We start from the raw sequence: 57,671 nt of genomic DNA, 5'->3' as shown, positions 1-57,671 counted from the left end.
CGCCGGAATAACTGAGGATGTTACGGCGTACCTCGATGGTCGTTTTCTCTTTTCCCTGTTCCCGGCCTATTCTTCGTATATCCTCCTGCGTTAGCGCCGCCAGTTCGGGGCGCAACTTGCGCCTCGTCTGCATGATCTTATAACCCAGGCTGCGCACCACGCCCGGAGCGGCGCGCACATGCTCATTACGCAACGGCACCACCAGTACATCGTCTTTGATACGGATTTCATCACCCGGCGCCACCGGCATCCATACCGTTCCTGACACATGTGGGTCAAATCTCTTGCAAAATGCTTCCAGTGCAGGGTACGAACCTCCGTCTCTCGGGTAACAGATAACCGGAAAACCATCCCGCGCATTCAATTGATTGAGCTGTAATAATCCGGTCAGATGGTCCCTGTCGGCATGTGAAATAAACACATGACTGATTTTTCTGCTTTTCTGCAACAAAGTGGCACTTACGCCGTCTCCCGCGTCCAGCAGGATGCCCAGCTCTTCTACAAAATACCAGGTGGAAAACAGGGCCGTGGAATAGCCGGTGATCGTTAACGCTTTCATAGTCCAAAGCTACGGATATTAACGGCCGCTTTTTGCAACGACGGTGTAAAAATAGAATGGGCGGGCATTGCAGGAATAGTTAATTTTGTGTCATGTGGATAAGAGCTACTGTCATACCGCATACCCTGATAATTTCCAATAACAAGCATCATTGACAATGCCTGTGCGCTCATGACGTGCTGCAGCATTTTTGTGCCCATAAAAAGCGTTATCATGAAAGAAAATATGACCGCAACGCCTCCTGCACCCAAACCGGCCCATGCCTGCGATGGCGGCCATCAACACAAGCCCGGAGAAAAACATGACCATGGCGACCATGATCACGGTCACGCCCATACGATGATGATATTCGGCAAAAACACCGAACTGTATTTCAGCCTGCTATGCGGCGCCACACTGGCCATCGCCTGGATACTGGGGCGTACGCTCGTCGCGGCAGGAACAATGCCGGAAGCCGGACTGCTGCCCATCCTGATTGCATCCTATATTTTCGGTGGTTTTTATACTGCTAAAGAAGCGATCGAAACCATCTCCAAAGGCGGTTTTGAAATAGACTTCCTGATGCTGGTGGCAGCTGCCGGCGCAGCTATTTTAGGGAAATGGGAAGAAGGCGCCCTGCTGTTGTTCCTCTTCAGCCTCGGTCACTCGCTCGAACATTATGCCATGGAGAAAGCCCGCAAATCCATCACGGCACTGGCCGACCTGGCGCCTAAAACGGCACTGCTCAAAACCAACGGCGGCACCAGAGAAGTGGAAACATCAGAGCTCAAAGCCGGCGATGTTATCGTGGTAAGGCCCAACACCAAAATATCGGCAGACGGTATCGTGGTGGCAGGCACCAGCAGTGTAGACCAGGCGCCTATCACCGGCGAAAGCGTACCAGTGGACAAAATGCCGGTCGATGATCCTGCCAACGCACTGCAACAGGTAAAAGATTTAAATGCCCGCTATAAAGTATTCTCCGGCTCCATCAACGGCAACGGCTCCCTCGAAATCATGGTGAGCCAGCCCGCCAGCGACTCCACTATTTCCCGGCTGGTGAAAATGGTTAATGAAGCACAGTCACAGAAGTCACCGACGCAACAGTTCACCGACCGCTTCCAGCGCATCTTCGTGCCGGCAGTGCTGATACTGGTGCTGCTGTTATGTTTCGCCTTTCTGGTGCTCGACGAACCTTTCAGCGCCAGCTTCTACCGCGCTATGTCCGTACTGGTGGCGGCCAGTCCCTGTGCCCTGGCTATCTCCACGCCCAGCGCGGTACTCAGCGGCGTAGCCAGAGCCGCCCGTATGGGAGTGCTCATCAAAGGCGGCCGTCCGCTGGAAGACCTGGGCAACCTCACCGCGGTAGCTTTCGATAAAACCGGCACCCTCACAGAAGGAAAACCACGGCTGACCAACGTCATTCCCATGAACGGCAACAGTGAAACTGATCTGCTGCAGGCTGCCGTGGCCGTGGAAGCCCTCAGCGACCATCCGCTGGCCAAAGCCATCGTTCGTGACGGTAAAGCCAAACTTGGCAATACGGCCTTCCCCGAAGCGCAGCAGCTGGAAGCCGTCCTCGGCAAAGGCATCAAAGCCGCCTGGCAGGGCGCACCGGTATACATCGGCAATCTCGCCCTCTTCGAATTACTCGATGAACATCGTCCGGCGGCAGAACTGACCGCACAGGTACAGGAACTGGAACGTGGCGGCCACACCACTATGGTGGTGCGAAAAGGGACTGTTTACGCCGGTATCATTTCGGTGATGGACACACCCCGCCCGGAAGCGGCAGAAGTGCTTAAAACGCTTAAAAGCTCAGGAATACGGCGCATGATCATGCTCACCGGCGACAACCAGCAGGTGGCAGATGCAGTGGCCCGGCAAATCGGTCTCACCGATGCCTGGGGCAACCTGCTACCGGAACAAAAAGTGGAAGCCATCCAAAAACTTGCCTACGATGAACATAAAGTCGCCATGATAGGCGACGGCGTCAACGACGCCCCTGCCATGGCCAACAGCACGGTGGGCATCGCTATGGGCGCAGCCGGATCGGACGTAGCCCTTGAAACGGCAGACATCGCGCTCATGGGCGACAAACTCACGCTCCTGCCCTTCGCCATCGGCCTGAGCAGAACAGCCAGCAAAATCATCAAACAAAACCTCTGGATGAGCCTCGGCATGGTAGCCATCCTCATCCCGCTCACCATCACCGGCATCGCCTCCATTGGCCCGGCGGTAATGGCCCACGAAGGCTCTACGCTGGTAGTGGTGTTCAACGGACTACGGCTCCTCGCTTACAATAAAAAAATCCCGGGAAAATAACCCGGGATTTTTTCCCATTATCGTATCAGGCGTAATGCTTACGCAGAAACGCAGCTATCGCCGTCAAATGATGATTGTCATGCTCGGCAATAAAATACAACATGTCAGCCAGCGATAATACCTGTCCCAACCGCGGATGCATCGCCTTCCTCTCCAGATCTGCCGGCGAAAAATGCTCCACCTGCTTAAGAAAATTATCCCGCACCTGCCGGAAATGATACACCAGCTCACTGATCGGATATTGATTGTGATGGGCCGCCACAGTGGCTTTGTTGTCAGGGTCTGCCGGCGTCAGCTCCCGCCCCGCCCGCAGGTCTTCCAGCCGCTTGTCATGCAGCAGCTCAATGTCTGAAAGATGACCAATATGCTCCTTCACGGACCACTTGTCATGTTCCCGGACCTCCATGATATCTTCCGGTACCAATACTGTCATCTCATCCAGCCGCGGCGCAGTAGCACGCAACCGCTCAACGAAAAAAGGAATGTAATCCACCGTATGCCCAAACTGAAAGCGGCGATCAGACCATTTCAATAATTCCATCATAATAAAAAACCTCCTGTAAGTGTAACGCCCCGTAAACGGAATTGTTGCCCGCCTTTCCACTCATATATTTCCCTTGGGACGAACAACAGGAAACACTATCTTCATGCGCATTATTCATCCCCAAACAATTTCAACAGCGTTATGAGAAAGCTACTCCCCGTATGGCTTATGCTGGCGTCCGTACACGTACTCGGACAAACGGCCACGCCTACCCTGAAATCCGTTTTACTGACACAACTCCGCAGTACACACAATAAGGCGGACTGGTTCGTGCCAGCCAACACTGCCGTGGAAGGCCTTACGGCTGAACAGGCCAACTGGAAAGATGGCAGCGGCAACCACTCTGTAGGCCAACTGGTGCAACACCTCGTGTTCTGGAACGAACGGCAGCTCAACAAGTTCCTCGGAAAAGAAGTGAAGGACTTCAAAGGCGACAACAACGAAACATTTGCCAATGTAGACAAAGCAAGCTGGGAAACAGCCGTAAAAAAACTGGACGAAATACTCACCGGACTGGAACAATTCGTCGAAAAAGCAGACGATAAAACACTCGCCGCCGCCGCCGGCACCATCGCCAATATCTCCACCCACAATGCCTATCATACCGGGCAGATCATCTTCGTCCGCAAGGAACAGGGATCATGGAACCCGGAACATGGCGTGAAATGATTACAGCCAGCTCTGAAAACGCCGGATGAACCAGTTTTTGATCAGCTGCGTTAACACACAATAGCTGGTCAGGATAGCGAACAGGAAAGGGAAATATTGGACCGGCATGGACTGCATTTTTAATGCCGCGGCCAGCGGACTGAATGGCAGTAAAATACCAATGGCCATTACCAGCGTTGTCAAAGCCAGCACCGGCGCGGTAGCCCAGCTTTGAACGAACGGCACCTTGCGCGTACGGATCATATGCACAATCAGCGTCTGTGACAACAATCCTTCTATGAACCAGCCGCTCTGGAAAAATGCCTGGTGCTCCGGCGTATTGGCTTTAAAAAAGAAAAACAACAAGGCAAATGTCAGGTAATCAAAAATGGAACTGATAGGCCCGATGAAAAACATAAACCGTGCAATACCGGAAGCATCCCACTTTTTAGGTGCTTCGAGATATTCCTTGTCCATCCGGTCCCAGGGAATGGCTATCTGCGAAATATCATACAACAGGTTCTGCACCAGCAACTGAATAGGCAACATCGGCAGAAACGGCAGAAACGCACTGGCCCCCAGCATACTGAACATGTTCCCAAAGTTGCTGCTGGCGGTCATCTTGATGTACTTGATGATATTCCCAAATGTCCTGCGGCCGTAGATCACGCCTTTCCGCAATACGGTCAGGTCTTTTTCCAGCAGGATAATGTCCGCGCTTTCTTTAGCGATGTCGGTCGCAGTGTCCACAGAGATGCCTACATCAGCTTCTCTCAAAGCTGCAGCGTCATTGATGCCGTCTCCCATAAAACCGACCGTATGCCCTTTCTGCTGTAATACTTTCACCACACGGGTTTTCTGTAGGGGACTTAGCTTGGCGAAGATGCTGATGTTATCGATTTCTTTTGTGAGCTCAGCATCGCTGATATTGTCCAGGTCCGGCCCCAGCAGGATATTGTTGACCGGTATTCCTACGTCCCGGCATATTTTTTTGGTAACGATCTCGTTGTCGCCGGTCAGCACTTTCAATGTAATGCCCAGCTGGTGCAATGCTTCTATAGAGGGTTGGGCGGAAGGTTTGGCGGGGTCCAGGAAACCAATGAAGCCGGTCAGCGTCATGTTGTTTTCATCCGCCACGCCATACGTCAGGGCGCGGTTGTCGAACTCCTTAATGGCGACCAGCAACACGCGCAGCCCTTCTTCATTGAGCTTGCGGGAAATACGGAGGATATGGTTGCGCATACCTTCGTCCAGCACCATGACGTTATCATTTTCGGGGTGCAGTTCTTTGTCTTCTCCGGGGTTAAAAGCATGTGAACAAAGGGCCAGCATCTCTTCCACGGCGCCCTTGCAGATGAGCAGGTGCTTGCCGTTGCGCTGCTGCAATATCACGGACATGCGGCGGCGCTGGAAATCGAACGGTATTTCGTCTATCTTGGTAAAACGGTTGCCCGCCTGGATATGCTCATGTACCTCCACATGCTCCAACACGGCCTGGTCCAGCAGGTTCCTCAGTCCTGTCTGATAGTAGCTGTTGAGATAAGCCCATTTGAGCACTTCTTCGTCATCCTGCCCCAATACGTTCAAATGCCTTTCCAGTACTATTTTGTCGATGGTGAGTGTGCCGGTTTTATCAGTGCACAGGATGTCCATGGCGCCGATATTCTGAATGGCGTTCAGCCTTTTTACGATCACTTTGCGTTTGCTCATGCTCAGCGCTCCTTTGGCCAGGTTGGCGGTAACGATCATGGGCAGCATTTCCGGCGTAAGCCCAACGGCAACGGCTATAGCAAAAAGCAAAGCGGAGATCCAGTCGTGTTTTACCAGTCCGTTGATCACAAAAATCAACGGCACCATTACCAACATAAAACGGATCAGTAGCCAACTGACACTGTTCACACCTTTATCGAAACTGGTTTCCGCCCTTTTGGTGGTCAGGGTTTTGCTAAAGGAGCCAAAGTAAGTCTGATCACCGGTGTTGATGGCGATGGCTGTAGCGGCGCCGCTCACCACATTGGTGCCCAGGTAACATATGTTCTCCAGTTCAAAGGGTACGCGGCGTTCGGCATCTGCAATGCTGAATTCCTGTTTCTCTACCGGCAGCGCTTCGCCAGTAAGCATCGCCTGGCTCACGAACAGGTCTTTTGATTGCAGCACCCGGCAGTCTGCCGGTATCATGTCGCCGGCAGAAAGCAGGAAAATATCCCCGGGAACGATCTCCTGGATGGGTATCTCCCGAGCGCCTTCTGGATGGCGCAGCACCATGGCAGTAGTTTTCACCATGCCTTTGAGTTTCTCCGCGGCGCGGTTGCTGCGGAACTCCTGCCAGAAACGGAGTACGGAGCTCAGCACCACCATCACGCCCACTACGCAGACGGTTTTGTAGTCCTGCTCACCGGGAGCAGCCAGCCACACGTCCATGATAAAGGATATAATAGCAATCACGGCCAGTACGCCGATGAAGGGATTGATGAAAGCCTGTAGGAATTGTTTGTACCAGGCGGGCGCTTTTTTGTGGGTGATTTCATTGAGCCCGAACACCCTGCGCTTGGTTTGCACCTGGTTTTCTGTAAGACCGCCTTCCTGGCTGTCCAACACGTTCATGGCACCGGCCCTGTCGCTTCGCGCCACATGGCGGAGCTTCTTCGCTGCCAGTACATTAAATCCGTCTGCAGTTACCTGCTGGGTAAAGGGTATGTGCCGCCTGATGCTGCCTGCTGCTGTTCTGATCATGACTGTAGAATAGTTTAATGGTCAGCCGGGGCGGTCTCTTATCAGGAAGAAAACAGGGCACCCTGGCTTACATTACCGGTATGTCCGGGTCCTGCGTCCATAGTGATAAATATTTGTTGACAGGACAAAAATACTACAGCCTGCGCGGGCAGGCTGTTAGAGGGGCTTTAGAAAAGTATTAGAAAATCATTAGAGGCGGTAATTATTTTCTCACCAGCTTGGTCACCTGGTCCATGCTGGAACTCACGATCGTAGCTGTTCCATTTGCTGAACTGTTTTTAGTATAATTCACGCGTGATTTTAACACCAGCGTATCCCCTTTCCAGCTCAGTTTGCAAGCCATCGGTTGTCCGGTAAGAGGAGCATCAATGCCCGGAAAGGATACGGTGGAAGCCTGGCTGTACAGGGAATCATTCGCTTTGAGTTCGTATGAAGCCAAACTGCCTGAAGCCGGTATGGTAACACGCCACGGCAGCTCTTCCGATTCCATAAGCTCACCATTCACGTAACTTGCCCCCTTCACTTTTGTATCTACCATGTAACTGATGTCCTTAGAGGTCATCATCCGTTCATCGAAAGTGACGGTACCTTTGTTCTCAATGCTGATATAATCGAAATCAGTAATCCCTTTTAAAGTATTGCCTTCCATGTCACTGGCCGAAGTGACTGACTGCCCCTTTAATTCCATGCCGGCAAATTTCCAGGTGCCGGTCAATTTGTTGGACGGGTTGTTTACAGCAGGATCGGGGTCCGGGCCAGCCATGGGGCCTTTGGAGCAGGATGCCAGGATAAGTGCAGCAGCTAACAGGAACAGATAGGTACGGGTCATGGGACTATCGTTTTTAAATAGTGGCGCAAATTTAATACATATTATGAATACTTCATATTATCGGCATGAATCTTATCTACCGGCAGATAGCTTATTTTTGTACAGATCTCCCAATAGCTACTGCCATGAAAACATATATCAACAAGTATCCTGAATGTGACTACAAAGGAAGAACAAGGGCCCTGAGTGATGCGATGGAGCTCCTCCAGGGCAAATGGAAAGTATTAATTATCGCGGTGTTGTGCTGCCGCGGACGAAAGCGTTTTTCTGACCTGCAACAGGAAATAGAAGGCATCAGCGCTAAAATGCTGACACGGGAACTGCAGGTACTGGAACTGAACCTGCTGGTGTCCCGCACCGTTTGTTCCACCAAACCTGTTACGGTGCGATACGAGATCACGCCATATGGAAAAACCCTTGAAAAAATTGTCTTTCAGCTGATGGACTGGGGCGCGGAGCACCGCCGCCATATTATGGCGTCTACTCAGCCTGTAAACTCCTGACGGGGTTCTGCATGGCCGTCTTCACGGCCTGGTAACTGATGGTTGCCAATGCTATCAGCACCGCTATACCGCCTGCCAGTATAAATACCCACCAGTGAATGGGCGTATGATAGGTGAACTGGTTGAGCCAATGCGACATGATGGCCCATGACAGCGGAAATGCAATCACCGCTGACAGCAGCACCAGCTTCAGGAACTCCATCGATAACAACCGCGCAATGCCTGTCACGCTGGCACCCAGCACCTTGCGGATACCGATCTCTTTGGTCCTGCGTTCTGCAGTATAGGCTGCAAGGCCGAAAAGTCCCAGGCAGGAAATAACAATCGCCAGTGAAGCAAATATCCGCGACAACCGGCCTATCAACTGTTCGCTGCTGAACATGGCATTAAACTGTTCATCTACAAAACGGAAAGCAAACGGATAACCAGGATTATCTTTCGCCATTACCCGCTCAATGCTCTTCACCGTCTGTTCCGGATCGGCATGGGCTGCCATACGGATATACATCTGCCGCGGATCATTGTCCCGCTTGAAAAACGCCACCGGGTCGGGCTTCCCATAAATGTCACCGTACACATAATCTTTCACGATCCCTACAATACGATAAGGACGGTAACTTTTTTCCGCATTGTCCGGTACCAGCAGATCCCTTCCAATACTGCCTTCAGCGCCCATCAACCGTGACAGCGATTCAGTGATCACCACGCTGAAGCTGTCCACAGTGGCCCCGGGCAGGAAGTCCCGCCCTTCTTTCAGCTCCATGCCGGAGGTAGCGAAAAATTCCGGTGTAATACACCTGTTGGAGATCAGGAAACCGCTTTCCGGCGATCCAGGCCACCGGAAGGCATTGGTATTGTTTCCACCTTCAATGGTAATATGATCAGATAAGGCCACGTTCTCTATAAAGCCCGTGTTCAGCAGGTCCTGGCGGATGGCAGCAAAGTCCTTTCCCATCCTGCCGGTAACACTCATTTCCAGCAGCTTGTCCTTATTATAGCCCAGCTTTCTGTGCTTCACATGTTCTATCTGCTGATAAATGATGATGGTGGAAATGATCAGTACGATGGACACGGTAAACTGCAGGGTGACCAGCCCCTTGCGGATCACGGCGGCGCTGCCGCCGGGCATTTTGATGCCCTTCAGTACTGCAACCGGATTAAAGGAAGATAAATACAGGGAGGGATAACTGCCTGCCATCAGCCCGGTCACCACGGCTATTGCCAACAATGCGGCCCAGTGTGAAGGATGTTGCAGGTCTAAAGCAATCTGTTTGCCTACCATGGCATTAAACGCTGGTAATAACAGGCCAATGATCACCACCGCCAGCAGCGTGGCCACCAAAGACATCATCATGGCCTCACCGATGAATTGCACGATGAGCCGGCCTTTTCCCGCACCCAGCACCTTGCGCACCCCTACTTCTTTGGAACGCTTCTCACTACGCGCAGTGGCCAGGTTCATAAAATTAATGCAGGCTATCAAAATGATGATCCAGCCGATAACGGTGAACAGGCGCACGTACCCGATACGTCCGCCGGATTGTTTACCATCCACGAAGTCGCCGCGCAACCGCCAGTCATTCATCGTAAATAAAAACGGGGTGGTGATGGCTTTGGGGAATTTCGCTTTCACATACCCTGCCAGCTGCCGGTTGAGCGCCGCCGCGTCAGATCCCGGCACCATCTCCACGAAAGTATGGATGGCGTTGGCATCCCATGATGTCAACCATTTGTTCTGATTAAAATAAGTCTGAAAAGGCGCCAGCCATTCAAACGTCAACGAGGAATTGGGCGGCAGGTCTTTCACTACGCCTGTCACCATGTATTCCTGCTGGTTGTCCATCTTCAGCATTTTGCCGGTCACGTTGGTCGTTCGCCCGAAAAATTTCCGTGCAGCCCTTTCCGTTATAACGAGAGAATAAGGCTGTGCGAAAGCCGTACGTACATCCCCTTCCACAAAAGGAAAGGTGAACATACTGAACAACGTACTGTCTGCATACATGCCGGCCGCATAATAAGCGGTGCTGCCATTGTTGAACATGGCAGAAACTGTTCCCTCCGTGGTACGGCAGATATCGGCCACTCCCGGAAGCTCCGCTTTTATGGCTGGTCCCATCAAAGCAGGGGTGGACCAGAAAGTACGCTTGTAGCCATCATACTGCCAGTGCTGTAAAACAGCGTACAACCGGTCTTTCTTTTCATGCATACTATCGTATCGCACCTCATCTTCCACCCACAGGAAGATAATGCCGGCGCAGGCAATGCCTGTCATCAATCCGAAAATATTCAGGAAGCTGTATACTTTGTTCTTCCATAAACTGCGGACGGCTGTCCGGAAATAGTTGGTAATCATGAAAATGGATTTTCCAATCGGATGCCAACAAAAAACACATTAATATACAACAACATACATATCACACATTGTTAAAAATGTCCGCTTTTGATACAGATTTTGTTCAGTTGCGGATAGCGGACAAAAACAGCACCGGCCAGCCGGTGCAACGAATGCCCAGGCTGGCCGGTGCGATGTGTACATGGATCATTGTGCGAGATTGGTTGGATCATCTCTCAGGTCCATCCGCATTTGGACCAGGTGTTTTTTGAATCCCGCTTTTTCATAGGCTTTTACAGCAGCTTCGTTGTCACTGTAAACGTCCAGGCGTATTTCCAGCACATCCTGTAAATAAGCCCATTCTTTCAGAAAGGCTAGTATTTTACCATTGATACCTTTGCCGCGATGCTCCGGCACTACATACAGGAAGCCCACATATGCCTGTTTATCATGTTTGAGATAAGGCCTGGAGGCAGGCTCTATACGGCAATAGCCCGAAGCAACGATCTGTGTGCCGGCTAAGGCCACCACCACCTCTACGTTGTTGGCTTCTATCATTTTGGCGATGTCGTAGTAGCTGATAGCACCATCCTTCAGGGTGGGATCATAAGGCCGTTCTGCTGTGATAATGCCCTGTTCGAAAGTAAGCAGCAAAGGAAGATCTTCCTTTACGGCTTTTCTTACCGTGATTTCCATATGTATTGATTGGATTTATTAACAGATAAACATTCACTTTATAGGATAGTAAATGTCGGACATTATCTGTTTACACCCAACTATTCAGACCGTAAACTGTGTGCCGGGTTCACCAGCGCGGCACGGATACTCTGGAAGCTCACCGTCAGGAAAGCGATCAGCAGCACCAACACAAAGGGAATGGCAAACAACCACCAGTGCAGTGTTGTCCGGAAGGCATATCCCTTCAGCCATTGCGTAACGCTGAACCATGCCACCGGCGTGGCCACCGCGAAAGCGATCACGATCAGCACGGCAAATTCACGGTACAGCAACCGCACAATCTCTGATACGGAAGCACCGAGTATTTTACGGATACTGATCTCTTTGGTCCGCTGCACAATAGTAAAGGAGGCGAGCCCAAACAAACCAAGGCATGCCACCAGGATGGCCAGCGCGGTAAAGACGCCGAACACTTTTCCAAAACGCTGGTCAGCTTTGTATTGTTCGTCGAAATGTTCGTCCAGGAAAAAATATTCAAAGGGATTGGATGGGAAAAAAGTATTCCAGTTGCGCTGTACCGTCGATATGGTAGCGGCGATATTGTCCGGTGATATGGCAACGGAAGTATACCCTCTCACATCGGCACGCAGCCGGAGGATCAATGGCTCATAAGCATCATGCAGGGACTGCTGATGAAAATCTTCCACTACGCCGGCGACCCTCAGCGTGTCGCCCCAGAAGAAAACAAGTTTGCCAACAGCCGCCTCCGGACGATCAAAGCCCAGCCTGCGGACACCCGTCCTGTTGAACACCACGGCGCCTTTTGCCCCATCCATACCAAAATCGCGGTCGAAATTCCGGCCGGCAATCAGCTTCAAATGGTAAGCAGGCACGTAATCATAGTCTACGAAAATAGCGCGGAACTGTCTGCCCTGGTTTTCGGGCTGCTCTATCAGACGTATGCCACCGGCATTGATGATAGAAGCCTCGCCCGGCACAATGGACGACACCGTCACGCTATGAACAGCCGTTTCATGCATCAACTGTTCCTTGAATGCCTGTTGCTGCCTCATCAAAGTAGAATCGGTATAAACAATGGGCGGCTTTATGACCAGCGTCTGCGCAATGTCAATGCCCAGCTGCTGCGAACGCATAAACCGTATTTGCTTAAAGACGGTGAGCATTCCTACCAGTAAAAACAAAGAAGCGGCAAACTGCACCACCACCAATGAACGGCGTAACGTACTGCCCTGGCGGGAAGAGATGGCTTTGCCTTTTAATACCACCACCGGTTTAAAACGGGAAAGCACAAACGCCGGATACAAACCGGACAGGAATGAACCCACCACAAACAGCGCGCCCAGCACGGTCCAGAAAAGCCGGTCATACAACAGGGAAAAAGATAACTGCTGGCCTGTTATGCTGTTAAAAAGCGGGATCGAAAAAACCACCAGGAACAATGCCGTGATGACGGCCATGCCGTTCAGCATCACCGATTCAATCATGAACTGCGCCACCAGCTGCGACCGGAGGGAACCTATCGCTTTGCGCACGCCCACTTCCACCGCCCGGTTGATAGCACGGGCCGTTGCGAGGTTGATGTAGTTGATCCAGGCAATAGCGATGATAAACAGGGCTATGCCCATCAACAGGTATACCGTGTTGCCCTGGCCGTTCGTTTCTGTTTCCATCATCAGGTGGGAATAAAGATGGATGTCCTTTATCGGCTGGAGATAATATTTTGTCGTGAACTCTTTAGGCACGTCCCCGTAGTATTTGGCCACCATCGCCGGAAACTTGGCTTCCAGCTTCTGCGGGTCGGCACCGGGGCGAAGCAGCAGGTAAGTCAAACAACCATCCCACTGCCACCCTATTTCCGGATCATCGGGCTTCACCATCTCCTGGAAGGTGGCATATGAGTACAACGCTTCCGCCTTCAGGTGGGTATTGGAAGGCATGTCTCTGAATACGCCTGTTACTTTAAAAATATCCCGGTGATTTTTGCGGAGGATTTTACCAACCGGGTCTTCCTGTCCAAACAATTTATGGGCGATGCTTTCTGAAAGCACCACTGTATTAGGTTCTGCGAGTGCTGTTTTGGCATCTCCGCTAATGAGCGGCGTGGAAAACACATTAAAATAAGCGCCGCTGGCATAATACACGGATGATACCTTGACGCTTTTTTCGTTATTGACCAGTATTGCCTCGCCTTGTTTGACCAACTTGACATAGTCTTCCACTTCCGGAAAAGCGTCCTTGAAATGATTACCTACCGCAAAAGCACCGGCAGCCCAGTTCGTGCTCAACTGTCCTTTCTCATAACGTTCCTGCCGCACCCGGTAGATACGGTCGCCTTTTCCCTGGTTGTTCTCGTAACTTAATTCATAGGCCACGTATTGCAGGATCAACAGGGAAGCCGCAATACCAATGGCCAGTCCCATAATGTTAATGGCAGAAAACACCTTGTTACGGCTGATATTCCGCCAGGCAATCTTGATATAGTTCTTCAGCATATGAAAAAAATTGGCAACGGTCAGATTACAAGAAACCTGCCACCGGCCAGCGTCCGTGCCAGATGGGCCGTTGCGCCGACAGGCCGTCGCCGGACTGTTTCATTACCGTACACCGCCTGTCCGATAATGAACGTTTCTTTTTACCTTTACGTAATGTACCGGCAATATAAACCACATCCGTTACTGGAACCATATATAGATGCCTACTGGACCGTTATCTCGGCCAAAGGGTCTGCGGCCGTTGGCCGTATATTGCCCGACGGTTGTGTGGATATCATCTGTAACCTGGGCGATGCCGCCATCAGTGATGCCGGCACTCCGCAGCAACAATGGCTGCACGCTGAAAAAGCATACCTGATCGGCACCATGACGCGGTACAGTGATTCCTGTCAGCCGGGAGCATCCCGCATGATCGGTATCCGCTTTAAGCCTGCCGCTTTTAACTCCTTCTTCCGGCTGCCTTTACAGGACATGGCGGATGAATGCACCGAGTTCGGACAGGAGCTGGTCCCCCTGCTCCTGCGGGCCGGCAACAACTTTATTCCCGTATTGGATAAATACTTTCTCGAACATAACACCCAGGCGTCCCGTGAGATGTTGCCCATTGTGGATACCATTTACCGGCACCGGGGCTCTATCAGAATCGGAGACCTCGCCCGTGCCCATTTTCTCACGCCCCGGCAGCTGGAGCGGCAGTTCCTTAAACATACCGGTGTCAGCCCTAAGGCATTCGCCAATATCGTGCGTTATCAGGCCGTACACCGGCATATCCGTACCAACCCCGGCAGCAGCCTGCTGCAAATAGCCTTTGACTATGGCTATTATGACCATTCCCATCTGACCAATGATATCCGGAAATATACCGGCAAAGCTCCCTCTCAAACCCAGGGCTGAAGCCCTGGGCTACGATGTGAGCCAGGCTGTTTTTCAAATTCGGATGCTTTGAAAGGGTATACGCGGATTGCCGGGAAATAACCTGACTGTTCAACAAAAAAATCTGAAAATAATTGCCCGTGTTTAGAAGTGGTTAACAAATGCCAACCTGATAAGCTGTATTCTTGCACCATGGTTAATCGCTAAAAACCCGATGATATGCCAGGGCAACCGTATTTTACCAATGAGGGCGGCACATGGATGTTTCATCAGTCAGCTGTACTGGTCACCTATCACAGCGAGCTGCTGCACGCTATGGACATGATGCATACGAGGCCATTGGCCGCAGAAAGAATATTCCGTAAAATTATCCTGGCCTGTGGCAACAGCCATATTGACGCGCTGCTATCACTGGCCGTTATCCTGAACAGGACCGGCCGGCACATAGAAGGGAATGCCCTTATGCACAGGGCGCACCTGATCTGCATGGAAGCGCTGCCGGCGGCGTTCCGGCCCGGCACCGACCATGTCTATTGGTGCGTGCTGGAAAACCGGCCTTTTCTCCGTGCCCTCCACGCGGTCATTCCGGAGTACATCAAGGAAAAACATTATGAAAGAGCGCTGGACAAAATCAATTTCCTGCTGAAGATCAATCCGCAGGATGACACGCTAGCCAATGCGCTCCTGCCGGTATGTTACATGCACCTCGGCCAGTATGAGGAATACCTCGCCTGGTATCAGCAACAACCTGCCGACAACCATACCTTAGAGAATACATTTTTTTCTTTCCTGGCCCTCTATAAACTGGGCCTGGCAATACAGGCTAAAGAACGTTTCCTGGAAGCACGACAGGCCTGGCCTCATATGGCAGCAGAACTGCTGAAGACCAGCCATCAGTTTCCTACAGATGAATTCGCGGAATATCAGGCGCAAATACCGCCCGGCAGCAGACAGGAAGCATTTGTATGTTGGCTCGCTTCCAGAGAATTATGGCAGAGGGAAAAGGGGCTGAAGAAATTTATACGATCTGTCACAGGAGCGCCCGCAGGCCTCCCCTGATATTGTTATACGGCTATTGTAATGAACGGATATGCAGCGTAGTGCCTTGGTAATAGTAATCCACCGCACTGCTGTATTTCACCACATTCATAAAGGCATCGAGCGACTGGCAGGGGTCCATACAGCCGGTAAAGCGGCGGTGCAACATCTCAGGGTCGTCAAAAGTCACACTGATCGCAAAACGTTTACCAATTATCTTCCTGATGTCATTCAGCGATGCATCCTGAAAAGTATAAATGCCATTTTTACGTTTTGCGCCCTGCAATTGCATGGTAAGCGGATCACGAAAAACAGCCGCCGCCCTTTCATTGACGGCCAACTGACGGATCACCTCTTTCTCATGCCGCCTTTGCCACCAACCGCTCCAACACAGCCCCGCCAGGATAATACTGACACATATGCCGGGTATCGTGTAACTATACGATTGGGCTTCGTCCTCCTGCATGAGTTCATCCTCCACCGCTAACCATCCTGCGCCGGCATCCGTTACATCTTTTTTAGGGTCGATCTTGCCCTCTCTCATCAAACGCCGGTATTCCCGGGCTACCCGCCGGGCATTGGGTACCTGGTCCATCAGGTCAAACAGCTCTTTGGTTTCTTTGTTGCTCAATGTCAAGTGTTTTTGAATATCAAAACATCAGTGGTACCCGTACGGATACCGGTTATCATCAGGTATAATATAAAGGCCGACAATACCGGCTTGCCGCATATACGGCCTAAGCCCCGTAAACATAATACGGATTGTTCGCAGTAAGGGTTGTCATAGTAAGGGCATCTTTCTTCTCGTCATACAATCATCCTAAACTCCCGATAACTATCGTCGGGACATAAATTGCTACGCTATCGTTGTGATTTCATTACTTATTCGTTCGTACTTGTTTGCTATCAGCACCTTTGTCTCCTGCATGTTCCCAGGGTTTCACCCTTCAGCTCAGGGCGGCTGCACAATTTTCCGTGTATCATTTGAGATATCTGTAGGTATAAACGATAAATAATACCATCCGGATTTAACTTTGATAAACATGGTTAGCAATGATCCGCCTGACTGATGATTTCCCCCCGTTGGCCTTGTAATCGTATATACAGGCGATGCCATATATCCATCCTAACATATTTCCGTTACTCCAGCCCCGCTCAACTTATCTTCCAATCGGTAAAAAACACCATCAAATATAAATATATTATACTTTATGATTTAATTACATACAAAAATAATGCACAACATAACTCAGGGCTTCAGCCCTGGGTACAGGTTTGCTTTAGAATTAATCCCTACTTTTGTCGCACCTGCATGCAGCAGTTATTTAACAGTTATTTTACAGAATGAAAGTGCTGATCATAGAAGACGAACCTTCCTTACGCAACAGTATCCGCGAATACCTGGAACACCAGGGCTTCATCTGCGAAGTGGCAGCAGACTTCAGGGAGGCCATCGATAAAGTGACCGATTACGAATACGACTGCATCGTGGCAGACATCGGCCTGCCTTTCGGCAACGGCCTCGATGTGGTCAGGGAACTGAAATCACTGAAATCCAAAGCCGGTATCATCATCATCTCAGCGAAAGACTCCCTCGAAGATAAACTCAGCGGCCTGGAGCTGGGCGCCGATGACTACCTCACCAAACCATTTCACCTCTCAGAACTCAATGCCCGCATCAACGCGCTGCTGCGCCGAAAAAACTTTGATGGCAACACCAGCATCAGTTTCTTCGAAATCACCGTCATCCCCGCTTCAAAAACAGTACTGGTACATGACAAGTCGATCACATTAACCGGCAAGGAATACCAACTGCTGATGTATTTCATCGCCAATCAACATCGCGTGGTCACCAAATCAGCCCTGGCAGGACATCTCTGGGGCGACGCCTACGACCAGGCAGGCTCGTACGACTTTATCTACACCCATATCAAAAACCTCCGCAAAAAAATGATGGAAGCCGGCGGAGAAGACTATATCAAAACCGTATACGGTACCGGGTACCGTTTCGGCTAAACTGAACGCGCCGCATGAAACTGCTCACTAAAACCACCTTATATTTTATCATGATCATGTTGCCGGTATTTGCCGGCGGCGCCTTCTACCTGTTTCATAAATTCAACAAGGAAATCAAACACGAAACAGACGAGGAGTTGGCCAACGATCAGTTGCAATGGCTGCGTTACCTCGACACGGCCAGCGTTGACAATCCCATTTTCAGCTTCCAAACCCAGGAATTCCAAGTCATTCCCACAGACCAACCGGTACAGAAAAAATTTAAACTCAAAGGCGTCACCCTCTACCAGGAAACCGAAGACGCCCAGGCACCCTTCCGGGAACTGTCACAAGTGATCAGCATCCACGGAAAACATTATCAGATGATACTGCGCAAGTCCCTGATTGAGAAAGACGACCTGGCGAAAAACATTATCTACGTCATGCTGCTCGCCTTCGGAGGACTGCTCATGTTCGTTATCCTCTCCAACTGGTTCATCAGTCGCAATGTATGGCGCCCCTTTTATCGCTCACTCGATAAAATCAGGCAGCTGCAGCTCAATAAAATGGAAACACGGCGCTTTCCCTCCACCCCGACGCATGAATTTAATCAGCTCAACGAAGCGCTCAACCAGATGACTGACCGCATCCATCAGGACTATATCAACATGAAAGAACTGACGGAAGATGCCGCGCATGAAATGCAGACACCGCTCGCCATCGCGCAGAGCAAACTGGAACTGCTGCTCCAGGACGAAAACCTGTCTGAAAACCAACTGAAAAATATCGGTCAAACCAGCGAAGAGCTGCAACGCCTCTCCCGCCTCAATCACAACCTCCTGCTGCTGGCCAAAATAGAAAACCAGCAGTACCCGGTGACCGAACAACCAGACCTGCATCAGGTGCTCGTTCAATATCTTTCCCTGTTCGAAGAACTCGTCCGGGAGAAGGAACTTACCGTGGAAACAGACCTGGCGCCCACCGCACCATGGCCACTGCACCCCGCACTGGCAGACATTCTCATCAGCAACCTGCTGGGCAATGCCATCAAATACAACTACCCCGAAGGCCGTATCCATATCAGGCTCACCGCCAAAACCTTTACCATCTCCAATACCAGCAACCTGCCGGAAATACCGCCCGGCAATGTATTTCAGCGGTTCAGAAAAAACAACCTGGGTTACTCCAATTCCAACGGACTGGGACTTGCCATTGTAAAAAAAATAGGAGATTCCTATCATATCCGGCTCTCTTACCAATACCTTAACGGCCTCCATATTTTTACCGCTTCCTGCTAGTACAGATTTGCACCAGATTGTATTTCTTTCTTTGTACTGTAAATAAGAATCTATCACGAAAGTTGTACATCCATGCGACCGCTTATTGTAACTGGGGCCCTTTGTATCGTTATGCTGTCCGCGTCTGCGCAGCAGCGTGTAACCGCTCCCGTTAAAGACACCCTGCACAGGGACACTACACAGGTACCAGAGATCAGTAAAATATCCGATCTGAACGAAGTCATTATTTCATCTACCCGTAATAACAGTCGCATTGCGGACTTACCGATGAAAGTGGAAATACTGGGCCGCGAAGAAATGACGGAAGAAAGTGGCATCAAACCCGGTAATGTGACCAGTATCCTCGGGGACCTCTCCGTCATACATATACAGAACACTTCGGCTGTCAGCGGCAACAACGCCATCCGTATGCAAGGACTGGACGGCAAATACACCCAACTGCTGCGCGACGGTATGCCCGTGTACGAAGGCCTCAGCGGCAACTTCGGCGTGCTGGCCATTCCGCCGCTCGACCTGAAGCAGATAGAGATCATCAAAGGCTCTGTGTCTACCCTGTATGGCGGCGGCGCCATCGCCGGCATGATCAACTTCGTGGCCAAAACACCCGGTGCCAAACCTGAACTGACCATCCTCGCCAATCGCAGCACGCTGAAAGAAACCAATGGCAACGTATGGTATTCGCAACGTTACGGTAAAACAGGCCTCACCCTCTTTGCCGGCGTTACCACCCAAAACCCGGTGGACGTCAACGACGACGGTTTCAGTGACGTGCCCCGCGTACGGCAATACCTTATTCATCCCCGCTTTTTCTGGTATCCTGACGCCAACACCACGCTCATAGCAGGTTATACCGGCACCATCGAAAAAAGGGAAGGCGGCGATATGCAGGTGCTCGATCATCATGCCGATAACCTGCACACCTACACGGAAAGCAACAACAGCGAACGCCATAGCGCCGACGTGCAGTACACCCGCAAAAACCTGGGCGGCGGTACCCTCACCATCAAAGGCGTCGGCAGTTTCTTCCATCTCGAAAACATCGCAGGCAACTTCCCGTTGAACGGCCGGCAAACCAATACCTACCTGGAAGCCGCCTACAATAAAAAAAGCGGCCGGCATGACTGGGTCGTTGGCCTCAACAATACCGGCGAAATATACCGCCGTGCCAACGGTGACAGCACCCTGCTGGGCAACTACACCTACAACACCATGGGCGCCTTCGTTCAGGATGGTTACCATTTCTCTGATAAAGTAATGGCAGAAGCAGGCATCCGTGCCGACTACCACAACGTATTTGGCTGGTATGTGCTGCCCCGCCTCGCTTTCGTGTACAAACCGCTGGAAGGCCTCAGCCTGCGCCTTAGTGGTGGCACCGGCTATAAATCACCCGCCATTTTCTCCGCACAGACACAGACCATCGGCTACCGCAACCTGCTGCCACTGGCTGCCGGGCTCAAATCAGAAAAAAGCGGAGGCATTAACTTCGACGGCAACTACCACACTATGCTCGGCGATGTAGACGTCACCCTTAACCAGGCGCTCTACTACACCCATATCAAAGACCCGATTCTGCCGGTAAGCAGCGCCACCGATCCCGGCAAGGTGCTGCTGGCCAATCAGCCGTATGCCGTGAACAGCCTCGGTACCGATACGTACGTGCGGCTGGAGCTTGACCACCTGGAACTGTACCTGGGTTATAACCACACTGTTTCCAAATACACCGACGCCGCCTCCACCCGGGTGGCTTTCGCTCCACAGGACAAGTTCGCCGCCACACTCGCCTACGAGATAGAAGAAAAATGGCGCTTCGGCATCGAAAACAGCTGGATAGGCAACCAATACCTGGAGAACAACGAGAAAGCGCCCAACTACTGGTTCTGGGCAGCCATGGTGTCCCGTAAACTGGGCGAGCACGTAACGCTGGTGCTGAACTGCGAAAACGTGTTCGACGCCCGTCAGGGAAAACACATGCCGCTGTTCACCGGACCGGTCAGCAATCCTCAGTTCGCACAGCTGTGGGGCCCTATAGACGGCCGTACCATCAACCTGTCGGTTAAATTCGACCTGTAACAATTTCTGCTTTTTCTTTCAGGGAACGGCGTACCTTTGCGGCCACATTTTATACAGCAATGAAATCTGCAAAAAATCGGTACGCCGTTCTTTTCGGCTTTGCCGGCCTATTCCTGGTCCTGTCGTTCTTAGTACGCACCGCGTTGTTAATCTGGGCCTTCCCGCAAGCCGGCCTTTCCTTTAATGGCATCCTCTCTGTCTATGCAAAAGGCTTCGTGTACGATGTAGGCGTAGCCCTCTTCTTCACCATCGCTTATGCCCTGTACCTGTTGCTGTTGCCACAAAGGCTCAACAACACCGTCTTCAACCGCGTTTTCACCTATACCGGTTTTTTCCTGGCGCTTATGATCGTGATCTTCTCGTTCTTCGCCGAGTTCACTTTCTGGGGAGAATATGCCGGCCGGTTCGATTTTATCGCTGTAGATTATCTCATTTACACGTATGAAGTGATCAGCAACATCAACCAGTCATATCCGCTGCCATTGCTCATTGGCGGCGTATTGCTGGCCACCGCGCTGCTCACCTGGTGGTGCAGCCGCCGCGGCATGTTCCGCAACAGTTTCCAGTCACGTACGCCATTCGCGAAGCGGGCAGGCATCTTTGCCCTCTTGCTGGGAGGCGTGCTGGCACATGCTTTTCTGATCAGCAACGGCTGGGCGGAAAAGAGCAAAAACCGTTATCAGCAGGAGCTGTCCAAAGCGGGCATCTATTCATTCATATCCGCCTATCTCAATAATGAACTGGCCTACGATAAATATTACCTGCTGGAAGATGATGACAAAGCCTTCGCCACCATCCGCCAGCAGCTGCAATCGCCCGATGCACAGTACCTGGAAAACGGCCACAGTATCTATCGCAGCATTACCGATACTGTTGCCGCGGTAAAACCGAACATCATCATGATCACCATCGAAAGCTTCAGCGCCGATTTCATGACCCGCTTCGGTAACCAGCAACATATCACACCGGTACTGGACAGCATCGCAAAACACGGGATACTGTTTACCAATATGTACGCCACCGGTACCCGCACCGTAAGAGGCATGGAAGCCCTCACGCTCGCAGTACCGCCTACGCCCGGCCAGAGCATCGTACGACGCCGCAACAACGAAAATCTCTTTTCTGCCGCTTCCATCTTCCGTAAAAGCGGCTATGACGCCACGTTCTTTTACGGCGGCGACGGATACTTCGATAACATGAACAAATTTTTCGGTAATAACGGCTACGATATCACCGACCGCCTTCGCCACCGCCTGGTGGATGACAAGCTGGCCTCCAAACGGACCAATATCCCCGACAGCGCCGTGCAGTTTGAAAATGCCTGGGGCGTTTGTGATGAAGACATTTACAAGGCAGCTATCAAAAGCGCAGATGAAAAGTATGCCGCCGGCAAACCTTTCTATGATTTTATCATGACCACCTCCAACCACCGCCCCTTTACCTATCCCGGTGGTAAAATTGATATCCCTTCCGGCACCAGCCGCGAAGGCGCTGTAAAGTACACCGACTATGCCATCGGCCAGTTCCTGAAAGCTATCCGGAACAAACCCTGGTATAAAAACACCGTCATTATCCTGGTGGCCGACCATTGCGCCAGCAGCGCCGGCAAAAACGAAATAGAGATCAGCAAATACCACATCCCCTGTATTTTCTTCAACGTGCCTGACACCACTCCACAGGAAATACCGGTCATGTGCTCCCAGATCGATATCTATCCCACCCTGCTGAAAATGTTGCACTGGTCCTACAATTCCAATTTCTATGGCAAAAATGTGCTCGATAGCAGCTATCAGCCGCGCGCCATGGTGAGCACCTACCAGAAACTGGCTTACCTGGAAACAGGTAAAATGGTGATTCTCAGTCCCCAGCAGAAAGCCCAGTGTTTCTCCTGGAATCCCGCTAAAAATGACGAACAGCCGATACCCATGGACCAATCACTGCTGTCCCACAGCGTCGCCCATTATCAAACCGCTTACTCCCTGTTTAAAAACAACGGCATGCGGAAATAATAAGATACTTATCTGATGTTTTTTTGTATATTTATTGAGGGGATTGCCTTAGGCAATCCCCTCTCCTGTTCCATAACCGTTCGCCAGCCTGAGAAAGCTTTTTTGATCATCGATAGCATGCAGCCTTTGCCAGGCGCATGCAGTGAATGTGCCCAAACCTTCTAAACCTGATCACGCATGCTGGTGAATCCCTTTTCTGGCAATAGTTCCAGGAGCCTGCCACTAGAAGATGGAATGGATGACCATACCGGTTTTCCCCAACAGAAAGCACTCGACATCATTACGGCCCTGCATACCAGCTTTGCAGACAACAAGCCCGCACAGGTGTGCCAGGCACTGCTGCTCGAACTGATCACCCTCACCGGCAGCGAAGGCGGTTTTATGGGCGCCATGGAAAAAGACTATTTTCATGAGCCATACCTGGAAGTACAGGCCATCATCAATATCCAATGGCACGCCAACGTACAGCAATACTTCGGTGCCCGCCTTGAACGCGGACAACATTTCACCAATATGGACACCCTCTTCGGTAGAGTGTTAAACGAAGGAGAGCCCGTGCTCAGCAACCATCCGGAAAAAGATGAACCACACCATCCTGCCGTATTCCGGGCCTTTCTGGGTATCCCGGTCTGCCATCATGGTGACACCATCGGCATGATAGGACTGGTCAACAAACCCGGTGGATACCATCCGTCACTTATATCCTTGCTGCAACCTGTCGCGCTGACATACGGTGCGCTGCTGCATACCTATCGTACCCATTGCAGCCGGGAAAGCCTGGAAATGACCAACCAGCAGCTGGTCACCGAACTGCATGCCTTTACTTCTTCTCTCGACGATATTGTATTTGAGCTCGATGAAAACCTGGTGTTTACCCGTGTCTGGTGCAACCAGCAGCACCTGCTGTTTTTCCCGGAAGATGAAATACTGGGCAAATGCATGATGGATTTCGTGGGAGAACATGCCAATGCTTTCCTGCAACTGACGGACACACTGCTCCGCACCGGCGATCCGCAATATTATGAATATGCCGACATCCGGCAGGACATGCCTTACTGGTACGCAGTGAAAATGCGCCTGATGCCCGCCAGCGACAGCTCTCCGCGCCGTGTCCTGCTGTTCATACAAAACATCACCCAGCGTAAAAGAAGTGAACTGGAGCTGCGGCAGGTCAACGCAGACTACGCCCGGAACATAGAGATACTCGATATCACCCAACAGATGGCACTGATCGGCGGCTGGGAATTCAGCCTCGTGACCGGACAGGTGTTCTGGACCAAACAAGTATACACGCTGCGCGAACTGCCGGAGAATTTTACCGCTATCTACAATGACCTGGTCTTCTATCATCCGGAAGACAGGCACCTGCTGGAAGAAGCGCAGATAGAGCTGCTCCGCCATCATCAGCCTTATTGCATCGACCTGCGGCATATTTCCGCCAAAGGCACTGTCAAATGGGTACGCACCACCGGGATACCCGTATTCCATCATGAAAAGGTGAACGCTTTCCGCGGCATCATCATGGATATCGACAAACAGAAAAAATCAGAGATAGAACTGGAAAACGCCGCCAAAAGCAGAAGCGAATTCCTGTCAGTGATGAGCCATGAAATAAGGACGCCGCTCAATGCTATCATCGGCATCGCCGGTATCCTCCGTGAGCAGCCCGGCGCATTGCACCCGGAGCTGTTGCAGAACCTGCATTTCTCCGCCAACCACCTCCTGGGCCTCGTCAACGATATCCTCGACCTCAGTAAAATTGAAGCAGGGAAAGTCATCCTGGAATATATCCCTTTCGATCTGCACGACCTGATACAGGGCATCACCGGCAACTATCAGCCACTCGCGGCAGCCAAAGGACTGCAACTGTATACCCGCATCGATGCCGGTATCCCGCAACAAGTACTGGGTGACCCGGTACGCCTCGGACAAATCCTCAATAACCTCGTTAACAACGCGGTGAAATTCACCAATGACGGATATATCAGCCTGGAGCTGTTACCGGAGAAGTCCGACCATCATTATGTGAACATCTGCTTTAAAATAACAGATACTGGTATCGGCATACAGCCCGAATTACAGGGCCGTATTTTTGACACCTTTGTACAGGGAGATTCCGCCACTACCCGGGAATATGGCGGCACCGGCCTCGGTTTGTCCATCACCCGCAAACTGGTGGAACTGATGAACAGCCACATCTCCGTTGAAAGTCAACCCCAGCAGGGCACCACCTTCCGCTTCTCCATTACGTTCGCCCTTCCCGACGCCAATACCGAACCTGCGCCGGCCGCCACTATCGACCCGGCCAATATGCTCACCGGCAGACGGGTGCTCATCGTGGAAGACAATAAGATCAACCGCCAGGTGATGCAACTGCAGCTCAATAAAACCGGGGCTGACGTAACACTGGCGGTCAACGGAAAAGAAGCCGTCGCCAAAATGCAGGAACAATCTTTCGACGGCGTCATGCTTGACCTCCACATGCCTGAAATGAACGGGTATGAAACCATTCCGTGGATACGCCGCCTGCAGCCCAATGCCTTCATCATTGTGCTGACCGCCGATATCATGCCTGACGCCTCAGAACAGCTGCGGCAACTGGAAGTGAAAGACATGCTTCCCAAACCCTATAAAGCGGAAGACCTCTACCGGATACTCCACAGGTATAAAAAATGAATTACCTACATTTGCGGCATGTCAACAGCTAAAGGAAACCTGTCTGCCAGAGACCTCGAAGTGATCTGGCACCCATATACCCAGATGCAGACCGCTCCTGCTCCTATCGGTATTGTTCGTGGCGAAGGCGCCTGTTTGTATGATGAAGACAACAATGCTTATATAGATGCCACCTCCAGCTGGTGGGTCAATATTCACGGGCATGCACATCCGCATATCGCGCAGCAGCTGGCAGCGCAGGCGTTACAGTTACAGCATTGCATCTTCGCCGGCTATACCCATCCGCCGGCCGTCAACCTGGCGGAAAGGCTTTTGCAGCTGTTGCCTTCCAACCAGCGTCGCGTGTTCTACTCTGACAATGGTTCCACCGCCGTGGAAGTGGCCATTAAAATGGCGTTGCAGTACTGGCATAACAAAGGACAACGCAGACATAAAATCATCGCTTTTAAAAACGCCTATCACGGCGATACCTTCGGCGCCATGAGCGTCAGCGGCCGCAGCGTGTTCACCCGCGTGTTCGATGATTTCCTTTTTGAAGTCCATTTCCTGGACGTGCCCACGGCAGGCAATGCACAGGACCTCATTGCCTCCATTGCTGCGCAACAGCCGGACGAAGTCGCGGCCTTTATCTTTGAGCCGCTGCTGCAAGGCTCCGGCGGCATGGTCATGTACGATATCGCCGGATTTGAACAGCTCCTGCAATATTGCCGGCAACAAAATATCCTGCTCATCGCCGATGAAGTGATGACCGGCTTCGGCAGGACAGGGAAAAATTTCGCCATGGAATACATGCAGACCGCTCCGGACATGATATGCCTCTCCAAAGGGCTCACCGGCGGCAGTATGGCGCTGGGCATCACCACCTGCACCAGCGATATCTATGAAGCGTTTCTCTCCGATGACAAGCTGAAAACACTGTTCCACGGGCATTCCTTTACTGCCAATCCGCTGGCATGCACCGTGGCGCTCGCCAGCCTCGACCTCTTCGTGGACCCGGCCTGTGCGCTCAATCGCCAACGGATATACGAAAATCACCGGCAGTTCCTCAAAGAACTGAAACAACTTCCCATGGTTAAAAATCCCCGGCTTTTAGGGACCATCCTGGCATTTGAACTGGTCACAGACAACGCGGACGGTTATACGAACCAGCTGGCGGACCATCTTCACCGCTTTTTCCGGGCCAAACGCATTATGCTACGGCCATTGGGCAATACATTGTACATCCTGCCGCCTTACTGTATTACAGATGAACAGTTGACGGCCGTATATGGCAGTATCCGCGAACTGGTAACATCACTTCAACCGGCATAAAAAAACAAGCGGCGAAGAGGTTATCTTCGCCGCTTGTTTTTTATCCTTCAAAAAAATCACTTCACAGGTACAGATACTTTGGTATCATCCCATTCAAATACCACCGCATTGCCGGGCAGGGTGAAAGTCAGTTTTTCCACCGGTGTTTTCAGCGTTTCGCGGGGTACTTTTACAGATACCACGTCTTCGCCTTTGTTTTTCTCGTAATCGTAGGCGCCCCACTGGCCCAGTTTACCGTTCAGGATCACGGTCCATGTTTTGGTATCCGGGATGCTGAAGAGCGTGTACGTGCCTGCCTTCACTGGTTTGCCACCAAATACCACATCTTTCTTGAAAGTGATTTCAGTAGCTTCATCAGCGCCGGTACGCCATACTTTTCCAAAAGGCTCCAGGGTACCGAATATCACCCTTCCTTTTTTGGACGGCTGGCCATAGACCACTTTAATGTCTTTATTTTCTACGTTTACATGTGGGCTTTTTCTGGCTTTCTCCTGAGCAAAACCGAGTGTGGTGGCCATACAGAAAAAAGCAGCCAATAAAAGGTGTTTCATTGCAGATGTAGTTTTTTGTGTTGTGGAATAAGGTAATAACAACAATTTAGAACTATTACACTGCTCCACCTTTATTTATTGGATAAATGGTAAAATAAATAAATTTAAAAATTCCTCCTTTGATCACGGGTGCTCGCAGAGGTGGCTCAGGCGGGTAAGGCCATCGGCCATAGCCGGGCCGTAGATGCGGTCTGCCAGAAATCCCCGGAGTTTCCACCAGGGCGCCAGGCCCAGTTTTATTTCCATGTGCCAGAAGATCGCGGTGGCTTTACCATCGGCGGTGGTTTTCAGTTCAATGCCCCCTTTCACCGGACGCATATTTTTGATGTCCAGGGTATAATGTACGCCTCTGTCAGGCTCACTGCCGGTAATAGTGACTTTGCCGCTGTTGAATTTCCCTTCCCAGGAATAGCTGGCGCCGGTACCGGCGGTCTGTGCAGAAAATACCAGTTGAGCGGTAGTATCAGGACGGCTCCACGGGTTCCAGTTTTCCCAGGCCCTGAGGTTATTGACCTGCGCATATACCGAATCGATGGGCGCCTGGATCACCCCGGTACGCTCTACCACGGCGGTAGAGGGGAACATCAGCGATAACAGAAACACAAACATGCCCAGTACAACGATGCTGATGCCTAACAATTTAAAAAGACGCATAATGCTGATTAATTACGAACTACTAATCGTTTTATTCCTTCCAGTCCCTTTTCGAAGTCCTGGCCCACCCATTTATCCATCATCAGTCCCATTACTTTGCGTAATGGATGCTGGCCCATGTTACAGGTCATGCTCCAGCTCACCAGCGTACCTTCCCCTACAGGGTCCAGCCGGAATGTGCCTTTGGCAATACCTACCCGCATAAAATCGGTGTCTGTGGCGATGTACTGCTCCGGCCGGGATTCCGTAATGGTCATATGCCCCGTCCCAATGTTGCGGTTATGGCTCTTCCAGCTGTAGCTGGCGCCGGCGCCGCTGTCTTTTTCCCCATAGGTAATAGATATGTCAGGGTCCTGCTCTTTCCAGGGCGACCACAATTCCCAGTTGCGCACAACGTTGATTAACGGGAAAATCCTGTCTGCCGGTGCAGCAATTATGAGGGAACGCTCCACTTTGACCACAGGGGGAAGAAACAAGCTGAATATGAAAAGCCCCAATACCAGGACGATCAACGCCCCCAGAAGAATAAAAAAGGCCTGCATGTAGCTGATTTTAGGTAAGCCAAAGCTAACGAAAAAACCCTGCTACTCCCAACGGAATACTTTAACGGCTACCGCATACACTACTATGCCCCAAAGGGTCAATATAGCGATGTCCCAGCCCACATGCCACAGGTGTTGCCCTTCAAAGGCCACTTTGCGCAGTGCGTCAATGAGATAGGTCAGCGGCATTACCTTGCAGACAGGCTGCAGCCAGGCAGGGAAAGAATCTATCGGGAAAAAAGTGCCTGCCAGCAGGAACTGCGGCAGTGTCACAATATTGGCCAGTGGCGGAATAGTACTCTCGTTTTTAGCGATGCTGCTTACCACAAAACCGAAGCCCATGAATACCAGCAGCCCGAAAACAGACAGTACCAGCATCTCCATAAAGGTGGCCCATCCGTGTACCAGCGTAAAACCGAAAGCAAAATGGCCCAGCCCGATAATCACCACAGAGCTGATCAGCTGGAAGATCATACGGCTGAAAGCCTCTGCCAGCACTATATAGGTACGTTTGATCGGAGTGGCGAAAAAACGTTTTAATACCAGTGTTTGTCTTAAACTGTAAAAGAGAAAGGCGGTGCCGAACACAGCAGCGCTCATCAACGCAAAACCAAGCTGGCCGGGCAAAATAAAATCAATGGTCTTGAAAACACGGCCGGGTATCTCTTCGGTCGTAAAAGTCGCCACGGAAGCGCGTGGATAAACATGATCATCGATACGCGCCGCCACTTCCTTCAGCACAGACATCAAAATGGCTTTTTTGTTGGCATCTGAGGCCGTGGAGGTCCTGACATTCACCAGGAAATGAGGCAGACTGTCAGCCCCCTGCTGAGGCACAATATTCAGGATGGCTGTAATACGCCCCTTCTTCAGATCATCTTCCATCTCTGCTGCAGGCTGGTCACTGACCAGTTTCAGCGTTTTCACCTTTGACAGCCCTTCATAAAACCGGCTGTTGATATCAGTATGCCTGTCCACGCCCACTTTCACGGATACACTGCCGCCACCAATAAATCCGAATACCAGAATGAACACAAGCGGGAATCCCAGGCTAAAAACCACCGCGGAAGGGCTTCTGAAAATACCTCTTAAACTTCCTTTTGTTATAGCCAGCATGGCCCTCCATTGGCTGTACTTCACTCCATTCATCTGAGTCTCGTTTGTTAAAAAATCCCGTAAAACTACTCAAAAAATTAACGTCCTTTCCGATTTTTCATGCTTCATATCCGCAGTCTGGCAGGAAAATGTTCCTTTTAGGTATTTTTCTCCCCTTTTCGTTCATTTTTCATCGTTTTTTGATGGTTTTTTGCTGCTTTTAATCTCTTTTAATGATTTTCCGGGAGATGCCCCCGCGATTTTTAAGTGGATTTTAATATCAGTTAACGCCATAAAAAAGGGGATGAACAACAGTTGTTCATCCCCCGGTATATTAAAATCTGATCGTCTTAAAACTTGTACACGAAAGGCAGTTTGGCCTGTACATCGCCAGGTATGTGCTGGATAGCCTTCAGTTGCTGGTACAGGTCGTAGTTCACGCCCATTTCTCTTTTCACCATGGTGGCCTGTACTTCCCCGCCTACGTTTTTCAGTAACCGGGACAGCTTATCCTTGATTTCCGGGTATTCCACCATTCTGTATTCTGACACCTTTGCCAGGCGGGCAGCGCAGTTCAGGGCTTCATTCAGGCCCCCGATACGGTCCACCAGTCCGAGACGCAGCGCATCAGTACCGCTCCATACGCGGCCCTGCGCGATGCTGTCCACCACAGCGGCGTTCAGCTTACGGCCGGCCACCACCCGGGATTTGAACGAAGCATAGATGCTGTCCACACCATCCTGGATAAAACGTTTCTCCACTTCGTTCAGCGGACGGGACATGGTGCCCAGATCTGCATACGGCGCTGTTTTCACACCGTCGAATGTTACACCCAGTTTATTTTTGAAGAAGTTCTCCATGTTAAACATGATACCAAAAACACCGATGGACCCGGTCAGTGTGTTAGGCTGTGCAAAAATGCTGTCGGCCATACAGGAAATATAATATCCGCCGGAAGCCGCATAGTCGCCCATAGACACCACCACCGGCTTTACTTTTTTAGCCAGTGACAGTTCACGCCAGATCACCTCTGAAGCCAGGGCGCTGCCGCCACCGGAGTTAACCCGGAAAACGATCGCCTTTACTTTTTTATCTTCCCTTGCCTTACGGATATCATGGATATAGCTCTCGCTGGCAATAACGTTCTGTTTATCGGATTCTCCGCTGATAATATCGCCCTGGGCATAGATCACGGCGATTTTATGCTCTCCGCCGCCATTGCTCAGTGTCACAGCGCTGTTGTATTTCAGGAAAGGCACCAGGTTAAGGTCTTCATCAGATTTGATACCGGTTTTGTTTTTCAGTTCACTCACCACTTCGTCGTCATATTTAAGACCGTCTACCAGTTTATATTTCAACGCGTCCGGCGCTTCGCGGATCAGGTTTTCATTGGCATAACCATGCAGGGAGGCGGTGTCCAGCTGACGGGCCGTACCAATGCCGTTGAGGTAGTTGCCATACAGTACACTCAGGAACTGATTGGTTTGTATACGGTTGGCATCTGTCATCTGTGATTCGCGGAGGGGTTCGGTCGCGCTTTTGAATTTACCACAGTAAAAAATTTCAGGTTGTATCTCCAGTTTCTCCAGGGTCCCTTTTAAAAACGTCAGCTGGGTGGAAAAACCAGCGAAGTCAATACCGCCTTTAGGGTTAAGGTACACCTTGTCAGCCGCGCTGGCCAGGTAATAACCTTGTTGCGTCATCACTTCACCATAGGCATATACAAACTTACCGGATTTGCGGAAACGCAGGATGGCGTTGCGCAGCTCTTCGGTGCCGGCAAAGCCGTTGCCGTTACCGTCCACTTTCAGATAAATACCTTTAATGTTATCATCTGTAGCAGCATGCTGGATCAGCCTTACCGCCTGGAACAGGCCGGGAATTTCGGAAGACTCGTCTCCCATAAAAGCGGCCACGGGGTTCACAATTTTCTGTTCCTGGAATGCCTGGCTGGTATGAATAGTGAGCACGCCATTGGGGGAAACCGTCACCGGCTCACGGGAAATGGCTTTCCCGATAATTGCCAGCAGCACAATAAAACACAGGCCTGTAAAGACAATGAATGCCAGAAGGGCTGCAAGGAAAGTTTTAAAGAAACGCATACGTTTTAGTTAAATGAAAGGGAAATGGAAAGATACATTTTTTCAAAAATACGGAATATGGCTACTTTTGGGCCTCAGAATATACATGAATACAGCAATATTACTTATAGGTGGCAACCTGGGCGACCGTGTAGCCAACCTGCAAAAAGCAATCGGGCACATCGCCGCAACAGCCGGAGCGGTGATAAAAACCTCCCCCTTATACCAGACAGCCCCGTGGGGCTCCGTAGACCAACCCGATTATCTCAACCAGGGCGTTGAAATACAGACCAGTATGGACGCACTAACGTTGCTGCATACACTGCTGGACATCGAACGCCAGATCGGCCGTATCCGGCAGGAAAAATGGGGCGCCAGGGTCATCGACATCGACCTGATCTTCTTCAACGATGAGGTCATCTCCCTCCCGGAACTGAAACTGCCGCATCCCCGGATGCACCTGCGCCAGTTTGTGCTCGTGCCACTGACAGAAATAGTCCCCGAGTACATGCACCCCCTGCTGCATAAGACCGTCAGGCAGCTGCAACAGGAATGCCCGGATGACCTGAGCGCCGTTAAACTTAGCACGCAAAGCCACTAAGCAACAGAGGCGCAAAGGGAAACAACTTCCACCCTGCCGCCTGACAGGTGAGCTAAACTAATCTTTATCTTTGCTGCTTGGCTGCTTAGCAGCTTTGCGTGCAAAAAAACTAATCCATGCACTATAAATTCATTACCATAGAAGGAAACATCGGCGCCGGCAAAACCACACTGGCCAATATGCTGGCCAAACACTTTTCAGCCAAACTGATACTCGAAGAGTTTGCCGACAATCCCTTCCTTCCCCTCTTCTACGAACGCCCGCAGCAATACGCCTTTCCGCTGGAACTGTTTTTTATGGCGGAAAGATATAAACAGCTGAAAGACATGCTGCAAACAAAAGACCTCTTCTCCGAAGTGGTGGTCTCCGACTACCTGTTCATCAAAAGCCTGCTGTTTGCCAAAATCAACCTGCCAGAAGAAGAATATTCCCTCTACCAGAAACTCTTTGATATCATCAATCCACAACTGGTACAGCCCGAGCTGCTCATATTCCTGAATGCGCCCGTTACCAGGCTGCAGGAAAACATCAAACACCGAAACCGTTCCTACGAACAACAGATACCGGATGAATACCTGCTCAATGTACACGACATGTACATGCAGTATATCAAACAACATCCTGTCCGTACCCTCGTTATCGATACGACAAAAGTGGATTTCCTCCGGAACCCGGAGGACTTCAAAAGTCTGCTGACAGCGCTGGACAAAGAATATGAGCCAGGCATGCACTACCTGAAACTGTAACGGTGATGGTCATAAACATGACTATCAACAGTTATTGTTCAGTGGCCCTCATGGCAATGGCAGTGGCAGCGATAAATCCGCTGGTCCAGGCATGCTGGAAGTTAAACCCGCCGGTGATGCCGTCTACGTCCATTACTTCGCCGGCAAAAAACAGGTTGGGGGCCAGCCGGCTTTCCATGGTGGCAGGGTCTATCTCACTCAGCGTGATACCGCCGCAGGTAACAAACTCCTCTTTGAAAGTGGTTTTTCCTTTTACCGGAAACTCCATGCTGACCAGCATCTTCATAAACCGGTTCTGGTCTTTCGCCGGCACGTCTGCCCAGCGCATCTCTTCAGAGATACCCGCCTGCAACAGGAGAAATTGCCACAGCCTTTGTGGCAGGCCGAAGGGGTTTTTATGATGTATTTTCTGTTTGCCTAGTTCCTGGCGCAGTGACGGCCATTCTTCCCGCAATGAATTTTCATGGTGGTCGGGCAGCCAGTTCACGATCGCCGTGAAAGTATATTGCAGCGCCTGCAGCTCTCTGGCGCCCCAGGCGGACAAGCGCAGTATTGCCGGGCCGCTCATGCCCCAGTGAGTGATCAGTAACGGGCCGGTCTCCTGTAGTTTGGTGCCGGCAATTTTCACATGTGCCGTAGCCGCCACGCCCATCAGGGCCGTAATGGGATTTCCCGGCATATTGAAAGTAAACAGGGAGGGTGCAGGAGGTATAATGGAATGGCCTGTTTTTTCCAGCCAGCCGAATTTGCCGCTCTGTGCATAACCTCCGGCAGCCACGCAGACATAGTCCGCCGCCAGCGACCGGCCATCCTGCAACTGCAGCTGCCAACGCCCGTCGGCGCTCTTTTCCAGTGCGGTGACTTCCTTGTTGGTTTCCACCCTCACCTGGTATTTGTCTGCCTCCCGCAGCAAACAGTCAATGATCGTCTGCGAATTGTCCGTGACCGGAAACATCCGCCCGTCGGCCTCCGCTTTCAGCTTCACTCCCCGTTCACCGTACCATTCAATAGTATCCGTCACAAAAAAGCGGGAGAAAGCCTTCTTTACAAAATGCTGCCCGCGGGGATAACGTTTAGTCATATACGTAATATCAGGCGCATTGTGGGTCACATTACACCTGCCGCCGCCGCTGACTTTCACCTTGGATAACAGTTTACCGGTTTTTTCCAGCAACACCACCTCCAGGGAGGGGCATAAACGTGCCGCATTGACCGCACAAAAAAAACCGGCCGCACCGCCGCCGGCCACCACTAATCTTTTCCGGATTACACTCATTAAAATCTTGTTAAAACCAAAGCTTGAAGACGCAATAATAACAAACCTGCCGTAATCTTACCGTTTATTCTTTCGTAAGTTTATATTTGTCCTATTATTGATATCCATTATTTCGGCTCAAAATACAGTTCATGCAAGTGCACAATACCAAAAAGAGACGTCACCTGAAGTGGATGGTCCCCGCTACCCTGCTGGCCGGAGTGATGGGCGCCGTGGCGGTGATGCCGCCACCTGCCGACTGGTCAGATCATCTGGTTCAGGCTTTACAACAATACAACAACCGCTACCCCCAGGAAAAAGTTTTCCTGCATCTGGACAAAGACTACTATGCCGCCGGTGAAACCATCTGGTTCAAAGGGTATGTCACCCTGCAGGGGCTTCCCTCCACACAGGCCACCAACCTGTATGTAGAGCTGCTCGACAAGAATAACAACATCGTTCAGAAGAAACTGTTCGCCGTTTTTAATGCCGGCGCGCCAGGTAATTTTGAACTGCCCGAAGCACAGAAGCCAGGCACCTACCAGCTGAGAGCTTATACCGCCTGGATGCTCAACTTTGACCCGGCCTTCACTTACACCCGTACCATCGAGATATTTGATCCGGCTAAAAAAGGCGGTCCGGCTGCCGACAGCACCGCGGCCGATTTTTCGGTGCAGTTCTTCCCCGAAGGCGGCAACCTCATTGCCGGGCAGGCTAACACGGTAGCTTTCAAGGCAATCGATAACAACGGTTACCCGATTGAAGTGACCGGTACCTTAAAAGATCCTAAAAATACCGCCATCAAATCCGTACACGACGGGATGGGCACCTTCGAAATCACGCCTGCCGGCGGCTCCGACAGCTACCAGGCAGTAGTGAAAAGTGCCAAAGGCCAAAGCAAAACCTTTACCCTCCCGGCTGTTCAGACAACCGGCGCATCCCTGAAAGTATTCAACAAAGGCGCCCGTATTTTCTACCAGGCCGTTCCCGCCAATATGGGCGATACCGCACTGAATAAACTGGTGGTCATCGCACAGATGGGCCAGCAACTGGTGTACAAAGCCCTGCTCGACGTATCGGAAGGCCGTATCAGTGGCTTCATCCCAGCCGACAAACTGCCCAGTGGCATCCTTCAGATAACGCTGTTCGGTAATAACGGCGCCCCGCTCGCAGAGCGACTGGCCTTTGTGCGCAACAACGACCGCATGGAAATGGACGTACTGGAATCTGACGTTGCCCGCGAGCCCCGCAAGAAAAGCACTTTTGTGCTGCGCCTCCCGGACACGCTGCAGTCCAATATATCCGTGGCCGTTACCGATGCCGATGCAGTGCCTGTTGATAAAAACGCCGCCGATATCGTGTCTACCCTGCTCCTTACTTCCGATATCAAAGGATACGTATACAATCCCAACTGGTATTTTAAAGATACCAACCCGGCTACCCTGCAAGCACTCGATCTCGTGATGCTGACCAACGGATGGCGCAGGTTCAGCTGGGAGAAGATCGCCAAAAATGAATTCCCGGAAGTCCGCTACCCTTATGAACAGGGCGTTACGGTAAAAGGTATCACTACCGGTGTCAATGGCAGGCCTATCGTGGGCGGTAAACTGGACATGATCATCAAACTGCCGGTAGACAGTTCCTCTATGTTCGCCTCCGCACCGATCGATGAAAAAGGCCAGTTCAACATCGCCAACATGGTGTTCCCGGACACAGCCTACATCTATTACCAGGGCAGTGACGCCAAGAAAGGCAAAGACGTGAACGTAAAATTTGACATCCACTTCTTTGACCGCGCCACTCAGGTAAAAATCCCTTATCCGCTGAGGGTGCCTCCTGCAGTCGACAACAGTTCCCTGAAACTATTCCTCGCCACAGCTGCGGAAAGCAATAAGGTAAACCGCGCCATCAATAATAAAACGGTATACCTGCAGGAAGTAAATGTCAACGCGAAAAAAATCAAACCGGAAGAAACAACTGAAAAACGGTATACCTCCGGGATGTTCTCCGGTGGCGATGGTTACAGTTTTGACCTCACCAAAGAGAACCCTACTGCATACAACATCTTCCAGTATCTCCAGTCCAAAGTGGCCGGCTTACAGATCACCGGAGACCTTAGCAACCCTAGCCTCTCCTGGCGCGGGGGTAAACCAGGCCTGTATCTCAACGAAATGCAGACTGACATCAGCATGTTGAGCACCCTGTCTATCAACGATGTGGCGTTGATCAAGGTTTTCCGCCCTCCTTTCATGGGCGGCTTCGGTGGTGCTAACGGTGCCATCGCCGTATACACTAAAAAAGGCGGCGACAATCCACCTGCCAATGATCCGTCTATCAAAGGTTTCCAACTGTATAAGAAAGCAGGTTATGCCATCGTGAAAACCTTCTATTCTCCGGATTACTCCGTGAAAAAAGAAGTGCATGCCCTTCCCGACAAACGCCTGACGCTCTACTGGAACCCCAACGTGGCAGTAGACACCCTCACCCATACCGCCAAAGTAGAATTCTATAACAACGACTTCTCCAAACGTTTCCGCGTAGTAGTACAGGGTATTACAGATGAAGGGACTGTAGGCAAGCTGGAACAGGAATTCTAGCAGGCCAGGGCGCTAAGCAACGAAGACGCAAAGAAAATAAATAAGACAAAAGGAGCGGGGATCAAATTTGATCCCCGCTCCTTTTGTTGTCCTGGCTCATTTGTATCTGGCTCGTTTGTATCATCACTGCGCTTTGCTGCTAATGCCATTGCGTGATCACAAAACCAACAACGGTGTTATGAAACCTATCGAGAACCGGTAAGTATCATCATTGGCCAGTCCGAATTTCGTTTGTGCGTAGCTGGTATAGCGATATATTCTGCCGACCATGTTCAGAAAGATTTTCAGGTCATATTTATCAAAGGGATATACTTCGATAGCGGGCACGTATCCCCAGGCGGTGCGTAGTTTTTTATCTTTATTGGGATCGGGGTTGCCGTTCCAGTAGGCAAAGTCCACGAATCCGGTGGCCGTCAGGTGCACTATTCTGCTGAGGCGGAAGTCTGCTCTCAGCCAGTGGCTCATGTAGGTGACGCCTTGTGCCGCTTTCATATTGGGTATCCAGTTGGAGACGAGGAACTTGCGGTCCAGGTTTTCCAGGCTGAGCTTAAAATCATAGTCCAGTTTGAAGTTGGGCAGTATCAGCGAGTTGCCGAGGGCGATATAGTTCATGTACTGGTGGGTGGCTTCCTTAAAGATGCTGTAAGACCAGATGGTGGTCACTTTCCCGTCGAACAGGTGTCCGCGCCAGTTGATCACGGCAGCAAAAGGAAATTTGCTTTCATAGATGCCCGGAACGGAATCGTATAGTTCCTTAAAAGTTTTGGTGCGGCTGTTGAGCAGCTGAACGGTAAATTCATGGTTGTTATTGGGGAGGTATCCCACGCCGGCGCCGGACAGGAAGTTGTCCGAGTTCTCGATGATATCTGAGTATTCGTAGATCTGGATGGGGTTATCGTCAAATTCCACCCCGCCCCAGTCAGCGCAGAGTTTACCGGCATATATTTTCCAGTGTTCGTTGGGATCGAACCGCAAGTAGGCCAGGTCTGTGGAGCGGCTGAGGTTATCTACCGACTGGGTTTCCGGATTACGGGTGTAGCGGTCACGGAAGCGGAAGTAGAGTTTGTCGAGCACTTTGCCTTTTATTTCCAGCCGGAACTGTTCATTGACAAAGCGGGAGCCTGTATAGGTGCCTTTATCGAATTCATTGCGGAAAGCATAGCGCATATTGGCGATGATGTCTACATTGTTTAACAGGGGCGCTTTGCTGATGGGGATGAGAGGCTTATAGAGCGTATCTTTCTTTGATTCCTGGTGCTGTGCCGTTGCAGCAAGCGGAAACAACATCATGCAGGCTATCAGCCAATTGCGGATATGCATAAAGGTTAAGTTTGGGAGTTAAAGAAAAAATATGGTCGTCTATAACAGGATGCCGGCCAGAAAGAACCCGGCGGCAACGGATACGGCTACACTGACAATCCCCGGAATCATAAAGCTATGGTTGACCAGGTATTTCCCGATATGGGTACTACCAGTGCGGTCAAAGTTAATGGCAGCCAGCAGGGTCGGATAACCTGGCAGCACAAAATCCCCGTTAACAGCAGGGAACATGGCCACCATGTGCGCCGGCAGAATACCGAGGGACATTCCCAGCGGCATCAGCGCTTTGGTGGTAGCTGCCTGACTGAAAAGTAAAATGCTCAGTATGAACAGGGCGATGGCGAACGTCCAGGGGGCCGCCCTGACCATATTGCCCAATGTGCTTTCAATAATACCGGTATTGGTTTGCATAAAGGTGGCGCTCATCCATACCACGCCGAAGATAGACACTACCGCCTGGGCGCCGGAGTTAAACAGGCTGGCTTTGGCCACCGCAGCAGCAGTGGTACGGCAAAGCAGCATAATGGCAGCAGCGGCCGCCAGCATCACCAGCTCTATCACCGCAGCCATTTTTATATGTCCGGTGGCATCTACCGCCATATTACTTTTCCCTTCTCCAAAGGAAGGCAGCATATTGGGGAAAGCGCCTACCAGCACAATCAGCAGTACCGCGAGCCCGAATATCAGCACCGATAGTCTGGCGCCCGGCAACAGGGGCGTTCTGCTCTCCTGGACATCTGTCTCTATACTGGCCGCAAACTCCGGGTCTTTCATTTTCTCCAGAAATACCGGGTCTTTCTCCAGCTCCTTGCCTTTCTTCCAGCATACCACCACGCCGGCCAGCGTTCCCAGGATAGTGGCCGGGATACACACCCGCAGTATGTCGAGCAGCGCTATTTTTCCGCTGAGGATAGTCAGCAACGCCGCGGTGGCAGCCGAAATAGGACTGGCTGTAATCGCCAGATGCGAGGAGATCACCGAAATACTCAACGCACGCTCCGGCCTTATTTTTTTCTTGGTGGATACTTCCGCAATAATCGGCAACAGGGAATAGGTGATATGGGCCGTGCCCGCAAAAAGAGTGAAAAAATACGTCACCAGCGGCCCCAGTAAAACGATCAGGGAAGGTTTGCTCCGCAATATCTTCTCTGCCAGCCGCACCAGATAATCCATCCCCCCGGCAGCCTGCAGGGTGGCGGCGGTGGTTACTACCGCCAGAATGATCAGCATCACATCTATCGGCGGATCGGCCGGCCGCATGCGGAAAATAAAGATATAAACCGCCAACGCCACCATACCCATCACCCCAAGACCAATGCCTTTCATACGGGCTCCCACCAGGATAGCGGCGAGTAATATTGCGAACTCTAACCAGATCATACAAAATAATATGTGCTGCTGAAGGTAATCAATATCAATAGAAAATTATAGCATATGACTGTACACTATTTCATCGCCTTCCTGCGGCATGAACCTGCAACACCTGTTATGTCCGGCGATATAATGAATGATGATGAATAATTATGAATGATTATGGTTATGTTTATGCTTATCGCTATTCGTTACAATGGTTATTACGATTATTACGGTTACCACGGTTACTACAAATACCACGAATACAACGAATACTATAGTTACTACGGTTACTACGGTTACTACTGCTACTACGGCTACTACGGCTACTACGGCTATTGTGCCTACTGACTATTGTGGTTACATAGCCGGTGCCACACCAAGGCGCAGCACCAGCCTTTATTGTAAGCCCTGATGGAGGGCACTTCTTCCAATTGATCCGGCTTGTTCTATATTATTCGCACAAATCTCCAAAATATCACAGTCGAACTCATTTTATTCACAAAAAAATCAGGCGTCATTAACGGTTGATGAACTGTGGCCTGATCATATTGTCGAACGTAAAAATCTCGTCCCATTTCTCCTGGGTGATGAGCTTCTTTTCCTTTACGGCGATATCATGCACCGACTTTCCGGTTTCCAGCGCCTCACGGGCTATACTGGCGGATTTCTCATACCCCAGTATAGGATTCAGCTGCGTCACGATACCGATGCTGTTCATCACCATCTGTTTGGTATGCTCTGCATTGGCGGTAATACCCAGGATACATTTCTCCCGCAGGGTACGGCACGCATTGCCCATATAGGTGATCGCGGTAAACAATGAGAAAGATATCACCGGCTCCATCACGTTCAACTGCAACTGACCGGCTTCCGCGGCCATCGTCACGGTCAGATCGGCGCCGATAACATAATAAGCTGTCTGGTTCACCACCTCGGGGATCACCGGGTTCACCTTGCCCGGCATAATGGAAGATCCCGGCTGCATCGGCGGCAGGTTGATTTCGTTGAGGCCTGCCCGTGGTCCGGACGATAACAAACGCAGGTCATTACAGATCTTCGACACCTTCACGGCTGTACGTTTCAGCACACCGGAAAGCTGTACATAAGCACCCGTATCATTGGTGGCTTCAATCAGGTTCTCTGCCAGTTTCAGGTCCAGCCCGGTTACCTCGCACAGGTACTGGGTCACCAGTTCTGCATACCCTTCCGGCGCATTCACCCGCGTACCAATAGCAGTTGCGCCCATATTGATTTCCGCAATCAGCCGCTTGCTGCTGTCTACCCGGGAGAGCTCTTCTTTCAGATTGATCGCGAAGGCATGAAATTCGTCACCAAGGCTCATCGGCACGGCATCCTGCAACTGAGTGCGGCCCATTTTCAATACATTCTGGAACTCCTTACCCTTGGTATCAAAAGCATCGGCCAGCTTGCCCAGCTCTTCTTTATAAGCGGTCAGCTTCAGAATAAGGGCTATACGAAAAGCGGTGGGATAAGCGTCGTTGGTGGACTGTGAGCAGTTCACATGGTTGTTGGGGTGACAAAATTCGTACTCCCCTTTCTGTTTGCCCATCATCTCCAGGGCCACATTGGCAATCACCTCATTGGCGTTCATATTTACGGAAGTACCCGCCCCGCCCTGTATCAGGTCACTCAGAAACTGGTTGTCAAACTCCCCGCTGATCACACGGTCACTGGCCTTAATAATATATTCTGCAATATTTTTGTCCAGTACTCCCAGGTCCCGATTGGCCATAGCAGCCGCCTTTTTCACATAACCCAGGCTCTTTACGAAGATGGGTTCCACCTTCAGCGGAATACCGGTGATATGAAAATTCTCCAGCGCACGAAGGGTCTGAATCCCATAATACACATCCTGGGGTATTTCTTTCTCTCCCAGGAAATCGTGTTCTATTCTCTTGGACATAAAATTTATTTTAGGGCCGGAAGTTAAACGCTTTTAGAACAACATAATACTCATAATTGTTGTAGTTTCATCTAAAGAATTTTCATTACACTGTTGTTCTATTCGTAAATCATAATTGCCAATTCGTAAATTCTCATGATGTTTCGCATTTCACTGGTTTCTTTTCTATTTTTATTTTTTACGGGAAATGTCCTCTGTGCCCAACACCTGGTGCCACATTTTGATCCCCGGGAATACCATGAACTGCTGGACCTCACCTCCCTGCAACGCGATACTTCCCTGGAGCAAAGCAATGCCAAAGCACCCGGAAATTTCCGCATCGTATACCGCTCACCGGAAGTGGGCCTTAAAAACCGATGGGACCTTTGGGTCAACCGCAGCCGCAGCCTCGGCGTGATCTCCATCAGAGGCACCAACGGCACCTCCACCTCCTGGATGGAAAATTTCTACGCAGGCATGATCAGCGCCAAAGGCACGCTGCAGCTTAATGACAGTACCACGTTCAACTATAAACTGGCCGACGACGACAAAGCGTTTGTTCACGCCGGCTGGCTGCTGGGCCTCGCCGCCATGGCACCCGGCATGGTACAACAAATCAACCGGTACTATCAGGAAGGCATACACGAATTTATTATCTTCGGGCATAGCCAGGGCGGCGCTATCGCCTTTCTGGCACGCTCCTACTTTCAATACCTCGACGGCCTGCCGAAAGACATCGTCTTTAAAACCTATTGCAGCGCGGCGCCTAAACCGGGCAACCTGTTCTATGCGTATGATTATGATTATATCACCCGCGACGGCTGGGGAATACGGATCGTGAACGGGCGTGACTGGGTTCCGGAGGTGCCGTTCTCCATCCAGACACCTACAGATTTTAATACCATCAACCCTTTTGCCAATATCAAAAAAGCTTTCCGGCAACAAAAATTTCCGGTGCGCGTAGCCCTGTCCTATATATACGGGCGCCTCAACCGGCCTGCCAGACGAGCCAGCCGGCGCTTTCAGCGGGTACTGGGCAAAATGGCGTACGGCCGCGTGAAAAAAGTAGTGCCGGAATATAACCGCCCTGTCTTCGTCAACAGCCACAATTATACCCCGGCAGGTACGCCTGTCATCTTATATCCGGTGAAAGGATACGATGAAAAATTTCCATTTGATGGTAAAAATATTTTCGTGCACCACTCTCTCAATGCCTACCGCTGGCTGCTCGAACATGTTTATCCCACCAGTGAGCACTAGTCATTGCCGGCCTTGTCACCAGTAAACCAGTGTTCTTTTTCTTTAAACAACACGTTGAAAGTTGTGAGTGATCCGTAAATACGGGTGATGTACTGTTGCAGGTTGATCTTCTCTTCGTCGGTCAACACTTTATGGCTGTTGATGTTCTGCTCAAGCACACGTAAACGGTCGCGCAACATCACGATCTTATGGAAAAACGTCTCGATCGGCAGTTCCTTGGCTTTCAGGGAAGCGTCGCCCGGCTGCAGCACCATGGTGCCGTTCTTCCAGCGGTCGCCCAAAGGCACCACTTCTGTAACGCCACCCCATAAACGAAGTATCTTCAGTAAAGAAGTTTCCACGTCGGACGCGGTTTCCACTTCAGCGGTCTGGTTCTCGGCGACCAGCACCTCAAACAGCGGATCTGTTTTGTCGATCATTTTGATGCCATGGTCCATAAAAGTGACCCGGTACTGTGCATATTTAACGCCTACAATAACGCCCGGACCAAAATGTGCGTGTTGTACTCTTGATCCCACGCCCAGTGTCAGTTCTTCCATGTGTGATAGTTTTAGTATCAAACTTAGTGTTTTCAGACAAAAGATTATTCCCTTTTAAGGATCTTTTCAAGGATGCCCACCGCCTTCGTCAGCTCCCTGTTGTTCAGCGAAGCAAATCCAAAACGGATGGCGTTCACCGGCTTCGTGCCGTAACCATACTGTTCTCCGTTGCTCATGCTGAGCCCCATGGAAGCGGCCTTTGCGGCCACCTGTGCCAGCGGGTACCTTTTGTGGAAAGTAAGCCAGGTGGCCATGCCGCCGGCAGGTTCGGTAAACTGTACCTTGTCGCCCAGACGGCTTTGCAGTAGTTGTGAGAGATGGTCGCGGCGCTCATGGTACAGCTTATTCGACTTCTTCAGGTGCCTGTCGATAGTGCCGTCGCCCAACAGGGCGGCGAGGGTTTCTTCTGCCAGGTTATCGCCCTGGAGGTCCATCAGTTTGCGCAGCCGCGCCATTTCATCGAGGAACGGGGCCGGCGCCACGAGGAAGCCGCTGCGGATGGAAAGTCCCAGCAGCTTGGTGAAAGAGCCGATATAGATCACATTGCCGCCGTGGTCTCCGGCTGCCAGCGGCAGTATGGGCGCAGAGCTGTAGTGGTAGTCGTAATCGTAATCATCTTCCAGGACGGCCAGCCGATGGGTACGGATAATGTCCAGCAGTCTCATTCTGCGTTCGGCACTGAGTGTCACGGTGGTAGGATGATGATGGTGCGGTATCAAGTAAAGCATCTTCACTTTGTGGGTGCGGCACAGTTGCCCTACCGCTTCCACATCGATACCGTCCGCATCTACCGGCACGCGCAACAAGCGGGCGCCCAGCTGTTCGAAACACAGGTCGGCATAAAAATAATTGGGGCTTCCCACGATCACGTAATCACCTTTTTTCAGGACCATGGCCGCTGTCAGATAGATGGCCATCTGCGCACCGCGTGTGGTCATGAGGTTGCTGGTAGACAAGGTAAGTCCTCTGGTATGGGTCAGGTAACGGGCCAGTTGCAGCCGCAGATGCTGGCTTCCCATCGCAGAGCCGTAGGTGAGCCGTTGATGGTAACGGGGCCGTCGGATCAGGGCGCGGCTCTCTTTCATCCACGCTTCCAGCGGAGCTTCCCGCATGTCCGCAAAGCCATCGTTGATGATCAGGTGTCCCGTTGGCGCCAGGTCATGGCGTGCAGTAACCACAAAAGGAATACTGTTGAAAGAAAACGTAGGCCCGTAACCGTAAGGAGATACCGGCGCCTGGAAAGAACGGGGTTTAATGTCCGGCAGGTTGGTGGCCACCATCATGCCTTTGCGGGGAATGGAAACGGCCCAGTCCTGGCTCACCAGCTCGTCATAAGCCGCCACAACGGTCTTCCGGTGCAGCCCTAACTGTAACGCCAGTACGCGGCTGCCAGGCAATAACGATCCCGGCTTCAATATGCCCTCCCGTATCAGGCTGGCAAAGCGGTTGGCTATCTGCTGATAGACCGGCTGCCGCGCCTCCCGGTCAATATTGATCAATGTTTTATATGGTAGCACCTGGACTATCTGTCGATTTAAATCTGGACTACTTCAATAGTCCAGTGCAAAGCTAATTTTACTGCATCAATTATGCAAAAACAATCATGATGAAAGAAAGATTTTTCATGCAGGAGGTGCAGCCGGAAGCGTTCAAAGCCATGATGGCCATGGAAAAATATACCGCCACTACCAATATTTCGCCGCTGCACCGCGAAATGATCAAAGTAAGGGCATCCCAGCTGAATGGCTGTGCCTATTGCCTCGACAAGCACGCAGCCGATGCGCGTAAGTCGGGAGAAACGGAACAACGCCTGTTGCTGCTCAGCGTATGGCGTGAATCACCACAGTTCACCGAAGAAGAAAGGATCATACTGGCGATGACGGAAGAAGTGACGTTTATCAGTCAGCAGGGCCTGACAGCGGCCACTTACAACAAGGCGCTGGCCTGCTTCGGGCTGGAAACCACTGCCCAGCTGCTGATGCACATTATCTGTATTAATGCCTGGAACCGTATTGGCGTAGCCACACACCGCATACCGGGCCAACATTATCCAACTACTGCAAAATGAGAATTGTAAAAACCGCCACTACCGATGCCGAGATACGGGCCTGCAGCGAAGTAATCCTGACGTTGCGCCCGCATGTAAAACCGGAAAGACTGCTGCCGCAGATACGGGAAATGCAGCAGGAAGGGTATCACCTGCTATACATGCCTGCTGATGATGATCCTTCCAAAGTGGCCGCTATTGCCGGCTACCGTCATAAACACAATCTCCATACCGGCCGCTTTATCTATATCGACGATCTGGCCACCCACCCGTCGTTGCGTGCGCAGGGATATGCCAGCCTGTTGTTGTACCATATCCGGGAAATTGCGCGGGAAGAAGGACTGGCCGTTGTACAACTGGATTCGGGGCATAACCTGTGGCCGGCCCACCGGCTGTACCATCAACAGGGTTTTTATATCTCCGCCCATCATTTCACTCAGCTTATTTAGCTGTTGGGTTATTGGATTATTTAGTCATTTAGCGAGCTACTCAATATCAAAATATTAAAATAACCACATGGCCAAATAAAAAAGCAGCGAAGACAATCGTCTCCGCTGCTTAAAAACATCACAACAAAAAAACTACTCCTTTACCTTATTCAGGAAAAATGATAGCTTGAACAATAGTTCATCCGATAGGCCTGCTCTCAGTTTAGCCTCATCGTCAGTGATACCCAGGCGGCGCAGCCGCTGATAGTAGACGTAAGAACCGCCGATGAGCTCCAGGCATTCTTGTATTTTACGTTGCACCTCTGCCTCTTTGGTGCGTTTTTCATATTCTTTTTTAGTCAGTATTTTATCCACAAAGTAGAAGTTGTCTTTGTCTTCCACCCATTTATTGCCTTCGCGATGTTGTGGCTTATATACTTCAAGATAACAATTATCCAGCTTTAAAACATCACCAAATTCTGCCCGTATATCGATAACCGTTGGTTTTTCCGCTGAAGGGTTGGCCAGCCTCTTTTTGATGTGGTTGCTGATTTCCATGCCCAGCTCGTCACTGCTCATCAGGATCTGGTTCAGTTCGGAAAATTCCAGGCCGATGGTAATACGGGTGTATCCCCTGCCGCTTTTGATCTTACCAAAGAGGCTGGGAGTGGTATGTTCATCAAAGATGATGTCTTCCACCTGCACCTTGGTGATGGTCTTATAATCCGGCTTATAGCCTTCTTCCGCCGGCGTAGGGCGTTTGTTGACCAATCGCGCTGTTTCCTGGCGGCGGCTGTGCTGGATATAATCATCGATGAAACGCAGCTCATGTTTTTTCAGCTTGGCATACAACTCATGATGAGAGTAGTTGTTCATCTTGCTCAGCAAGGCAAGGTCATTCCAGCTGTGGAAGTGCTGCATTTTCTTCAGTTCTTCCAGGATGTCTGATGCCGACATGTTACGGCGGTAATATAATTCCCCTATCAGAAAGAGGGCATATTCCTGTGCCGGATAGCCCAGTTCGGGCAATACGTCATAAGGGCTACGCTTCTGGTCACGCGCCTGCTCCAGCAGCTCTACGTCTGACATCACCGGGGCCAGCAGGTACTTACGGGCTGCCGACCGCAGTTTCTTGCTCACATAATCCAACAGCTGGTCACTCACCTGGCTGTGATGTACAAAGTCATGCAGAATCTGTACAAAGCGGCGCGAGGTAGGTAATCCAAACTGTGTGAGAATATCATTTTCCAGGTCCAGCACCTCCTCTTTCGCAGGCTCCTCTTTGCCAGGTTTTACCTTCTGCTCCATCTGCTGGTAACGCTGATAATACTCCTGTAACTTCAATTTAAGCTGATCCATAATATATATACTATTAATTATTAAACTAGTTCACGTTCGATAGCGCATTTTCAGGGGGAATTGTCATTTTTTCATCGTTTCGTCACCCGGGCTAACATATCTTTCCCCTGTGGTCAGGAAATCACCTGTAATCAGGGAGTTCCGTGAGGCCATCAACCAGGCATACTGCTGATTCTCAATAAATTAATAAAATGGGAATTATAATGGGAAGTGCGCAAAGATACGTTTTTTGATGCAGTGTGCAAAGCCTCAAAACGCCTTCTGTCGCGGATTACATTAGTATATAATAACAAGCATGGGAGGGATAAAATGTAGTGCAATGATTATCATATCACTCCCTCTTTTTTCGTGATATATAACTTTCTGAAAAAAATTTTTGAAAAGTATTTGGAATTTAAAAAAGCTTTGTGTTATCTTTGCACTCCCAACAACGAAAGAAACACACGTTGGACGGGCCAAAACGGTGGTTGTAGCTCAGTTGGTTAGAGCATCAGATTGTGGTTCTGAGGGTCGGGGGTTCGAGACCCCTCATCCACCCGAAAATGAAAAAGGCTTCCTACATGGAAGCCTTTTTTCGTTTACCCCTGCTTCATTTTTGATTGAGAAATTCAGTCAAGGGAAAGTATCTTCGCAACATTGTAAATAACATTCCGACTCAATGAATTATCTGATCATAATCTCCTGCCTGGTACCCGTTGTTACTGCCCTGCTGGGCTGGTTCATTCACCGCCTCGCAGTCCATACCTTCTTTACCAGTATTCTTCCGAAACGCCAGCAAGCCCTGGCACAGCAACTGGGCGCTTTCGCAGGACAGCAACTTTCCTTCGGCATCATCAAATCCAAACTGACAGATCCGGAAAAAATAAAAAATATCATCCCGCTGGTGGAAGCACATCTCGATACCTTCCTTCGGGAGAAACTACCTAAAGCCATGCCGGTACTCTCCATGTTCATCGGCGACAGCATCGTGAACCAGATCAAATCGCACCTCGTAGCAGAACTCGACACCCTGTTTCCGGTAATGATCAATCAGTATCTTGACAATGTGGAAAAAGATCTGAATATCGAAAAAATGGTAGCTGATAAAGTAGCCGGCATTTCTGCAGAACAACTGCAACAAATCAGTAAGCAACTGTTAGGTAATGGCATTCAGCAGTTCACATTGCTGGGCGCCCTCACCGGCTTCATTTGCGGCCTTGTGGCGGTAATACTCCTCTGCATTTTTTAATCGTTCTCTCAGCGGCGCTTCGGGAAGAGGCGCCGCGTACTGTTAACTACTGTTAACTACTGTTAACCGGAAAGCTTTGTTAACTACTGTTAAGACCTTCTACGGGCCTTTTTTTTGATTTCCTGCGGAAAAAATTCCATTCATCACAATATCCGACCATCCACCACTGGCCACCGATACATTTGCTGAAATCTGACCAAGCGTGCAGGTAAAAAACAGCAGGATGAAAAAACGGTACATCGTACTCGCCGGCATTTTAATGTGGCAGGTACAGTCCTTCGCCCAGGCACCGGCAAACGGAAGACCAGCGGCAACGCAAAACGGACAAGGCGCAAAAGCAAGGCCCGACATGCCTCAGATAGGCAGGCTTTACGGAAAACTGATAGATGCCTCCAGCGGGAAACCTATCCCCTACGCTTCCGTAGCCCTGCTACGGCAACGCGACTCCTCGGTGGTGACCGGCATGCTGACGAAACCCAACGGGGAATTTAACCTGGAAAGCCTGCCCTTCGGCCCTTTCATAGTACGCATCAACTTCATGGGCTATACCAGCCTTCAGAAAAAAGTGGCCATCACCCCGCAAACTACGGAACAGGACCTGGGCAACATTAAAATGCAGCCCAACGTAAAAACACTGCAGGGCGTGGAAGTAACCGGCCAGAAAAGCGCTTTCACCATGGGCATCGACAAAAAGGTGTTCAACGTGGAACGTAACCTCACCAGCGTTGGCGGCACCGCTACAGATGTTTTGAAAAACATCCCTTCCGTCAACGTGGACCTGGACGGCAACGTCAGCGTACGCAATGCAGCCCCTAATATTTTTGTAGACGGCAAACCCTCTACCCTCACCCTCGATCAGATACCCGCTGACGCGATAGAAAGCGTGGAACTGATCACCAACCCCTCCGCACGTTATGATGCGGAAGGTATGTCCGGTATCCTCAATATCATCCTGAAGAAAAACCGCAAAGCCGGCTTCAATGGCTCGGTACAAGCAGGTATCGGCACCGGCAACAAATACAACGGCGGCGGCAACATCAATATCCGTCAGGGTAAATTCAATGTGTTCGCCAACTATAATATCAACGCCAACAGGACCTGGGGCGATGGCACCACCTCCCGCAGCAACTTCAGAAGTGGTGGCGTGGCAGATACCAGCTATCTCCTGCAAAACAGCAACAGCACCAGCAAACCGCTGTTCCAGTTTGGCCGCTTCGGCGCCGATTACCAGATCGATAACCGAAATACCATCTCGCTGTCACAGAACATCGTAGCGGGCAACTTCAAAAACAATGAAGACCTCCTCAGCACGTTCTCCGACGGCCATCACAGTATCACCGGCCTCAGCGACCGAAAAAACAACAACCAGTTCAACTTCCGCAATTACACCACAGCACTGGGTTTCAAGCATACCTATGCCAAGCCCAACAAGGAATGGACAGCTGACTTCAACTACAACAGAAGTTCCAATAACCGCGACGGTGACTACATCACCCAGGCCATGAACGCACAGGGCGTTCCCCTCGGACAGGCACTGACACAAACCAATACTACCGCCGGTAAAACCACTTTCATCACCATTCAGACAGATTATACCAACCCGGTAGGCAAAAACGGAAAACTGGAAGCCGGCGCGAAAGTCACGTTGCGCGACTATACCAGCGATTACCAGGTGCTCGACAAAGATACCCTCAGCAATAACTTCATACCGAACACGATGCTCTCTACCGCCTACAAATACAACGAAGAGATTTATGCCGGTTACGCGAACTTCTCCAACACCGTGGGCAACTTCGGGTACCAGGCCGGTCTGCGGGTAGAGCAATATGTATACGCCGGAGAAAACAAAGGCGTGGAATACAAGCCAACTAAAGCAGTCCCGGGCTTCTTCCCGAGCGTGTATCTCTCGCAGAAACTTAAACATGAACAGGAACTGCAGCTCAATTATTCCCGTCGTGTTAACCGGCCTAACTTCTTCCAGCTGATACCTTACCGCGATTACAGCGATCCGCAGAACCAGCGGGAAGGTAATCCCAACCTGAAACCTGAATACATCAACAGCCTGGAGTTTTCCTACGCTAAAAACTGGAAAAACGCCAACCTGCTGGGAAGCATTTACTTCCGGAACGTCAACAATATGATCTCCACCATCAGCACGCCTATTGGCGCAGACACGCTGCTGACGCAGTTTATCAACGCCAACAGGAGCAATTCCTACGGTGCTGAGATCACGGTAAAAAACCAGATCATCAAAGGCTGGGACCTTACCTCCAACCTGAACCTGTATCAGACAGACATGAAGGTGAACAGCAACGGTCAGAACTTTAACAACAGCGGTTTCAGCTGGCTGGCGAAAATCAATTCAGAGACCAAACTGCCTGCTAATTTCACATTACAGGTAACCGGCTCCTATCAGGCACCTACCATTGCCTTACCGTCTTCCGGCGGCGGTGGTGGCGGCCGCGGCGGCGGAGGTGGTGGCTTCATGATGATCCCTACTTCTTCACAGGGTACTATCAAAGGCTTCAGCACCGTGGACGTGGCCGTTCGTAAGGACTTCCTGAAAAACAAAGCAGCTTCGCTCACCCTTAGCCTCTCAGATGTTTTCAATACCCGTCAGTATGAGCTGAACCAGGCCACGTCGGCTTTTGCGCAGGACTATATCCGCAAGCGTGAGTCCCGCATCCTGAAACTTAACTTCAGCTACCGTTTCGGCAAGTTTGACACTTCGCTGTTCAAAAAGAAAAAACAGAATAACAACAACGACATGCAGATGGGCGATCCCATGCAAAGTTTTTAGTTAATAAAGAGGGTGAATGCAAAACCACGGCCGGCAGACAGCGTCTTGCGCTCCTGCCGGCTATCTTTTTGAATATACCATTCATCCCAATTAGTCAACATTTTAAAGGTCCGCTATTATTTTTATAGTCATAGATCAGCCAGAATAAAGGATGCTAACATTACGGATGCTAAGATTAATTGCAGGGGCGACCCTGTTGTTTGCTATTGTGCCTAACCTCTACGCACAAACGCCGGAAGGCGCACCGGTAAAAATGACCGGTAAAGTAGCAGACGCCGTGACCGGCAAGCCGGTGGAATATGCCTCAGTGGTATTGCTCCGCCAGGCCGATTCCTCTATGGTCACCGGTATGTACACCACGCCCGCCGGCACTTTCGCCTTTAATACAGTCGTTCCCGGTATTTACGTGTTGCGCGTTACCTTCATGGGTTACGAAAAGCTGGAAAAAGCGGTGAAAGTGGCAGCCGGAAAGCCCGCCTTTGCCGGCACCCTGCGCCTGCAGACAGCTGGCAAAGTGCTGAACGCCGTGGAAATCAAAGCGGAGAAACCCGCGTTCTCCATGCAGATAGACCGGCAGGTGTTCGACGCCGGCAGCATGATCAATGCAGAAGGCGGCACCGGTACAGACATCCTGAAAAATATTCCCAGCGTAGACGTGGACATCGATGATAATGTGACCCTCCGCGGCAAAAGCGTGACCATCTACGTGGATGGCAAACCATCGCCTTTCGGGGATGCTAAAACAGCGCTGCAGATGATCCCCGCAGAAAGCATCGACCGCGTGGAAGTCATCAATAACCCCTCTGCCAAATTTGAAGCACAGGGCGGCGGCGGTATCATCAACATCGTCCTGAAAAAAGACAAAGCCATCGGATATAACGTGATGTTCAATGCCGGCGTGGCCACCCGCGGGCAGGTCAACGGCAGCGCCAATGCCAGTCTGCGTATGCGCCGCTTTAATTTCTTCGGTAACTACAACGCCCGCTACGAATCCATCGGCGGCAGCGGCTACAGCTACCGCCAAAACCTGGTGCCAGACAGCAGCCGCACCACCTTCTTCTCCCAGGATAGCCGCAACAACAACCGCAATGGCAATAACGGCGGCCGCTTCGGATTCGATTATTTCCTCGATGACCACAACACCTTCACCATCGCGGAAGGCCTTAACCATAACTTCGGTAAAAACGAAGATGACATCTTCCTGAATTACCTCGATGACCAGAAACAAACGCTCCGCAACGGAGAACGGCATAATACCAGTCGCAATGACGGCTATAACAACAATACCAGCCTGAATTACAAACACACCTTCAAAAAACAGAACCAGGAACTGACAGCCTATGTGAGCTATAGTGGCAACCGTGGCAACAGTAACAGCGATTACCGCACACAATACCAGAAACCAGGACAGGACACACTTCCCAATCCCAACTGGCAACAGAATACCGGCAAAAACGGCAACCGCTTCTGGAACCTCCAGTCAGACTATACCATGCCCCTCGGCAAAAAAGGCAAGCTGGAAGCCGGCGTGAAAAGCACCTTCCGGTATATCAGCAACGACTATACGGCCATGCTGTACAACTGGGACGTACAGGACTTCCGTAAAAGCAACCAGCTGTCCAACCAGTACGACTATGAAGAAGACATTCACGCCGGTTACCTCAACTTCGCCAATGCCATCGGCAACCTGGGCTATCAGGTAGGGGTACGGGCCGAGCAGTCTTTCCTGAAAGGTTACTCCTATACCCGCGACACCACAGTGGACAATAAATTTTTCAATCTGTTCCCCAGTGTGTTCCTGAAGTACAACATGCCTAAAAACCAGAACCAAAGCCTGGTATTCAACTATTCCACCCGTATAGACCGGCCCAACTTCGACCAGTTGCTGCCGTATATCAATAACTCCGACCCGCAGAATATCCGCACCGGCAACCCGGAGCTGAAGCCTGCGCTGTCGCATAAGTTCGAAACCAGTTATTCCGTTTATTACCCTAAGTCCAATAACTATTTCAGCACCAGTACCTACTATGCGCAAACCAATGACAACATTGACCGTATCAGTACGCTGGACACCGTAACAGGCGTTACCACCACCAAACCCATGAACCTGGCCACACAGCAGAATATTGGCGGCAACGTGTCTTACAGCCTGAATATTTACAAATGGTGGAAAGTGAACGCCAACCTGAACCTGGAGTATAACCGGCTTACCAGCACCACGCTCAATAATGAGAATTTCAGCTATGGACTGAATGCCAATACCCAGTTCAGGCTGCCTTCCCGCATCAGCATAGAACTGAGCGGCCATTACCGCTCCCCCAGGATACAGCCGCAGGGCACTTTCCGCGCCATGAACGGGATAGACCTTGGCGTACGGAAGGAAGTCCTTAAAAACAGGGCGCTGGTGATAGCGCTGAACATTTCAGATGTGCTCAACACCCAGCAGTTCAGTTCTCACTACGAAACACCGGTATTTATCCAGGACTACGAGCGCAAACGCGCCACCCGCTTTATCCGTATCAACATACGGTACCGTTTTGGCAAAATGGACCCTAATCTCTTTAAAAAGAAAAAACAACAACAGGAAGAAGAAGAGAAACCGCAGGAAGAAGAAGAGAAGCCCAAAGAACGGGGAAGGCTTTAGAATTACGAATTACGAATTACGAATTGAGGGCTTCTTTATAGAGCGGTTATTTAGTAACCTTTCTAAAAGGGAGCCCTCAATTCGTAATTCGTAATTCGTAATTCGTAATTATTTTTTACCTGCCAACATAGGCACAAAGGAGAAGTTGTCAAACAGCTCCTGTTCTGTTTCCGTATCACTGATTTTGGTGATACGCAGCATCCGCTGAACTTCCTGGCCGCCTACCGGGATCACCATTTTACCGCCGATCTTTAATTGCTGCACCAGTTTCTCGGGGATATGTGGCGCTGCCGCCGTTACCAGCACCTTGTCAAAAGGCGCATAGGAAGGCAGCCCTTCGTAGCCATCGCCATAAAACAGGCGCAGGTTAGGGTATTTGCTTTTAAAAGGAAAGGCTTTTACCTGGTCGAACAGGCGTTTCTGGCGTTCAATGGTAAAAACGTTCATCTTCAACTCCGCCAGTACGCATGCCTGGTAGCAGCTGCCGGTACCGATCTCCAGTATTTTCTCATATGGCCGGGGCTCCAGTAATTGCGTCTGATAGGCTACCGTATAAGGCTGGGAAATCGTTTGGCCCTCTCCGATAGGAAAGGCCCTGTCATCATATGCTATGCTCTCGAAAGCCGTATCAAGGAAAAAATGCCGGGGGATGTTGCCGATAGCCGCTAATACATTTTCGTCAGTAATACCTTTCTGACGGATACTATCAACCAGCTGTTTGCGTAATCCTTTTTGTTTATAAGTATCTTCATACCGCCTCATGCCGCAAAATTAACCATTCACCAACGATTTTCAATGATTTTGGTCAGCCGGAATTTCCCACATTCGTTTTTTTATTTTTACTTTACAGCCTGGCCGGGCTATAAAGGCCCCGAAAAACAATACGATTATGGATATAAATATTCAAAACAAAGTATCGCAATGGCTCAATGGCAACTATGACGCCGAAACCATTGCCACACTGAAAAAGATGCAGGAGGGCAACCCCGATGACCTCAATGATGCTTTTTATCGTAATCTCGAGTTTGGTACCGGTGGATTAAGAGGAATTATGGGCGTAGGTACCAACCGCATGAATAAATATACCGTCGGCATGGCCACGCAGGGCTTCGCCAACTATCTGAAAAAGGCGTTCGATGGCGAAGTGAAAGTGGCCATCGCGCACGACAGCCGCAACAATTCCCGCTTTTTTGCCGAAACTGTTGCCAACGTATTTGCGGCCAACGGCATTAAAGTGTTTCTCTTTGAAAGCCTCCGCCCCACGCCGGAGCTCTCTTTCGCTATCCGTCACCTGCAATGCCAGGGCGGCGTGGTGCTCACCGCCTCCCACAACCCGAAAGAATACAACGGCTATAAGGCTTACTGGAACGATGGCGCTCAGCTGGTGCCCCCGCACGATAAGAACGTCATCCGTGAAGTGGAAAGCATCCTCTCCCCTGATGATGTAAAATGGACCGGTGGCGAAGCCAATATCACCCTCATCGGTAAAGAAGTGGATGAAGCCTACCTCAAAGAATTACAGGGCCTGTCCATCAACCCGGAGATCAACAAACAACAGCACGACCTGAAGATCGTTTATACGCCTATCCATGGCACCGGTATCACGATGGTACCGGAAATACTGCAACGCTTCGGCTTCACCAACGTGAACATCGTAGCGGAACAGTCCACTCCTGACGGCAATTTCCCTACCGTGGTATATCCTAACCCGGAAGAGTCTGAAGCGCTGACCCTTGGCCTCAAAAAGGCCAAAGAGCTGGATGCCGACATCCTGCTGGGCACAGACCCTGACGCTGACCGTGTAGGCATTGCCGTGAAAGACCTGAAAGGCGAATGGGTACTGCTCAACGGCAACCAGACCGGCGTACTGTTGTTTAACTATATCGTGGAAGGCCGCCGCAGAAAAGGATTGCAGCAGCCGAACGACTTTATCGCGAAAACCGTGGTGACCTCCGACCTCATTGATGTATTTGCAGCTAAAAATGATATCAACTGCTACAATACCCTCACCGGTTTCAAATGGATCGCTGACCTTATCCGTCGGAAAGAACCGCAGGAAACGTTCATCTGCGGCGGAGAAGAATCATATGGTTATATGATCGGTAACAATATCCGGGACAAGGACGCTGTTTCTTCCGTGGCCATGATCTGCGAAATGGCAGCTTATGCCCGCAGCCTGGGCCAGTCACTGTATGAGCTGCTGGTTAATATCTACCTGAAGTACGGCTACTACAAGGAGCACCTGATCTCCATCACCAAAAAAGGCATGAAAGGCGCCGACGAAATCGCTGAAATGATGCGCGGCTACCGTGAAAACCCACCTGCCACCATCAATGGTTCGTCCGTAGTTACACTGTACGATTATCAGTTACAGCAGGTGAAAGATATCAAAACAGGCGAAATCAAACCGCTCGACCTGCCTAAATCCAATGTGCTGCAGTTTGTACTGGCCGATGGCAGCAAAATCTCCGCCCGCCCATCCGGCACCGAACCTAAAATCAAATTCTATTTCAGCGTGAACGCCCCACTGAACAGTGCGGCCGACTTCGATGCGGTTACCGCCGATCTCGATAAAAAGATCGAAGGCATCATCACCGATATGCAACTGAAATAATAAAACATATTCCCATCACAACATTAAAAGAGAATACTGCCAGGTTAACCTTCCTCCCGCGCGGAGGAGGTGCCCTGGCGGGATTCCTGCTCCTCCTGGTTTCCCTGACGGCGCCCGCCCAACAAAAGGTGCCTTTTTTCTCCTTACCGGACACCACTATCAAAGAAAGAGTATGGATACTCTCCGGCACTACTGCCGCCATTTATGGCAGCGGGCTGGCAGTACTCAGCTCCGCCTGGTACAAAGGTTATCCCCGCTCCTCCTTTCACTTCTTCAATGATGCAGGTGAATGGAACCAGATGGACAAGGCCGGACATATTTTTGCCGCCTACTTTGAAGGTAAATACAGCCGGGAAATGTGGAGATGGTCCGGCCTGCCGCGTAAACAACAGATCTGGATCGGTGGCCTCAGCGGATTTGCCTATCAGTCAGTCATAGAAGTACTGGACGGGTTCTCTGAAAAATGGGGGTTCTCCTGGAGCGATATGGGCGCCAATGCTATCGGCTCTGCCCTGCTGATCAGCCAGGAGCTGGCATGGGACGAGCAACGGATACAGCTTAAATTCTCAGCGCATCCTAAAAGTTATCCGGAAGGTCCTGTCCGCGAAAAAACAGACCAACTCTTTGGCCACACTTTCTGGGAAAGAACATTGAAAGATTATAATGCTCAAACGTACTGGTTGTCGGTCAACCTTCACTCCTTCAACAAAAGTTCCACCTGGCTGCCCAGCTGGCTGAACATTGCCGTTGGCTACGGTGCAGAAGGCATGTATGGAGGAGACGATAATACCTGGACGGACGCACATGGCCAGTTCCACGATTACACCCACGTTCGCCGTGTCCGGCAGTTTTACCTGTCGCCCGATATTGATTTCACCAAAATCCACAGCCGTAAAAAAGGTGTACGGGTACTGCTTCAGGTGCTGAACATGATGAAATTCCCCGCCCCTGCCCTTGAAATCAATTCACTGGGCAACGTGAAACTGCATCCTGTATATTTCTAACGGAAAAGCCTATTCAAAATAAGCAGCGATGATATCTTCTCCCTGCATTTCCACCAATACCATGTCCTGTAAGGTAGTGGCGAGAGAATAACCCACGAAGTCCACGGACAGCGGGAAAGATTTGTGCCGCCTGT

At 50.8% G+C, this 57,671-nt stretch carries 45 protein-coding genes and 1 tRNA gene (2 of these 46 only partly in view); 24 read left to right on the top strand and 22 right to left on the bottom strand.

Annotation, left to right across the window (positions count from 1 at the left end; genetic code table 11):
- Window positions 1–559: the 5' portion of an MBL fold metallo-hydrolase gene (locus tag ACTJJS_RS03790; RefSeq protein WP_440662483.1), read on the bottom strand. The gene continues 323 nt to the left of window position 1, outside the view; 559 of the gene's 882 nt are visible here — the first part of the coding sequence; the start codon lies at window positions 557–559; the stop codon falls past the left edge of the window.
- Between the two features lie 213 nt (window positions 560–772).
- Between ACTJJS_RS03790 and ACTJJS_RS03785 the strand changes: the two genes are divergently transcribed.
- Window positions 773–2,863 (top strand): heavy metal translocating P-type ATPase, encoded by a 2,091-nt coding sequence (locus ACTJJS_RS03785; RefSeq protein ID WP_440662482.1) that lies wholly within the window; start codon window positions 773–775, stop codon window positions 2,861–2,863.
- A gap of 25 nt (window positions 2,864–2,888) precedes the next feature.
- Here ACTJJS_RS03785 and ACTJJS_RS03780 read toward each other — a convergent pair whose 3' ends face one another.
- On the bottom strand, window positions 2,889–3,407 hold the full coding sequence (locus ACTJJS_RS03780) for a DinB family protein (protein WP_440662481.1): 519 nt from the start codon (window positions 3,405–3,407) through the stop codon (window positions 2,889–2,891).
- Window positions 3,408–3,548: 141 nt separating this feature from the next.
- On the opposite strand from ACTJJS_RS03780, the gene ACTJJS_RS03775 reads away from it, so the two are divergent.
- A complete protein-coding gene (locus ACTJJS_RS03775) occupies window positions 3,549–4,076 on the top strand; it encodes a DinB family protein (protein ID WP_440662480.1) in 528 nt (175 codons plus the stop codon).
- Here the strand turns inward: ACTJJS_RS03775 and mgtA are convergent, their stop codons facing one another.
- Together mgtA and ACTJJS_RS03765 are read right to left on the bottom strand one after the other, a co-directional pair.
- On the bottom strand, window positions 4,077–6,788 hold the full coding sequence (gene mgtA, locus ACTJJS_RS03770) for a magnesium-translocating P-type ATPase (RefSeq protein WP_440662479.1): 2,712 nt from the start codon (window positions 6,786–6,788) through the stop codon (window positions 4,077–4,079).
- Between the two features lie 202 nt (window positions 6,789–6,990).
- Window positions 6,991–7,617 carry a hypothetical protein gene (locus ACTJJS_RS03765; RefSeq protein ID WP_440662478.1) on the bottom strand — a complete coding sequence of 209 codons (627 nt, stop codon included), beginning with the start codon at window positions 7,615–7,617 and terminating at the stop codon, window positions 6,991–6,993.
- A gap of 125 nt (window positions 7,618–7,742) precedes the next feature.
- Between ACTJJS_RS03765 and ACTJJS_RS03760 the strand changes: the two genes are divergently transcribed.
- Window positions 7,743–8,120: a winged helix-turn-helix transcriptional regulator gene (locus ACTJJS_RS03760; RefSeq protein ID WP_440662477.1), complete on the top strand. Its 378-nt coding sequence runs from the start codon at window positions 7,743–7,745 to the stop codon at window positions 8,118–8,120.
- Here ACTJJS_RS03760 and ACTJJS_RS03755 read toward each other — a convergent pair.
- The 3 genes from ACTJJS_RS03755 to ACTJJS_RS03745 form a co-directional block, all read right to left on the bottom strand.
- On the bottom strand, window positions 8,098–10,473 hold the full coding sequence (locus ACTJJS_RS03755) for an ABC transporter permease (protein ID WP_440662476.1): 2,376 nt from the start codon (window positions 10,471–10,473) through the stop codon (window positions 8,098–8,100). The genes ACTJJS_RS03760 and ACTJJS_RS03755 overlap by 23 nt on opposite strands.
- A 186-nt stretch (window positions 10,474–10,659) precedes the next feature.
- Window positions 10,660–11,148, bottom strand: a complete 489-nt coding sequence (locus ACTJJS_RS03750) for a GNAT family N-acetyltransferase (protein WP_168869192.1) — start codon at window positions 11,146–11,148, stop codon at window positions 10,660–10,662.
- A gap of 80 nt (window positions 11,149–11,228) precedes the next feature.
- Window positions 11,229–13,643 (bottom strand): ABC transporter permease, encoded by a 2,415-nt coding sequence (locus ACTJJS_RS03745; protein WP_440662475.1) that lies wholly within the window; start codon window positions 13,641–13,643, stop codon window positions 11,229–11,231.
- Here ACTJJS_RS03745 and ACTJJS_RS03740 point away from each other — a divergent pair, their 5' ends adjacent.
- Both ACTJJS_RS03740 and ACTJJS_RS03735 read left to right on the top strand, forming a co-directional pair.
- Window positions 13,644–14,537, top strand: coding sequence for an AraC family transcriptional regulator (locus tag ACTJJS_RS03740; protein WP_440662474.1), 894 nt, complete (start codon window positions 13,644–13,646; stop codon window positions 14,535–14,537). It begins immediately after the preceding gene.
- Between the two features lie 198 nt (window positions 14,538–14,735).
- On the top strand, window positions 14,736–15,575 hold the full coding sequence (locus tag ACTJJS_RS03735; protein ID WP_440662473.1) for a hypothetical protein: 840 nt from the start codon (window positions 14,736–14,738) through the stop codon (window positions 15,573–15,575).
- A gap of 13 nt (window positions 15,576–15,588) precedes the next feature.
- Here the strand turns inward: ACTJJS_RS03735 and ACTJJS_RS03730 are convergent, their stop codons facing one another.
- Complete coding sequence (locus ACTJJS_RS03730) at window positions 15,589–16,185, bottom strand: DUF4974 domain-containing protein (RefSeq protein WP_440662472.1); 597 nt, start codon at window positions 16,183–16,185, stop codon at window positions 15,589–15,591.
- Window positions 16,186–16,898: 713 nt separating this feature from the next.
- Here ACTJJS_RS03730 and ACTJJS_RS03725 point away from each other — a divergent pair.
- From ACTJJS_RS03725 to bioA, 6 genes are all read left to right on the top strand, one after another.
- Window positions 16,899–17,570 carry a response regulator transcription factor gene (locus ACTJJS_RS03725; protein ID WP_440662471.1) on the top strand — a complete coding sequence of 224 codons (672 nt, stop codon included), beginning with the start codon at window positions 16,899–16,901 and terminating at the stop codon, window positions 17,568–17,570.
- Between the two features lie 14 nt (window positions 17,571–17,584).
- Window positions 17,585–18,847 carry an ATP-binding protein gene (locus ACTJJS_RS03720; protein WP_440662470.1) on the top strand — a complete coding sequence of 421 codons (1,263 nt, stop codon included), beginning with the start codon at window positions 17,585–17,587 and terminating at the stop codon, window positions 18,845–18,847.
- 72 nt (window positions 18,848–18,919) lie between these two features.
- A complete protein-coding gene (locus ACTJJS_RS03715; RefSeq protein WP_440662469.1) occupies window positions 18,920–20,917 on the top strand; it encodes a TonB-dependent receptor plug domain-containing protein in 1,998 nt (665 codons plus the stop codon).
- A gap of 59 nt (window positions 20,918–20,976) precedes the next feature.
- Complete coding sequence (locus tag ACTJJS_RS03710) at window positions 20,977–22,926, top strand: LTA synthase family protein (RefSeq protein ID WP_440662468.1); 1,950 nt, start codon at window positions 20,977–20,979, stop codon at window positions 22,924–22,926.
- A gap of 177 nt (window positions 22,927–23,103) precedes the next feature.
- Window positions 23,104–25,602, top strand: a complete 2,499-nt coding sequence (locus ACTJJS_RS03705; protein WP_440662467.1) for an ATP-binding protein — start codon at window positions 23,104–23,106, stop codon at window positions 25,600–25,602.
- An 18-nt stretch (window positions 25,603–25,620) separates the two neighbouring features.
- Window positions 25,621–26,913, top strand: coding sequence for an adenosylmethionine--8-amino-7-oxononanoate transaminase (gene bioA / locus ACTJJS_RS03700; protein ID WP_440662466.1), 1,293 nt, complete (start codon window positions 25,621–25,623; stop codon window positions 26,911–26,913).
- A gap of 56 nt (window positions 26,914–26,969) precedes the next feature.
- Here bioA and ACTJJS_RS03695 read toward each other — a convergent pair whose 3' ends face one another.
- The 5 genes from ACTJJS_RS03695 to sppA form a co-directional block, all read right to left on the bottom strand.
- Window positions 26,970–27,464, bottom strand: coding sequence for a DUF2911 domain-containing protein (locus tag ACTJJS_RS03695; RefSeq protein ID WP_440662465.1), 495 nt, complete (start codon window positions 27,462–27,464; stop codon window positions 26,970–26,972).
- 123 nt (window positions 27,465–27,587) lie between these two features.
- Window positions 27,588–28,118: an SRPBCC family protein gene (locus ACTJJS_RS03690; protein ID WP_440662464.1), complete on the bottom strand. Its 531-nt coding sequence runs from the start codon at window positions 28,116–28,118 to the stop codon at window positions 27,588–27,590.
- Window positions 28,119–28,126: 8 nt separating this feature from the next.
- Complete coding sequence (locus ACTJJS_RS03685; protein WP_168869205.1) at window positions 28,127–28,660, bottom strand: SRPBCC family protein; 534 nt, start codon at window positions 28,658–28,660, stop codon at window positions 28,127–28,129.
- 42 nt (window positions 28,661–28,702) lie between these two features.
- On the bottom strand, window positions 28,703–29,809 hold the full coding sequence (locus ACTJJS_RS03680; RefSeq protein WP_440662463.1) for an ABC transporter permease: 1,107 nt from the start codon (window positions 29,807–29,809) through the stop codon (window positions 28,703–28,705).
- A 296-nt stretch (window positions 29,810–30,105) separates the two neighbouring features.
- Window positions 30,106–31,857, bottom strand: coding sequence for a signal peptide peptidase SppA (gene sppA, locus ACTJJS_RS03675; RefSeq protein ID WP_440662462.1), 1,752 nt, complete (start codon window positions 31,855–31,857; stop codon window positions 30,106–30,108).
- A gap of 85 nt (window positions 31,858–31,942) precedes the next feature.
- Between sppA and folK the strand changes: the two genes are divergently transcribed.
- Both folK and ACTJJS_RS03665 read left to right on the top strand, forming a co-directional pair.
- Window positions 31,943–32,437: a 2-amino-4-hydroxy-6-hydroxymethyldihydropteridine diphosphokinase gene (gene folK, locus ACTJJS_RS03670; RefSeq protein WP_440662461.1), complete on the top strand. Its 495-nt coding sequence runs from the start codon at window positions 31,943–31,945 to the stop codon at window positions 32,435–32,437.
- Between the two features lie 116 nt (window positions 32,438–32,553).
- The gene (locus ACTJJS_RS03665; RefSeq protein WP_440662460.1) at window positions 32,554–33,183 is read left to right on the top strand and encodes a deoxynucleoside kinase; all 630 of its coding nucleotides are present in this window, start codon (window positions 32,554–32,556) and stop codon (window positions 33,181–33,183) included.
- A 31-nt stretch (window positions 33,184–33,214) separates the two neighbouring features.
- On the opposite strand, the gene ACTJJS_RS03660 is transcribed toward ACTJJS_RS03665, so the two are convergent.
- On the bottom strand, window positions 33,215–34,459 hold the full coding sequence (locus ACTJJS_RS03660; RefSeq protein ID WP_168869210.1) for an NAD(P)/FAD-dependent oxidoreductase: 1,245 nt from the start codon (window positions 34,457–34,459) through the stop codon (window positions 33,215–33,217).
- Between the two features lie 131 nt (window positions 34,460–34,590).
- Here ACTJJS_RS03660 and ACTJJS_RS03655 point away from each other — a divergent pair, with 131 nt between their 5' ends.
- Entirely contained in the window at window positions 34,591–37,035 is a 2,445-nt protein-coding gene (locus ACTJJS_RS03655; RefSeq protein ID WP_440662459.1) for an MG2 domain-containing protein, read from the top strand.
- 156 nt (window positions 37,036–37,191) lie between these two features.
- Here the strand turns inward: ACTJJS_RS03655 and ACTJJS_RS03650 are convergent, their stop codons facing one another.
- Together ACTJJS_RS03650 and ACTJJS_RS03645 are read right to left on the bottom strand one after the other, a co-directional pair.
- Window positions 37,192–38,355 carry a porin gene (locus ACTJJS_RS03650; RefSeq protein ID WP_440662458.1) on the bottom strand — a complete coding sequence of 388 codons (1,164 nt, stop codon included), beginning with the start codon at window positions 38,353–38,355 and terminating at the stop codon, window positions 37,192–37,194.
- A gap of 39 nt (window positions 38,356–38,394) precedes the next feature.
- Window positions 38,395–39,735 carry an anaerobic C4-dicarboxylate transporter family protein gene (locus tag ACTJJS_RS03645; RefSeq protein ID WP_440662457.1) on the bottom strand — a complete coding sequence of 447 codons (1,341 nt, stop codon included), beginning with the start codon at window positions 39,733–39,735 and terminating at the stop codon, window positions 38,395–38,397.
- 159 nt (window positions 39,736–39,894) lie between these two features.
- On the opposite strand from ACTJJS_RS03645, the gene ACTJJS_RS03640 reads away from it, so the two are divergent.
- Window positions 39,895–40,059: a hypothetical protein gene (locus ACTJJS_RS03640; RefSeq protein ID WP_440662456.1), complete on the top strand. Its 165-nt coding sequence runs from the start codon at window positions 39,895–39,897 to the stop codon at window positions 40,057–40,059.
- Window positions 40,060–40,228: 169 nt separating this feature from the next.
- Here the strand turns inward: ACTJJS_RS03640 and aspA are convergent, their stop codons facing one another.
- Entirely contained in the window at window positions 40,229–41,635 is a 1,407-nt protein-coding gene (gene aspA, locus ACTJJS_RS03635; protein WP_168869214.1) for an aspartate ammonia-lyase, read from the bottom strand.
- 135 nt (window positions 41,636–41,770) lie between these two features.
- On the opposite strand from aspA, the gene ACTJJS_RS03630 reads away from it, so the two are divergent.
- Entirely contained in the window at window positions 41,771–42,874 is a 1,104-nt protein-coding gene (locus ACTJJS_RS03630; RefSeq protein ID WP_440662455.1) for a lipase family protein, read from the top strand.
- On the opposite strand, the gene ACTJJS_RS03625 is transcribed toward ACTJJS_RS03630, so the two are convergent.
- Entirely contained in the window at window positions 42,871–43,413 is a 543-nt protein-coding gene (locus ACTJJS_RS03625; protein WP_343744975.1) for a hypothetical protein, read from the bottom strand. The genes ACTJJS_RS03630 and ACTJJS_RS03625 overlap by 4 nt on opposite strands.
- A gap of 44 nt (window positions 43,414–43,457) precedes the next feature.
- Entirely contained in the window at window positions 43,458–44,930 is a 1,473-nt protein-coding gene (locus ACTJJS_RS03620) for a PLP-dependent aminotransferase family protein (protein ID WP_440662454.1), read from the bottom strand.
- An 86-nt stretch (window positions 44,931–45,016) separates the two neighbouring features.
- Between ACTJJS_RS03620 and ACTJJS_RS03615 the strand changes: the two genes are divergently transcribed.
- Window positions 45,017–45,481: a carboxymuconolactone decarboxylase family protein gene (locus ACTJJS_RS03615; protein ID WP_440662453.1), complete on the top strand. Its 465-nt coding sequence runs from the start codon at window positions 45,017–45,019 to the stop codon at window positions 45,479–45,481.
- Window positions 45,478–45,909: a GNAT family N-acetyltransferase gene (locus ACTJJS_RS03610; protein ID WP_440662452.1), complete on the top strand. Its 432-nt coding sequence runs from the start codon at window positions 45,478–45,480 to the stop codon at window positions 45,907–45,909. Before ACTJJS_RS03615 ends, ACTJJS_RS03610 begins: the two co-directional genes overlap by 4 nt.
- Window positions 45,910–46,041: 132 nt before the next feature.
- Here the strand turns inward: ACTJJS_RS03610 and ACTJJS_RS03605 are convergent, their stop codons facing one another.
- Complete coding sequence (locus ACTJJS_RS03605; RefSeq protein ID WP_440662451.1) at window positions 46,042–47,247, bottom strand: hypothetical protein; 1,206 nt, start codon at window positions 47,245–47,247, stop codon at window positions 46,042–46,044.
- Window positions 47,248–47,710: 463 nt separating this feature from the next.
- Here ACTJJS_RS03605 and ACTJJS_RS03600 point away from each other — a divergent pair.
- The 4 genes from ACTJJS_RS03600 to ACTJJS_RS03585 all read left to right on the top strand — a co-directional run bounded on the left by ACTJJS_RS03600 (window position 47,711) and on the right by ACTJJS_RS03585 (window position 53,919).
- Window positions 47,711–47,784, top strand: a tRNA-His gene (locus ACTJJS_RS03600).
- 121 nt (window positions 47,785–47,905) lie between these two features.
- The gene (locus tag ACTJJS_RS03595; protein WP_440662450.1) at window positions 47,906–48,475 is read left to right on the top strand and encodes a DUF445 domain-containing protein; all 570 of its coding nucleotides are present in this window, start codon (window positions 47,906–47,908) and stop codon (window positions 48,473–48,475) included.
- A gap of 223 nt (window positions 48,476–48,698) precedes the next feature.
- On the top strand, window positions 48,699–51,275 hold the full coding sequence (locus ACTJJS_RS03590; RefSeq protein WP_440662449.1) for a TonB-dependent receptor domain-containing protein: 2,577 nt from the start codon (window positions 48,699–48,701) through the stop codon (window positions 51,273–51,275).
- 166 nt (window positions 51,276–51,441) lie between these two features.
- Entirely contained in the window at window positions 51,442–53,919 is a 2,478-nt protein-coding gene (locus ACTJJS_RS03585; protein ID WP_440662448.1) for a TonB-dependent receptor domain-containing protein, read from the top strand.
- Between the two features lie 108 nt (window positions 53,920–54,027).
- On the opposite strand, the gene ACTJJS_RS03580 is transcribed toward ACTJJS_RS03585, so the two are convergent.
- Window positions 54,028–54,681, bottom strand: a complete 654-nt coding sequence (locus ACTJJS_RS03580; RefSeq protein ID WP_168869223.1) for a protein-L-isoaspartate(D-aspartate) O-methyltransferase — start codon at window positions 54,679–54,681, stop codon at window positions 54,028–54,030.
- Between the two features lie 127 nt (window positions 54,682–54,808).
- Here ACTJJS_RS03580 and ACTJJS_RS03575 point away from each other — a divergent pair, with 127 nt between their 5' ends.
- Together ACTJJS_RS03575 and ACTJJS_RS03570 are read left to right on the top strand one after the other, a co-directional pair.
- Window positions 54,809–56,533, top strand: a complete 1,725-nt coding sequence (locus tag ACTJJS_RS03575; protein ID WP_343744979.1) for a phospho-sugar mutase — start codon at window positions 54,809–54,811, stop codon at window positions 56,531–56,533.
- A 128-nt stretch (window positions 56,534–56,661) separates the two neighbouring features.
- Entirely contained in the window at window positions 56,662–57,537 is an 876-nt protein-coding gene (locus ACTJJS_RS03570) for a DUF2279 domain-containing protein (protein ID WP_440662447.1), read from the top strand.
- A gap of 9 nt (window positions 57,538–57,546) precedes the next feature.
- Here the strand turns inward: ACTJJS_RS03570 and ACTJJS_RS03565 are convergent, their stop codons facing one another.
- Window positions 57,547–57,671: the final stretch of a phosphoribosyltransferase family protein gene (locus tag ACTJJS_RS03565; RefSeq protein WP_440662446.1), read on the bottom strand. The gene runs 373 nt beyond the window's last position; 125 of the gene's 498 nt are visible here — the last part of the coding sequence; its start codon lies beyond the right edge, outside the window; the stop codon is at window positions 57,547–57,549.

Origin of the sequence: Chitinophaga sp. 22308 (assembly GCF_052045305.1) — a bacterium.
Lineage (GTDB): Bacteria > Bacteroidota > Bacteroidia > Chitinophagales > Chitinophagaceae > Chitinophaga > Chitinophaga varians_A.
The sequence above is the reverse complement of the archived record's forward strand: the minus strand, read 5'-3'. Positions and strand labels throughout refer to the sequence as shown.

Bases quoted from the DNA above. Each gene is read 5' to 3' on its own strand.
- ACTJJS_RS03640 (WP_440662456.1), top strand. From the start codon at position 39,895: ATGTTTATGCTTATCGCTATTCGTTACAATGGTTATTACGATTATTAC.
- ACTJJS_RS03605 (WP_440662451.1), bottom strand. From the start codon at position 47,247: ATGGATCAGCTTAAATTGAAGTTACAGGAGTATTATCAGCGTTACCAG.
- ACTJJS_RS03585 (WP_440662448.1), top strand. From the start codon at position 51,442: ATGCTAAGATTAATTGCAGGGGCGACCCTGTTGTTTGCTATTGTGCCT.
- ACTJJS_RS03665 (WP_440662460.1), top strand. From the start codon at position 32,554: ATGCACTATAAATTCATTACCATAGAAGGAAACATCGGCGCCGGCAAA.
- ACTJJS_RS03580 (WP_168869223.1), bottom strand. From the start codon at position 54,681: ATGAGGCGGTATGAAGATACTTATAAACAAAAAGGATTACGCAAACAG.
- ACTJJS_RS03725 (WP_440662471.1), top strand. From the start codon at position 16,899: ATGAAAGTGCTGATCATAGAAGACGAACCTTCCTTACGCAACAGTATC.
- sppA (WP_440662462.1), bottom strand. From the start codon at position 31,857: ATGCGTTTCTTTAAAACTTTCCTTGCAGCCCTTCTGGCATTCATTGTC.
- ACTJJS_RS03690 (WP_440662464.1), bottom strand. From the start codon at position 28,118: ATGCGTCTTTTTAAATTGTTAGGCATCAGCATCGTTGTACTGGGCATG.
- ACTJJS_RS03695 (WP_440662465.1), bottom strand. From the start codon at position 27,464: ATGAAACACCTTTTATTGGCTGCTTTTTTCTGTATGGCCACCACACTC.
- ACTJJS_RS03625 (WP_343744975.1), bottom strand. From the start codon at position 43,413: ATGGAAGAACTGACACTGGGCGTGGGATCAAGAGTACAACACGCACAT.
- ACTJJS_RS03575 (WP_343744979.1), top strand. From the start codon at position 54,809: ATGGATATAAATATTCAAAACAAAGTATCGCAATGGCTCAATGGCAAC.
- ACTJJS_RS03755 (WP_440662476.1), bottom strand. From the start codon at position 10,473: ATGATTACCAACTATTTCCGGACAGCCGTCCGCAGTTTATGGAAGAAC.
- ACTJJS_RS03650 (WP_440662458.1), bottom strand. From the start codon at position 38,355: ATGCATATCCGCAATTGGCTGATAGCCTGCATGATGTTGTTTCCGCTT.
- ACTJJS_RS03710 (WP_440662468.1), top strand. From the start codon at position 20,977: ATGAAATCTGCAAAAAATCGGTACGCCGTTCTTTTCGGCTTTGCCGGC.
- ACTJJS_RS03720 (WP_440662470.1), top strand. From the start codon at position 17,585: ATGAAACTGCTCACTAAAACCACCTTATATTTTATCATGATCATGTTG.
- ACTJJS_RS03760 (WP_440662477.1), top strand. From the start codon at position 7,743: ATGAAAACATATATCAACAAGTATCCTGAATGTGACTACAAAGGAAGA.
- ACTJJS_RS03655 (WP_440662459.1), top strand. From the start codon at position 34,591: ATGCAAGTGCACAATACCAAAAAGAGACGTCACCTGAAGTGGATGGTC.
- ACTJJS_RS03775 (WP_440662480.1), top strand. From the start codon at position 3,549: ATGAGAAAGCTACTCCCCGTATGGCTTATGCTGGCGTCCGTACACGTA.
- ACTJJS_RS03680 (WP_440662463.1), bottom strand. From the start codon at position 29,809: ATGAATGGAGTGAAGTACAGCCAATGGAGGGCCATGCTGGCTATAACA.
- mgtA (WP_440662479.1), bottom strand. From the start codon at position 6,788: ATGATCAGAACAGCAGCAGGCAGCATCAGGCGGCACATACCCTTTACC.
- ACTJJS_RS03630 (WP_440662455.1), top strand. From the start codon at position 41,771: ATGATGTTTCGCATTTCACTGGTTTCTTTTCTATTTTTATTTTTTACG.
- ACTJJS_RS03610 (WP_440662452.1), top strand. From the start codon at position 45,478: ATGAGAATTGTAAAAACCGCCACTACCGATGCCGAGATACGGGCCTGC.
- ACTJJS_RS03765 (WP_440662478.1), bottom strand. From the start codon at position 7,617: ATGACCCGTACCTATCTGTTCCTGTTAGCTGCTGCACTTATCCTGGCA.
- ACTJJS_RS03745 (WP_440662475.1), bottom strand. From the start codon at position 13,643: ATGCTGAAGAACTATATCAAGATTGCCTGGCGGAATATCAGCCGTAAC.
- ACTJJS_RS03615 (WP_440662453.1), top strand. From the start codon at position 45,017: ATGATGAAAGAAAGATTTTTCATGCAGGAGGTGCAGCCGGAAGCGTTC.
- ACTJJS_RS03735 (WP_440662473.1), top strand. From the start codon at position 14,736: ATGCCAGGGCAACCGTATTTTACCAATGAGGGCGGCACATGGATGTTT.
- ACTJJS_RS03785 (WP_440662482.1), top strand. From the start codon at position 773: ATGAAAGAAAATATGACCGCAACGCCTCCTGCACCCAAACCGGCCCAT.
- ACTJJS_RS03780 (WP_440662481.1), bottom strand. From the start codon at position 3,407: ATGATGGAATTATTGAAATGGTCTGATCGCCGCTTTCAGTTTGGGCAT.
- ACTJJS_RS03715 (WP_440662469.1), top strand. From the start codon at position 18,920: ATGCGACCGCTTATTGTAACTGGGGCCCTTTGTATCGTTATGCTGTCC.
- ACTJJS_RS03685 (WP_168869205.1), bottom strand. From the start codon at position 28,660: ATGCAGGCCTTTTTTATTCTTCTGGGGGCGTTGATCGTCCTGGTATTG.
- ACTJJS_RS03660 (WP_168869210.1), bottom strand. From the start codon at position 34,459: ATGAGTGTAATCCGGAAAAGATTAGTGGTGGCCGGCGGCGGTGCGGCC.
- aspA (WP_168869214.1), bottom strand. From the start codon at position 41,635: ATGTCCAAGAGAATAGAACACGATTTCCTGGGAGAGAAAGAAATACCC.
- ACTJJS_RS03645 (WP_440662457.1), bottom strand. From the start codon at position 39,735: ATGATCTGGTTAGAGTTCGCAATATTACTCGCCGCTATCCTGGTGGGA.
- ACTJJS_RS03595 (WP_440662450.1), top strand. From the start codon at position 47,906: ATGAATTATCTGATCATAATCTCCTGCCTGGTACCCGTTGTTACTGCC.
- ACTJJS_RS03750 (WP_168869192.1), bottom strand. From the start codon at position 11,148: ATGGAAATCACGGTAAGAAAAGCCGTAAAGGAAGATCTTCCTTTGCTG.
- bioA (WP_440662466.1), top strand. From the start codon at position 25,621: ATGTCAACAGCTAAAGGAAACCTGTCTGCCAGAGACCTCGAAGTGATC.
- ACTJJS_RS03705 (WP_440662467.1), top strand. From the start codon at position 23,104: ATGCTGGTGAATCCCTTTTCTGGCAATAGTTCCAGGAGCCTGCCACTA.
- ACTJJS_RS03740 (WP_440662474.1), top strand. From the start codon at position 13,644: ATGAAAAAAATTGGCAACGGTCAGATTACAAGAAACCTGCCACCGGCC.
- ACTJJS_RS03590 (WP_440662449.1), top strand. From the start codon at position 48,699: ATGAAAAAACGGTACATCGTACTCGCCGGCATTTTAATGTGGCAGGTA.
- folK (WP_440662461.1), top strand. From the start codon at position 31,943: ATGAATACAGCAATATTACTTATAGGTGGCAACCTGGGCGACCGTGTA.